Origin of the sequence: Planctomyces sp. SH-PL62 (assembly GCF_001610895.1) — a bacterium.
Lineage (GTDB): Bacteria > Planctomycetota > Planctomycetia > Isosphaerales > Isosphaeraceae > Paludisphaera.
The window spans coordinates 749,731-806,714 of sequence record NZ_CP011273.1 but is presented as its reverse complement, the minus strand read 5'-3'; the positions used below and the strand labels follow the sequence as shown (position 1 = coordinate 806,714).

At 68.1% G+C, this 56,984-nt stretch carries 48 protein-coding genes, 7 tRNA genes and 1 riboswitch (2 of these 56 only partly in view); of the genes, 17 read left to right on the top strand and 38 right to left on the bottom strand.

What is annotated here, in order from left to right:
- From rpoB to VT85_RS03095, 15 genes are all read right to left on the bottom strand, one after another.
- Nucleotides 1-544, bottom strand: partial view of a DNA-directed RNA polymerase subunit beta gene (gene rpoB / locus VT85_RS03165; protein ID WP_068410399.1) — the 5' end (the start) only. It extends 3,176 nt beyond the left edge of the window; 544 of the gene's 3,720 nt are visible here — the first part of the coding sequence; it begins with the start codon at nt 542-544; its stop codon lies beyond the left edge, outside the window.
- Nucleotides 545-1,051: 507 nt separating this feature from the next.
- Nucleotides 1,052-1,456, bottom strand: a complete 405-nt coding sequence (rplL, locus tag VT85_RS03160; protein WP_068410396.1) for a 50S ribosomal protein L7/L12 — start codon at nt 1,454-1,456, stop codon at nt 1,052-1,054.
- A gap of 183 nt (nt 1,457-1,639) precedes the next feature.
- Nucleotides 1,640-2,200: a 50S ribosomal protein L10 gene (gene rplJ / locus VT85_RS03155; protein WP_068410394.1), complete on the bottom strand. Its 561-nt coding sequence runs from the start codon at nt 2,198-2,200 to the stop codon at nt 1,640-1,642.
- Between the two features lie 73 nt (nt 2,201-2,273).
- Nucleotides 2,274-2,954: a 50S ribosomal protein L1 gene (rplA, locus tag VT85_RS03150; protein ID WP_068410391.1), complete on the bottom strand. Its 681-nt coding sequence runs from the start codon at nt 2,952-2,954 to the stop codon at nt 2,274-2,276.
- A 226-nt stretch (nt 2,955-3,180) separates the two neighbouring features.
- Nucleotides 3,181-3,606 carry a 50S ribosomal protein L11 gene (rplK, locus tag VT85_RS03145; RefSeq protein ID WP_068410388.1) on the bottom strand — a complete coding sequence of 142 codons (426 nt, stop codon included), beginning with the start codon at nt 3,604-3,606 and terminating at the stop codon, nt 3,181-3,183.
- A gap of 97 nt (nt 3,607-3,703) precedes the next feature.
- Nucleotides 3,704-4,516 (bottom strand): transcription termination/antitermination protein NusG, encoded by an 813-nt coding sequence (nusG, locus tag VT85_RS03140; protein WP_068410384.1) that lies wholly within the window; start codon nt 4,514-4,516, stop codon nt 3,704-3,706.
- Nucleotides 4,517-4,763: 247 nt separating this feature from the next.
- A complete protein-coding gene (gene secE, locus VT85_RS03135) occupies nt 4,764-5,288 on the bottom strand; it encodes a preprotein translocase subunit SecE (RefSeq protein WP_068410381.1) in 525 nt (174 codons plus the stop codon).
- A 195-nt stretch (nt 5,289-5,483) separates the two neighbouring features.
- Nucleotides 5,484-5,556: transfer RNA gene (locus VT85_RS03130), tRNA-Trp, on the bottom strand.
- 131 nt (nt 5,557-5,687) lie between these two features.
- Entirely contained in the window at nt 5,688-5,840 is a 153-nt protein-coding gene (gene rpmG / locus VT85_RS03125; protein WP_068410378.1) for a 50S ribosomal protein L33, read from the bottom strand.
- A gap of 260 nt (nt 5,841-6,100) precedes the next feature.
- Nucleotides 6,101-7,312: an elongation factor Tu gene (tuf, locus tag VT85_RS03120; RefSeq protein ID WP_068410375.1), complete on the bottom strand. Its 1,212-nt coding sequence runs from the start codon at nt 7,310-7,312 to the stop codon at nt 6,101-6,103.
- Between the two features lie 160 nt (nt 7,313-7,472).
- A tRNA-Thr gene (locus VT85_RS03115) sits at nt 7,473-7,545 on the bottom strand.
- A 90-nt stretch (nt 7,546-7,635) separates the two neighbouring features.
- Nucleotides 7,636-7,706, bottom strand: a tRNA-Gly gene (locus tag VT85_RS03110).
- Between the two features lie 75 nt (nt 7,707-7,781).
- Nucleotides 7,782-7,863 (bottom strand) — tRNA-Tyr (locus VT85_RS03105).
- A 78-nt stretch (nt 7,864-7,941) separates the two neighbouring features.
- A tRNA-Thr gene (locus VT85_RS03100) sits at nt 7,942-8,014 on the bottom strand.
- A 383-nt stretch (nt 8,015-8,397) separates the two neighbouring features.
- Nucleotides 8,398-10,077 (bottom strand): sigma-70 family RNA polymerase sigma factor, encoded by a 1,680-nt coding sequence (locus VT85_RS03095; protein WP_068410373.1) that lies wholly within the window; start codon nt 10,075-10,077, stop codon nt 8,398-8,400.
- Between the two features lie 725 nt (nt 10,078-10,802).
- On the opposite strand from VT85_RS03095, the gene VT85_RS03090 reads away from it, so the two are divergent.
- From VT85_RS03090 to phoU, 4 genes are all read left to right on the top strand, one after another.
- Nucleotides 10,803-12,206: a hypothetical protein gene (locus tag VT85_RS03090; protein WP_082858912.1), complete on the top strand. Its 1,404-nt coding sequence runs from the start codon at nt 10,803-10,805 to the stop codon at nt 12,204-12,206.
- Nucleotides 12,207-12,327: 121 nt separating this feature from the next.
- On the top strand, nt 12,328-14,052 hold the full coding sequence (locus VT85_RS03085) for a hypothetical protein (protein ID WP_068410367.1): 1,725 nt from the start codon (nt 12,328-12,330) through the stop codon (nt 14,050-14,052).
- A gap of 424 nt (nt 14,053-14,476) precedes the next feature.
- Nucleotides 14,477-15,790: an FHA domain-containing serine/threonine-protein kinase gene (locus tag VT85_RS03080; RefSeq protein WP_068410364.1), complete on the top strand. Its 1,314-nt coding sequence runs from the start codon at nt 14,477-14,479 to the stop codon at nt 15,788-15,790.
- 223 nt (nt 15,791-16,013) lie between these two features.
- Nucleotides 16,014-16,721 carry a phosphate signaling complex protein PhoU gene (gene phoU / locus VT85_RS03075; protein WP_068410361.1) on the top strand — a complete coding sequence of 236 codons (708 nt, stop codon included), beginning with the start codon at nt 16,014-16,016 and terminating at the stop codon, nt 16,719-16,721.
- 15 nt (nt 16,722-16,736) lie between these two features.
- Here the strand turns inward: phoU and VT85_RS03070 are convergent, their stop codons facing one another.
- From VT85_RS03070 to VT85_RS03035, 8 genes are all read right to left on the bottom strand, one after another.
- A complete protein-coding gene (locus VT85_RS03070) occupies nt 16,737-17,171 on the bottom strand; it encodes a DUF488 family protein (protein WP_068410358.1) in 435 nt (144 codons plus the stop codon).
- Nucleotides 17,172-17,201: 30 nt separating this feature from the next.
- Nucleotides 17,202-17,936, bottom strand: a complete 735-nt coding sequence (locus VT85_RS03065) for a hypothetical protein (RefSeq protein ID WP_068410356.1) — start codon at nt 17,934-17,936, stop codon at nt 17,202-17,204.
- Nucleotides 17,926-18,369 carry a DUF2784 domain-containing protein gene (locus tag VT85_RS03060; RefSeq protein ID WP_068421303.1) on the bottom strand — a complete coding sequence of 148 codons (444 nt, stop codon included), beginning with the start codon at nt 18,367-18,369 and terminating at the stop codon, nt 17,926-17,928. The genes VT85_RS03065 and VT85_RS03060 overlap by 11 nt, the downstream gene beginning before the upstream one ends.
- A gap of 48 nt (nt 18,370-18,417) precedes the next feature.
- Complete coding sequence (gene galK, locus VT85_RS03055) at nt 18,418-19,644, bottom strand: galactokinase (protein ID WP_068410353.1); 1,227 nt, start codon at nt 19,642-19,644, stop codon at nt 18,418-18,420.
- A 122-nt stretch (nt 19,645-19,766) separates the two neighbouring features.
- Nucleotides 19,767-20,924, bottom strand: a complete 1,158-nt coding sequence (metK, locus tag VT85_RS03050) for a methionine adenosyltransferase (protein ID WP_197491252.1) — start codon at nt 20,922-20,924, stop codon at nt 19,767-19,769.
- Between the two features lie 449 nt (nt 20,925-21,373).
- Entirely contained in the window at nt 21,374-22,489 is a 1,116-nt protein-coding gene (locus VT85_RS03045) for a DUF1559 domain-containing protein (RefSeq protein WP_082858911.1), read from the bottom strand.
- A gap of 158 nt (nt 22,490-22,647) precedes the next feature.
- Entirely contained in the window at nt 22,648-22,836 is a 189-nt protein-coding gene (locus VT85_RS03040; RefSeq protein ID WP_156512649.1) for a hypothetical protein, read from the bottom strand.
- Nucleotides 22,837-23,120: 284 nt separating this feature from the next.
- Nucleotides 23,121-23,957 carry a hypothetical protein gene (locus VT85_RS03035; RefSeq protein WP_068410340.1) on the bottom strand — a complete coding sequence of 279 codons (837 nt, stop codon included), beginning with the start codon at nt 23,955-23,957 and terminating at the stop codon, nt 23,121-23,123.
- A 181-nt stretch (nt 23,958-24,138) separates the two neighbouring features.
- Between VT85_RS03035 and VT85_RS03030 the strand changes: the two genes are divergently transcribed.
- Entirely contained in the window at nt 24,139-25,053 is a 915-nt protein-coding gene (locus VT85_RS03030) for a rhomboid family intramembrane serine protease (RefSeq protein WP_068410337.1), read from the top strand.
- A 33-nt stretch (nt 25,054-25,086) separates the two neighbouring features.
- Here the strand turns inward: VT85_RS03030 and VT85_RS03025 are convergent, their stop codons facing one another.
- Nucleotides 25,087-26,493 (bottom strand): DUF1501 domain-containing protein, encoded by a 1,407-nt coding sequence (locus VT85_RS03025; protein WP_068421300.1) that lies wholly within the window; start codon nt 26,491-26,493, stop codon nt 25,087-25,089.
- 306 nt (nt 26,494-26,799) lie between these two features.
- Nucleotides 26,800-27,066, bottom strand: a complete 267-nt coding sequence (locus tag VT85_RS03020; RefSeq protein ID WP_068410334.1) for a hypothetical protein — start codon at nt 27,064-27,066, stop codon at nt 26,800-26,802.
- Nucleotides 27,067-27,268: 202 nt separating this feature from the next.
- On the opposite strand from VT85_RS03020, the gene VT85_RS03015 reads away from it, so the two are divergent.
- The gene (locus VT85_RS03015) at nt 27,269-28,498 is read left to right on the top strand and encodes a Gfo/Idh/MocA family protein (protein WP_068410331.1); all 1,230 of its coding nucleotides are present in this window, start codon (nt 27,269-27,271) and stop codon (nt 28,496-28,498) included.
- Nucleotides 28,499-28,562: 64 nt separating this feature from the next.
- Here VT85_RS03015 and VT85_RS03010 read toward each other — a convergent pair whose 3' ends face one another.
- The 6 genes from VT85_RS03010 to VT85_RS02980 all read right to left on the bottom strand — a co-directional run bounded on the left by VT85_RS03010 (nt 28,563) and on the right by VT85_RS02980 (nt 34,824).
- Complete coding sequence (locus tag VT85_RS03010; protein WP_068410328.1) at nt 28,563-31,331, bottom strand: carboxypeptidase regulatory-like domain-containing protein; 2,769 nt, start codon at nt 31,329-31,331, stop codon at nt 28,563-28,565.
- Nucleotides 31,332-31,416: 85 nt separating this feature from the next.
- Nucleotides 31,417-31,980: a DUF2239 family protein gene (locus VT85_RS03005; RefSeq protein WP_068410324.1), complete on the bottom strand. Its 564-nt coding sequence runs from the start codon at nt 31,978-31,980 to the stop codon at nt 31,417-31,419.
- Between the two features lie 97 nt (nt 31,981-32,077).
- Nucleotides 32,078-32,797, bottom strand: a complete 720-nt coding sequence (locus VT85_RS03000) for a PEP-CTERM sorting domain-containing protein (protein ID WP_156512647.1) — start codon at nt 32,795-32,797, stop codon at nt 32,078-32,080.
- A 233-nt stretch (nt 32,798-33,030) separates the two neighbouring features.
- On the bottom strand, nt 33,031-34,137 hold the full coding sequence (locus VT85_RS02995; RefSeq protein ID WP_068410317.1) for a slipin family protein: 1,107 nt from the start codon (nt 34,135-34,137) through the stop codon (nt 33,031-33,033).
- A gap of 434 nt (nt 34,138-34,571) precedes the next feature.
- Nucleotides 34,572-34,645 (bottom strand) — tRNA-Leu (locus VT85_RS02985).
- Nucleotides 34,646-34,753: 108 nt separating this feature from the next.
- A tRNA-Cys gene (locus VT85_RS02980) sits at nt 34,754-34,824 on the bottom strand.
- A 299-nt stretch (nt 34,825-35,123) separates the two neighbouring features.
- Here VT85_RS02980 and VT85_RS02975 point away from each other — a divergent pair.
- From VT85_RS02975 to VT85_RS02960, 4 genes are all read left to right on the top strand, one after another.
- Entirely contained in the window at nt 35,124-36,734 is a 1,611-nt protein-coding gene (locus tag VT85_RS02975) for a hypothetical protein (protein WP_068410311.1), read from the top strand.
- 21 nt (nt 36,735-36,755) lie between these two features.
- Nucleotides 36,756-37,730 carry a Zn-dependent dipeptidase, microsomal dipeptidase gene (locus VT85_RS02970; RefSeq protein ID WP_156512646.1) on the top strand — a complete coding sequence of 325 codons (975 nt, stop codon included), beginning with the start codon at nt 36,756-36,758 and terminating at the stop codon, nt 37,728-37,730.
- Nucleotides 37,731-38,182: 452 nt separating this feature from the next.
- The gene (locus VT85_RS02965; protein WP_156512645.1) at nt 38,183-39,544 is read left to right on the top strand and encodes a HEAT repeat domain-containing protein; all 1,362 of its coding nucleotides are present in this window, start codon (nt 38,183-38,185) and stop codon (nt 39,542-39,544) included.
- Nucleotides 39,522-40,316 carry a hypothetical protein gene (locus VT85_RS02960; RefSeq protein ID WP_197491061.1) on the top strand — a complete coding sequence of 265 codons (795 nt, stop codon included), beginning with the start codon at nt 39,522-39,524 and terminating at the stop codon, nt 40,314-40,316. Before VT85_RS02965 ends, VT85_RS02960 begins: the two co-directional genes overlap by 23 nt.
- Before the next feature lie 222 nt (nt 40,317-40,538).
- On the opposite strand, the gene VT85_RS02955 is transcribed toward VT85_RS02960, so the two are convergent.
- The 3 genes from VT85_RS02955 to VT85_RS02945 all read right to left on the bottom strand — a co-directional run bounded on the left by VT85_RS02955 (nt 40,539) and on the right by VT85_RS02945 (nt 44,274).
- Nucleotides 40,539-41,840 (bottom strand): DUF1015 domain-containing protein, encoded by a 1,302-nt coding sequence (locus VT85_RS02955; protein ID WP_068410293.1) that lies wholly within the window; start codon nt 41,838-41,840, stop codon nt 40,539-40,541.
- Nucleotides 41,841-41,978: 138 nt separating this feature from the next.
- Nucleotides 41,979-43,403, bottom strand: coding sequence for an adenosylhomocysteinase (ahcY, locus tag VT85_RS02950; protein ID WP_068421297.1), 1,425 nt, complete (start codon nt 43,401-43,403; stop codon nt 41,979-41,981).
- A gap of 19 nt (nt 43,404-43,422) precedes the next feature.
- A riboswitch (S-adenosyl-L-homocysteine riboswitch) is annotated at nt 43,423-43,512 on the bottom strand.
- A gap of 180 nt (nt 43,513-43,692) precedes the next feature.
- Entirely contained in the window at nt 43,693-44,274 is a 582-nt protein-coding gene (locus tag VT85_RS02945; protein ID WP_156512644.1) for a PEP-CTERM sorting domain-containing protein, read from the bottom strand.
- 362 nt (nt 44,275-44,636) lie between these two features.
- Between VT85_RS02945 and VT85_RS02935 the strand changes: the two genes are divergently transcribed.
- Nucleotides 44,637-45,206, top strand: coding sequence for an elongation factor P (locus VT85_RS02935; protein ID WP_068421294.1), 570 nt, complete (start codon nt 44,637-44,639; stop codon nt 45,204-45,206).
- 523 nt (nt 45,207-45,729) lie between these two features.
- Nucleotides 45,730-47,355 carry a hypothetical protein gene (locus VT85_RS02930; RefSeq protein ID WP_068410284.1) on the top strand — a complete coding sequence of 542 codons (1,626 nt, stop codon included), beginning with the start codon at nt 45,730-45,732 and terminating at the stop codon, nt 47,353-47,355.
- Between the two features lie 107 nt (nt 47,356-47,462).
- Here the strand turns inward: VT85_RS02930 and VT85_RS02925 are convergent, their stop codons facing one another.
- Nucleotides 47,463-48,380, bottom strand: a complete 918-nt coding sequence (locus VT85_RS02925) for a cobalamin-binding protein (RefSeq protein ID WP_068410280.1) — start codon at nt 48,378-48,380, stop codon at nt 47,463-47,465.
- 423 nt (nt 48,381-48,803) lie between these two features.
- Here VT85_RS02925 and VT85_RS02920 point away from each other — a divergent pair, with 423 nt between their 5' ends.
- The 5 genes from VT85_RS02920 to VT85_RS02895 all read left to right on the top strand — a co-directional run bounded on the left by VT85_RS02920 (nt 48,804) and on the right by VT85_RS02895 (nt 52,913).
- Nucleotides 48,804-49,061: an ArsR/SmtB family transcription factor gene (locus tag VT85_RS02920; protein WP_068421291.1), complete on the top strand. Its 258-nt coding sequence runs from the start codon at nt 48,804-48,806 to the stop codon at nt 49,059-49,061.
- A 67-nt stretch (nt 49,062-49,128) separates the two neighbouring features.
- The gene (arsD, locus tag VT85_RS02915; protein ID WP_068410277.1) at nt 49,129-49,539 is read left to right on the top strand and encodes an arsenite efflux transporter metallochaperone ArsD; all 411 of its coding nucleotides are present in this window, start codon (nt 49,129-49,131) and stop codon (nt 49,537-49,539) included.
- A gap of 16 nt (nt 49,540-49,555) precedes the next feature.
- Complete coding sequence (arsA, locus tag VT85_RS02910) at nt 49,556-51,334, top strand: arsenical pump-driving ATPase (RefSeq protein ID WP_068410274.1); 1,779 nt, start codon at nt 49,556-49,558, stop codon at nt 51,332-51,334.
- Entirely contained in the window at nt 51,331-51,567 is a 237-nt protein-coding gene (locus tag VT85_RS02905) for a thioredoxin family protein (protein WP_068410269.1), read from the top strand. Before arsA ends, VT85_RS02905 begins: the two co-directional genes overlap by 4 nt.
- A gap of 620 nt (nt 51,568-52,187) precedes the next feature.
- Nucleotides 52,188-52,913 (top strand): EF-hand domain-containing protein, encoded by a 726-nt coding sequence (locus VT85_RS02895; RefSeq protein ID WP_082858314.1) that lies wholly within the window; start codon nt 52,188-52,190, stop codon nt 52,911-52,913.
- Between the two features lie 434 nt (nt 52,914-53,347).
- Here the strand turns inward: VT85_RS02895 and groL are convergent, their stop codons facing one another.
- The 3 genes from groL to rnr all read right to left on the bottom strand — a co-directional run.
- Nucleotides 53,348-54,973 carry a chaperonin GroEL gene (gene groL / locus VT85_RS02885; RefSeq protein WP_068410257.1) on the bottom strand — a complete coding sequence of 542 codons (1,626 nt, stop codon included), beginning with the start codon at nt 54,971-54,973 and terminating at the stop codon, nt 53,348-53,350.
- 78 nt (nt 54,974-55,051) lie between these two features.
- Nucleotides 55,052-55,342 carry a co-chaperone GroES gene (groES, locus tag VT85_RS02880; RefSeq protein ID WP_068410253.1) on the bottom strand — a complete coding sequence of 97 codons (291 nt, stop codon included), beginning with the start codon at nt 55,340-55,342 and terminating at the stop codon, nt 55,052-55,054.
- 571 nt (nt 55,343-55,913) lie between these two features.
- On the bottom strand, nt 55,914-56,984 hold the end of the coding sequence (rnr, locus tag VT85_RS02875; protein WP_068410250.1) for a ribonuclease R. It continues 1,332 nt past the right edge of the window; the window shows 1,071 of its 2,403 coding nt (coding positions 1,333-2,403); the start codon falls outside the window, past its right edge; it ends in the stop codon at nt 55,914-55,916.

The following is a 56,984-nucleotide window of genomic DNA, read 5'->3' as shown; positions in this document are numbered from 1 at the left end:
GCAGCTCGATCCAGCTGCCGCGTTCGGGGATCACCCGGCAGGCGTGCAGCTTCTTGTCGGTGGACTCGACCTCCACCACGAAGTCCACGCCCGGCGAGCGGTGGAGCTGGCTGACGACCACGCGCTCGGCGCCGTTGATGATGAACTCGCCGCCGCCGATCATGACCGGCATGTCGCCGAGGTAGACGGATTCCTCGAGGGTCGTCTCCCCCTTGTTCAACCGGAGCCAGACGTGCAGGGGACGCCCGTACGTGAGCCGAAGCTGACGGCACTCGTCAGGGTCGTAGCGAGGCTTGCCCAGATCGTAACGGATGTATTCGAGCTTCAGCGTCTTGTCATAACTCTCGATCGGGAAGATCTCGCGGAAAACCCCTTCCAGGCCCGAGTCGAGCCGGCTCTCGGCCGGGTCGTCGGCCTGGAGGAACCGCTCGTAACTCCGCGTCTGGATCTGCGTGAGGTCGGGGACCGGGAACTCGTCGTGGATACGTCCGAAATTCCGCTTCTGGGCGGGGACGATCCTCCGCACGGTCGTCGGAGTGGGCATTAAGGTCGCGCTCCTCGAGAAGAGAAAGGGGCACGGGCCGGGGTCGCGGTCGTCGTCGGTCTCGCCGGAGACGCGCCCGAGTCCATTCGAGCCGGCCGGATGCGGCGGGCGGCGACCACCCCAAACGGCGACGGCCCGCGGGGGACCGCGGGCGACTCAGCAGGGGATCGGTCGGGGGTCTCAAGACGTTCGAATAAGGACGACGGGGCCGGTGATGCGTGCGCGGGAATGCGGTCGATCCGGGCGGGGCCCGAGATGGCGTCGGCCAGTGATGGTCGTCGGTGGCGCATCGTCATCCGGGCCGAAGGTCGCCGCGTTCACCTCGTGATCGCGGGCCGAGCAGAGCTGCTGCAGAAAGGACGACGGAGGCGACGAGCGGACGGATGGATCACCGTCGCCCACACCCCTCGTATCGACGATGCCAGATCATCGAGCGCCCGGGCTCCTCGCGATCGAGGGCCCGGGCGTTGACGATGGCGAGGACGGACGTGGTCCGCCCCCTTTCGCTCACTTGAGCTTGACGGTGGCGCCGGCTTCCTCGAGCTCCTTCTTGAGCTTCTCGGCGTCTTCCTTCGACAGCCCGGTCTTGATGTCCTTGGGGGCGGCCTCGACCAGGTCCTTGGCTTCCTTGAGCCCCAGGGCCGTGGCGGCGCGGACGACCTTGATGACGTTGATCTTGTTCGCGCCGATGGCCTCGAGGCTGACGTCGAACTCGGTCTTCGGGGCGGCGGCCTCGGCCGGGGCGGCGGCGGCGGCCGGGGCGGCGGCGACGGCGGCGGCGGCCGGCTTGATGCCGTGGACGACCTCAAGGTAGTCGCCGAGGGCCTTGGCTTCGAGGACGGTCAGCTGAACGATGGACTCGCCCAGGGTCTTGATGTTGTCGGCGAACGTCGGGGCTTCGGCGGTAGCCATAGCGAGAACGATCCTTTCTTCCTCGATCGAGAGATACGGCGAATCAGGCGTCGGCGTGCGTCGCGGGACGCACCCGGTGAAATTGAAGGCGGTCGTGCGAGGCGGGCGGCTCGGGATCCCCGGAACCCCCGCCGGGTCATGATCGGTCGAGGACCCGCCGCAAGGCGGGTCCGGGGGGTTGGATCAAGCCTCTTCCGGAACGGCGTCGGTCGCGGATTCGGCCTCGTCGGCCGGAGCCCCCTCGACGATCGTCTGAAGCTGGCCCAACAGGGCGGAGGCCGGAGCATTGGCCAGGCTGACGACCCGAGTGACCGGGGCGAGGGCCAGGGCGGCCACGCGGCCGATCAACTCCTCGCGACTCGGCAGCTTGGTGATGTCCTCGACCTGGTCGGGTCCGATCACCACGCCGTCGACCGCGCCACCCTTGATCTGCGGCTTCTTCAGCTTCTTGAGCTGCGCCGAGATCTCCTTGGCGAGCTCGGCGGGACCGGCGCCGCCCCAAACCAGGACCGAAGGCCCTTCGAGGAACTGCGACAGCCCTTCGACGCCCAGATCCGTCAGGACCCGGCGCGCCAGAGTGTTCTTCAGCGTCCGAACCTTGATCGACTTCTTGCGGAGGTCCATTCGGAACTGGTGTTCGCTGACCGCGTCCAGCCCCTTGAAGTCGATGATCAGCATCGACCGGCTCCCCGACAGCTCGTCGCGGAGCTGATCCATCATCAATTCTTTTACGTATTTGCTCATGGCTGGGACCGTGGTTTCCGTCTCGTCGTGTTCGATAAGTTTCGACGCAACCGTCGATCAGGAGTGGGCCCGATCAGGCGGAAACCCGGATCCCGGGGCTCATCGTGGCCGAGACGGTGATCGTCTGGATGTACGTCCCCTTCGAGGTCGCCGGCTTGATGGTCCGCAGATACGCGAGGAAGGCGTTAATATTCTCGACGAGCTGGTCCTCCGAGAAGTTGATCTTCCCGACCGGGACCGCCACGTTGCCCCCCTTGTCGTTGCGGAACTCGATCTTGCCGGCCTTGAACTCCCGCACCGCCGAGGCGATGTCGGTCGTCACGGTGCCGGACCGGGGCGAGGGCATCAGGCCGCGAGGGCCGAGCACACGTCCCAGCGGACCGACGACGCCCATCATGTCGGGCGTCGCCAGGGCGACGTCGAAGTCCATCACGCCCCCCTTGATCTTCTGCGCAAGGTCGTCGGCACCGACGATGTCGGCCCCGGCCGCCCGGGCCTTCTCGGCGTTGTCGCCCTGGGCGAACACCGCGACCCGGACCTCCTTGCCGATGCCGTGCGGCAACGCCACGGAACCGCGGACGTTCTGGTCGCTCTGCCTAGGGTCGATCCCCAGGTGGGTCGAGACCTCGATGGTCTGGTTGAACTTGGTGGTGTTGAATCCCTTGAGGATCTTCACCGCCTCGGCGAGCGATAGGACGGCGGTGTCTTTCACCTTCCCCGTCAGCGCCCGATATCGTTTGGACCGGAAAGCCAAGTCATCACCCCTTTCGCCCTCCTCACGGGAGAGCTGCCGCCTTCGTCATCAATACCACACTCGGCCGTCGGCGGGCGGTCGCGCCTGGATCGGCCGGTCGGCGTCCCAGCGGGGCCGGGACGCGAGGAATGCGAACAACATTTCGTCGTCGCATTCCCGATCGATCAATCGCCGCGAGAAGCCATTCCCCTCACGGCGGCGAATCGACTCGAATCCGTCAGCGTAATCAGTCCTTGATCTCGACGCCCATGCTCCGGGCGGTGCCGGCGACGACCCGACAAGCATGGTCGAGGTCGCGAGCGTTCAAATCCTGGAACTTGGTCTCGGCGATCTTCCGAACCTGCTCGGAGGTGACGCTTCCAACCTTCGTCTTGTTGGGAACGGCCGAGCCCGAGGCGATACCAGCGGCCTGCTTCAGGAGCACGGCCGCCGGGGGGCTCTTGGTGATGAACTCGAAAGAACGATCCGAGTAGATCGTGATCTCGATGGGGATGATCGTCCCCTTCATCTCCTTGGTCCGTTCGTTGAACTGCATCACGAACTGACCGATGTTCACGCCGTGTTGACCGAGCGCGGGCCCGACCGGGGGCGCGGGGGTGGCCTGACCCCCCGGACACTGCAGCTTGACCTTCGCCGTCATCACCTTGGCCATCGCGGATTCTCGCTCCCCTGGGGTCTCTTGCTTTGATCGTTCTCGCTTGCGATTCGATCCCTCGCGCGACCCGATTCAGGGTCGCGAGGGAGGCCGCTCAGAGCCGTTCGAGCTGCCAGTACTCGAGATCGACGGGAGTCGGGCGGTTGAAGATGATGAGCATCACCTTCACCAGGCCTCGCCCCTCGATGACCTCTTCCACGGTCCCCTCGAAGTTCTCGAACGAACCTTCCTTGATCTTCACGCGGTCGCCGCGCTCGACGTCGATGCGGACGGTCGGCGACTTGGCGGTGGTCTGCTCTTCCTGGTGGTTGAGCATCTGATTGACCTCGGTCTCGGTCATCTTCGTGGGCGTCCCATGGGCCCCCACGAAGTCGCCCACCCCGGGAGTCTCCCGGATCAGAAACCAGGTTTTCTCGTTCAGCTCCATCTGCACCATGATGTAGCCGGGATACGTCTTGCGTTCGACGATCCGCTTCTTGTTGTTCCGAATCTCGGTGATCTTCTCCGTCGGAACGACGATCCTCGGTTTTCCCTCGGGCGTCACGCCGAAGTAGCGCTCGAGGCCCTGGATCTTGACCCGACGCTGAAGCGCTTCGGAGATCCTGTCCTCACGCGAACTCTGGACTTTGAGGACGTACCAGACGAGTTCCGGCGGCGGGTCCGCGTCGGGATCCACTTCGGGCGTCGTCTCGCCGTCATCTTCGTCCTCGTCATGAGGATCCGGTTGCGCGGAGGATGCCTGGGAGGGCGGGGCGAGCCTCGAGCGGCCGCGGGCGGCACCACCGTCCGGGGTCTCTTCCTCCACTTCGACCGCCGGGTCATCCAACGAGGCGTCTTCCACCGAGGGGGTCTCGGGCGTCTCGTGGGGCGGGGTCGATTCGTCGAACTCGTGCGTCGGTTGGCTCATGGAACGTAATACGGCGCGTTTCAGAGTACAGGTCGAGGGGAGGGTCGAGACCGGGGCGTTCGATTCCGTCGGCGCCGATCATCGGTCACGGGTCGCCACCTGCTGCGATCGTCCAGGAACGGGGCGAGAGGTGGGGAATCCACTACCATACACCAGATCGGCAGGCTCCGGAAGTCCAGAATGCGGATCGACGGGCGATGCGTATTCGGACGGGGGCTGGATCGGCGTATCCACGAGGGGATGGCCGTCAGGAGGTCGAACCGAACCCGCCGGCTCCGCTGAACTGAAGAACGCCGATCATTCGCAGGAGGAACAACCAGAACCAGTCCACGACGAAGAGGTAAACGGCGAGAAGCAGCACGGTCGCGAGCACAACCAGCGTTGACCGGTAAAGATCGTCCTTGGTGGTCCAGGAGACTTTGTTCATCTCGGCTTCGGTAGCGATCAGGAACTCGGCGAAGACCGGATACTGGACCACCCGGAAGACGACCCAACCGAGTATCGCGGCCAGCACGGCCGGGATGCCGAGACGCCAGCCCGGCGAGTAATCGAGGGATGCCTGATAGGCGTTCCAGACCCCTCCGGCAGCGAGCAATCCCAACGCCAGCCCAGTGTAGAGGCGGGCGTACCAGCCCTGCTTGGGCTTGTACAGTTTGGCGCTGAAGAAATTACCCATGAACTGGGAGAGGGCTCCGAGCGACCCTCCCTTCGGCTTCCCTTGGGGGGTCTTGGTCGGTTTCTGCCCCGACACTTCGTCTTTCACTTTACCCATGTCGACCGTTCCATTCGGAATGGGGAAACCGCAGGCTCCAGCAGGCCGGTGATCGGGGCGGATGGATGAGGCGCGCCCCGAGAGGACCGTGCGACGGACGACCGGGACGAGAAGGGCCGCAAGGCCGAACTTTCGCCGGACTTATCGCCCCATCCCCAAGGTGACCGCCGCCTTGCTCCAGGGCGGCGGTCGAAGCACGAGCGGAGGGAATCGAACCCCCAACCGCCGGTTTTGGAAACCGGTGCTCTGCCAATTGAGCTACGCTCGTGTGGGTCGGGAGGATGTCTCGAGGAATTCGTCCACGGCTACCGTCGGCACCCTCAGGAATAGGACCGACGAAGCCGCCGTTCTCGCGTTGAAGTTCCGCTCCGAGAGATCCCGGCTCTCGAATCCGCCGTGTTACTTCTTGCGCGATTCCTTGTGCGCCGTGTGCTTGCGCTCACGGCTGCAATACTTCTTCAGTTCCAGACGGTCGGCCCCGCGGGTCTCCTTCTGGACGCGGTAATTCTTCTCGCCGCAAGCCGTGCATTCGAGCCAGACGTATTCACGCATCGCGATAAAACCCCGGTTCCGGCCGTCGATTCGGACTCCGCCGGACTTCTCCTGGAACACTCGCGGTGCGGAACCCGATGCCCCGTCTCTGTGGGCGAGCCGGGCGTCCGCACCTTGTAATCGGACATCGAAACCACGTCGCAAGGACGTTGCGGCGGTCCTCCCGGCCGGATGAACCGTCGGACGAGGAGGACCGTCGCGATTCTAGGAAGCGGCGGTCGAGCAAACGTCGGAGGGGCCGGGGCCCCTCCGCATCGAGATCACTCGAGGATCTTGGTCACGACGCCGGCACCGACCGTCTTGCCGCCTTCGCGGATGGCGAAGCGGAGAGCATCTTCCATGGCGATCGGGCTGCCCAGCTCGACCGTCATCTTGATGTTGTCGCCCGGCATGCACATCTCGGCCTCGCTGCCGTCTTCGGACAGCAGGTTGAGGATCGAACCGGTGACGTCGGTGGTGCGGATGTAGAACTGGGGACGGTAACCCTTGAAGAACGGGGTGTGGCGTCCGCCCTCTTCTTTGCTGAGGACGTAGACCTCGGCCTCGAACTTCGTGTGGGGCGTGATCGAGCCCGGCTTGCATAGCACCTGCCCGCGTTCGAGATCGTTCTTTTCCACGCCGCGGAGGAGAACGCCGACGTTGTCGCCAGCGACGCCTTCGTCGAGCGTCTTCTGGAACATCTCGACGCCGGTGACGGTGGTCGGCTTCTTGACGCCGAAACCGATGATCTCGATGGCCTCGCCCACCTTGACTCGACCACGCTCGACGCGGCCGGTGCCCACGGTGCCGCGACCCTTGATCGAGAAAACGTCTTCGATCGGCATCAGGAACGGCTTGTCGATCTCACGGACCGGGTCCGGGATGTACTCGTCCATCGCCGCGACGAGGTCGAGGATCGGCTTGGCCGCGACCGGATCGGCGGGATTCTCGAGGGCCGGCCGGCTACTGCCGCGGACGATGGGGATCTCATCGCCGGGGAACTTGTAGTGGCTGAGCATCTCGCGAAGCTCGAGCTCGACCAGCTCCAGAAGTTCCTCGTCGTCGACCAGGTCGATCTTGTTGAGGAACACGACCAGGGCCGGCACGCCGACCTGACGAGCCAGAAGGATATGCTCGCGGGTCTGAGGCATCGGGCCGTCGGCCGCGGAGACCACCAGGATCGCCCCGTCCATCTGGGCGGCGCCGGTGATCATGTTCTTGATGTAGTCGGCGTGACCCGGGCAGTCGATGTGAGCGTAGTGACGCTTGTCGCTCTCATACTCGACGTGCGAGACGGCGATCGTCACCGTCTTGGTGGCGTCGCGGACCGTGCCGCCCTTGGCGATGTCGGAGTACGACTTGCTCTTGGCCTGACCGCGCGCGGCCAGCACAGCCAGCAGGGCGGCCGTCAGCGTGGTCTTGCCGTGGTCGATGTGCCCGATCGTGCCCACGTTGACGTGAGGCTTGGTTCTGGTGAAAGTTTCCTTGGCCATGTGCTCAGCGCCTTTTCGGCATTCTCGAAGTCAAGTCTTCGGCGGGGATCCATCACCAAGCCCCACCCGCCGGCCAGGTCCGTTTCGGACGGCCTCCCCACGACCGGGGCTGGTCGCAGGGCAAACTCCTCAACGCCCGATCACGGGCGACCGACCCGAAAGCTGCCGCTGGGATTTGAACCCAGGACCTCGTCCTTACCAAGGACGCGCTCTACCAACTGAGCCACGGCAGCGTGTTCGCGATGAACGTCTTAGCGTGAGGAAAAGAGCTCGCATGGACCCGGCGACCTGAGTCGTCGGATCGGTCGATTTCGCCGGAGCAGAGCGGGTGATGGGAATCGAACCCACACAGCCTGCTTGGAAGGCAGGGACTCTACCATTGAGCTACACCCGCGTAGAACCCTCATCCCGGCTGAATTTCTCTTTGTCCCTCGAGCTCCCTTCCTAGCTGACGACGATTCACATCGAGTGGGTGGAGCAGGATTCGAACCTGCGAAGGTAGAACCACCAGATTTACAGTCTGGCCCCTTTAGCCACTTGGGTATCCACCCGTCATTCCGTCCCTGCCGTCGCGATCCGAGAATCGTGCCGTCCGGGGATCCTACCACTTGAGAAGCTCCATCCAGTAGAGCTGGCGGTGAGAGTCGAACTCACAACCTACGGTTTACAAAACCGTTGCTCTGCCGGTTGAGCTACGCCAGCGGCGTTGAGGCCGGGAAAATCCCATTATATCGGGCGGCCTACCGGTTTCAAGCTCATTCTCGAACCGAGTCCGGCGAGGCACGGTCGGCGCGTTGGATCAATGTAGCGAGTCCCCTTCCCTCGAGCAAGGGGGGGGCGGGAAAATCCGTCTCCAAAGCACCCAACGCGTGTGAGATGAAGGGTTTGGAATTCGCCTTTTGGACCTCGCCTCGCCGATCCCTTCCTTCCCTTCGAGGGGTTCTGAGGGTCACCGCTGCTCTTTGACCGGGGATTGCGTTGAATCTGTGCTGTAATGAGGGACGGCCGGACGCGGAGGAGCGGGAGCTCGATCCGGGTCCGGCCGTGAGTTTTCGATTCGTTGCACCCCATCCGCGAGGCTCGGCTCAGAGCATCGGGAGGTCGAGTTTCTGTTCGCCGGCGATTCGGCGGAGCTTGTCGACGCCTCGGGATTCGATCTGGCGGACGCGTTCCTTGGTGATGCCGAGTTCGCGGCCGAGCTGTTCCAGGGTCCGCTCGGAAGTGCCGCCGAGTCCGAACCGACTGGTGATGATCAGCTTCTCGCGATCGTCCAGTCGGTCGAGCATGCCTCGGATCGCCTCTTGCATGCGCTTCAGGGCGCTTTCGTATTCGTGCTCGTCGATTCGGTTGTCGGCGGCGGCTTCGAACATCTCCTCGTGGCCGGTGACGAACCGATCACGGCGGTAATTCTCTTCGGGGATGGTCCGGGCGTAGTTCTTCATGATCGCCCACGAGGCGTAGGTGCTGAATTTGTTGCCTCGGGCGTAGTCGAACTTTTCGACGGCGCGGATGAGGCTCATATTGCCGTCGGAGACCAGCTCGAAGAAGTTGTTCGAAGGTCCGACGTGTCGCTTGGCGATCGAGACGACGAGCCGCAGGTTGGCGCGAATGATCTGGTTCTTGACGGCCAGGGCCTGTTCCTGGAGGGCGTCGATCTTATCAAGGGCGGCGGTTTTGGCCTTGGCCGGGTCGAGCTTCTCGCGGAGCTTGACGGCTTCGCTCTTCAGATAGTTCATCTGGCGGAACAAATGGGCTTCCTGTTCGCGGTCCAGGAGCGGCACTTCGTACAGGCTGGCGAGGTAAGGCGGCAGTCCCTTGGGGGCTTTGGGCCGGCGCGGGGCCTTACCGTCCGCGGGCGCGGGGAGGGGGGCCAGGATCACGGCCTTGGCCTTGGGCTCCGCGAACGTGTCGTTGCCGATGAATTCGAGTTTGGTCTCGAGGATCCGCTTTGCGCGGACCTCGTTGATGATGCGATAGATGCTGGATCGCGTGCGGCCGGACTCGACCGCCAGGTTCTCGGCGGAGACGCCCATGCGGTGTCGAAGATAGATCTTGGCCTTCATGTCGTCGTCGAGCGGCGTCGTGGAGGGGCCGAAGATCGCCCGATCCGGATGTTCGCGATCGTACGCCTTGAGGGTTAGTCTCACCGTCTCGGTCGAGCGTGCCATTTTCCTAGCGATCCTCCGCGCGACTTCGATCAGGCCGACCTCGCCCGACCGAAATTGCGACATGCGACGGGCGCGGCGGATGATTTCATCGCGTTCCGCGTCGGTCAGTTGCCGAAATTTCGAGCCACGTTCCACCTGGCCGCGATGCTCGGCCACGAACCGTTGAAGGCTGGATTCCAGAAATCCGACTTTGGCCCGCCCGTCGATCACGAAGCGACGTGCCACCAGGCCCTGTCGTCGCCAGCGCGTCACCGTCCGCGTGGAGACGTTGAATCTCTTGCTCACCTCGTCGACGGTTAGCACCGGTTCGGCCGCCTGCTCGACCGGTTGCCGGATCGTCGCCGAGAGATCCTCCACAAACTGCCGGAGGTCGCGTCGCGCCTCGTCCCCCTCCAGCATCAGGACCGACCCGTTGTCGGGCCGGAAGCCGGTGATGCGGAAGCAGAGGTAGTCGTAGGGGTAGCGTTTGGTCTGCTCGATCTCGCCCAGGAGTTGCTCGGCCCGTTCAACTTGTTCGAGCCGCCGCTCTCGGGGAGCGTATCGCGTTTGCTGGTCCTTGAGTTGCTTCATCGCGGGGTGGCAGTACATTCGTCCCATATCCCACCTCCGCGAAGGAAAACCTGGACGATTTCCACTCCAAATCGTCGTCGATTTACCGATTCGGCCGTGCATCCACCCGGCCACTATTATTGGTCGCGATCAACCCGCCCAGGGCGACGTTCGCGATAAACCGCCGTAGCGTGCCCAACCACCTCGGTGGACCGATCAGGATGTTCCGCGTTCGCGATCTTCGGACACATCACACTCTCTAATACGTTCGTCCCGCGGATAGTGATCGATATTTTCGCGAGGATCGTTCTTATCGATGAAAGATCCGGTCGTGGTCCAGGGTCGCCGCGCTCCTCCTTTCAGATATCTAGCCCGGAATCTTGCAAATCCTGTACCGAGGTCCAAATCCTTGCGGTCGAGGGGTGGCGATGCGATGGCTCTGTCTGACCAGACGAAAGAATGGGACTTCGTGTTCGCTGGTTTTCCCCTGGTTACCGCCTCCACCGGGTTGATCATCTGGGAAGACGGGGGGCCGCCGGGTCTGGGACACGGAAATGGGAAGTCATTCGTCGGATCATCGGAATTCTTGCAAGCGTGGTCGGAACGCTTGGGGGAGCGGGGCCGTGCGAAGTCGGAAATCCGGGCGACGGCCCGAAATTGACAGGCAGTGGCTGCTCCCCATAATGGTCGCGGGTTTCGCCGGGCGGACCCTTCATGGATCGGTCGAGAATTTTCCGGAACGGATCGCGGACGTCCGCCGGGGGAGGTCGAAGATGGGCCGGAGCGGGCTTCGGGCGAGCGAACTGAAGCGGCTGCCGGCGCGATTCCTGGGAATCGCGCTGGTCGCCGGGGCATGGACGGGGGTCTTCGGATCGGTCGTGGATGATGCGATCGTCCTTGAGGAAACCGCGTCCCCGGACGAGGTGACCGCCTGCCGGATCGAATTGAAGGCGAGCGGGCTGTACCGGCCGCCGCTTCCTCCCGAGGCGATGACGCCCGACGCGAAGATGCCCAAGCCGCTGGACGTCGACATCCAGACCCGGATGGTTTATCGGGAGCGGCTCCTGAAGGGACCGCAGCGGCGTTCGCTGCGGCTGGTGCGTCAGGCGGCCTCGGCGATCAACGGCGAGGTCCGGCCCGCGGCCCTGGAGCTGCGCCCGGAGTTGTCGCTTCTGATCGCCGAGCGGCGCGTCCCGGACGGCGCCGTGACGGTGGCGAGCCCTTCCGGCTCGCTGACTCGCGGCGAGTTGGAGTTGGTGGAGAGCCTGGGCGATTCGCTCTGCCTGACGGATCTCTTGCCCGAGGGGCCGACGGCTCAGGGCAAGTCCTGGCCGATCCGCAAATCGGCCCTCTGGGCCCTCACCGGATATGACGCGATCACCTCGACGACGGTCGAAGGCGTGATCGAGTCGGTGGCCGACGATCGCGTCAGGATCGGCCTCAAGGGGGAAGTCAAAGGTTCGGTCCTGGGTGCCGAGGGGACCTTGACCTGCGAGGGCTGGTTCACCTTCGACCGCAAGGCGGGGTTGATCGACGGCCTGGAGTTGAACCGGACGGAGAGTCGCCAGCCGGGGGCGGTCGAGGCGGGGCTCGATCTCAAGAGCACGTTGACGATCGCCCGGCGCGCGGGGATCGAGGTTCCTTCGGAACTGTCCGACGCCTCGCTGGCGGCGCTTTCCCCCGATCTGACGCCGGGGAGGCTGCTGCTCCAGCTGATCGCGCCGGACGGTCGCTACAACTTGCTCCACGAGCGAAACTGGCACATCTACTGGGACGACAAGAAGCTGGTGGTTCTCAAACGGTATGAGAAGGGCCGGGTGACGGCCCAGTGCAACCTCGTTTACGGCCCTCCGGCCGGTAAGGGGAAGCACCAGGACGTCGAGTCGTTCCGCGAGGACGTGAAGCGCGCGCTCAAGGGCCGCTTCAGTCAGTTCCTCGGCGCGGGGGAGGTCGAGGGCGACCCGGAAGGAGGCTTCCGCTACAAGCTGGGCGTCCAGGGCCGCCAGGACGACCTGGGGCTCCTGTGGTACTACTACCTCATCGCCAGCCCCCGGGGGGAGCAACTCCTGGCGACGTTCACCCTCATCGACTCCGACGCGCCGGCCTTCGGCCAGGAAGACGAGAGGATCATCGGATCGCTCCAGTGGAACGATCCGCCGCTTGCCGTGGGGCGTTGAACGGCGGTCCCGCCCATGAAAAAACCCGTGGGGTTCCCCCGAGCTGGACCGGAAAGCTATGGTGGAACGGGGGAAGCGATCCCGACGACACCGGGTTCTTCAACATGAAGGGACGCCATTCATGATGGGCGAGACGCGAAGACGGGGGCCGTTCCGGCGCGAGCCGGGACGAGGCGCGGGCAACTCCTGGGGATTCCTGACGACGGCTTTCTCCTGGGTCCTGGTCGTCGGCCTCCACCCAAGCTTCGCGACCGCGCAGGCCCCTGAGCCGGCTTCGACTCCCGTCCCGGCGGCCGACGAGGCCGCACCGACCGCGGAGTCCCCCGACGACGCGGCCAAGCAGGGCGAGGTCCAGCCGTTGAGCCTTCGATATCGCTTCGGCGAGCGATATACCGAGACCCCCGATCCGACGCGCCCGGAATGGATGACCCAGTATCAGGTGGGCGTCCGCGAGAAGATCAAGGTGGCCCGCGAAAAGCCCCAGGGCGCCCCCGACCGCGCCGAGACCACGCTCCAGTCGATCTACACCGAGCGCGTCATGAAGGCGGCCCCGAACCGGACGGCCACCGACGTGGTGCGGCGGTACGATCGCGCCCTGATCACCACGACCCTGCCGATGCGCCGGCAGTACCAGAACCCCAAACTGCTGGAGCAGTTGAGCCTCTGGTATCGGCTCAAGCCCGGCAAGCCCATCGAGCTCTATAACTTGACCGACGGTCGGGTGCTCCGTCAGGTCGAGTTCGATCGGATCACCAGAAACCCGTTCCTCCCCCAACTCGCGACCCTGCTGCCGACCACTCCCCGTCGGGTCGGCGATCACTGGCCCGTCCCCAGGTCTTCAGTGGCGGTCCTGCTGGGCGAAACGCCCCTGGAGGATGGCTACGACGTGGAGGCCGAGTTGACCGACGTCCGCGGCTCGGCGACCGACGCCGGCACGATGACGGCGGTCTTCGAGGTCAAGGGGCAGCTCAACGTGCTGGATGGACCGGTCGCGATGAATGCGCGAGTCCACTTCGTCTTCGCTCCCGCCAAACCGGCCCAGCCCGCCGTCCCCGAGCCTCGGGAGCAGGCGGGGGTCATCGACGCCGAAGGCTGGATCTCCGAGATTCGGATGGCGGAAGTCCTGACCACCCCCCTGCCCGACGACGAGACCGGTCGGCTCAACCAGACGCAAACGCGCGAGTTGATCGTCGCGCGTCGAGTCGGGCCGTCGGCGATGGGACCCGAGGCGACGCTCCCCCTGGTGGCCCCCGACGCCCCCCCCGACGACGAGGCCCATACCTGGGTGACGTACGACGATCCCGAGGGCCGGTTCCACCTGGCCCATCCCCAGGGGCTTCGGATCGCGCGAGCCTACCCCGAAGGAGGCGTCGACCTGGTCGACCGCCGGTTCGACGGCCAGGATGTGATCTCGATCGCCCTCGCGGCCAAGTCCGGCGACGCCTCGCAGGACCGCCTCGTCACCGACCCGCAAGAGCAGCGCAAGGCGCTCGCCGAGCAGTGGCGGGCCCAGGGCCAGGAAGTCCTGATGGGCGACTCCGGCTGGTTGAAGGAGGACGTCTGGGGCCCGCTGGCACGCAAGGTCTACCGGATCGAGGCCGCCCTGAAGCCCGCCGGCGCGGCTCCGGCGGTCCGGGGCAACCGGATCTATCTGGATCGCTACATCGTCCAGTTCACCCGCAATGAAACCCTGATCGTGACGGCCATGACGACTCGCGATCCCCACGTCCCGTTCCGGGACCAGGCGGAATCGATCATCAAAAGCTTCACGTTCGGCCCCTCCGAACCGGCGCCCGGCGCGTCGGCCTCGCCCAACGAGTCGACGCAGCCATCGCCTGCGCCTTGACGCCGGACCGAGGTCCCGCGAATCGGGCAGCCTCCCGAATGGAGGACGGGGGCCGGCCGTCCGATCGCCATTCCCCACGATTCGGGACGATGAATGCTTGCCTGAGTTGAGAAAATAAGCGTTTCACGGTCCGATCACGTGACATCGGGATACTATGAAAAGGGAGACGACGTTGCGGCGACTTACGCAAACGTTCGAATCCCCCACGTCGAGGCGTGGATCGGACATCGTCGCCCGGCAGGGCCAGGCCCCTCGGCCGATCGCGTACGATGTCCCTTCCCGCCGCGAGAGGCGTATCCAGTAGCGGAAGCCGCTCCCGTTTCGTCGAGTGAACGACCAGGACGAATGGCCGGGATCGCTCCGAAGCGTGTGATCTCGCCCCCTGTGGGTGCGAAGGGCTCGGATGATCTCACGGAATGCCGATATGCGCGTGATCCTGGAAGTGCTGAAAGGCCCAAGGTCGGGTCGGACGTTCGTGTTCGACCGGCACGACACGTTCATCGTCGGGCGCTCCCAGTTCGTCCATTGTCCGATCAACGATGCGGCCCTCTCCAGGGACCATTTCCTCATCGAGATCAACCCGCCCCGGTGCGAGCTGCGGGATCTGGAGAGCACCAACGGGACCTTCGTGAACAGCGAACGGATCGAACGGGCGAGGCTGGCCTCCGGCGATCTGATCGCCGCGGGTAAGAGCCTCTTTCGGATCGTCGTGGAGCCGGGACGGGCTTCCCAGAAGCCTCGATCCCCTTCCTCCAGCGTCGCCATCCCCACCCGCGAGCCGATCGTCTGCACCGGGTGCGGCTGCCCGGCGCCCATGAACCTCACGGTCAGCAGCGGGGGCGTGTCCGGGCTCGACGAGCCGGTCGAGTGGTGGTGCACGGCCTGTCGAACCGAGGCCGCCGCCGTCCCCCAGCCGGTCCCTCATTACGCGACGATCCGCGAGCTCGGCCGCGGCGCCATGGGGGTGGTCTACCAGGCCCGCAACATCACCAGCGGTAAAATGGTCGCGCTGAAGCTGATCACGCCCGAGGTCGCCACCACCCGCGCCGCCATCGAACGCTTCCAGCGAGAGATGTCCGTCATCAGCCAACTCCGCCATCCCAACATCGTCGAGTGGTATGAGCAGGGGATGACGCGGGGGCAGTTCTGGTTCGCGATGGAGTACGTGGCCGGCCCGAACCTGGAAGCCCTCGCCAAGATGGACCCCGGCCGGTATCCCACCGACCAGGCCTGTCGGCTGGCCTGCCAGATCCTCAAGGGGCTGGAGCACGCCCACACCGGCGGGTTCGTCCACCGCGACATCAAGCCCGAGAACATCCTGATCGGCCAGACCCCGGAGGGCTCGGTGGCCAAGATCTCCGATTTCGGCCTGGCCAAGAGCTTCCGCAGCGTCGGCCTCTCCGGCCTGACGTTCTCCGGCGAGATGCGCGGGACGATCCCGTTCATGCCCCCGGAGCAGATGACCGAGTTCAAGACCGTCCGCCCCCAGGCCGACCTCTACGCGACGGCCGCCACCCTCTACTACCTGCTGACCACCCAGTTCATCTACGACGACGTCGAGGGGGGCGGCGACCTGATCAAGATGCTGCTGGAGGATCATCCCATCCCGATCCTCGACCGCCGCCCGGACGTCCCGCGCGGCCTCGCCGCCGTCGTCGGCCGTTGCCTGGCCCGCAATCCCGACGAACGACTTCCCGACGCCGGCTCCATGCGACGGGCGCTGAAGCCCTTCTGCTGAGCCGACGGACGACCTCGGCTCGCCGTTCCCCCCTGCCGCCGTCCCGGCGTCGGCGACGTCCAGAATCGGCGTCGGCCCCAGGAAGCGACGGCGTCGACGGGGTTTCGGGCTTGAATCCGTCCCGCCTGACGAAAACAATGAACGCTGTCAAAAATCGGTCGGATCCCGCCGCGCCGTGGCCCGGTCCCGTCCCCGCGGATCTTATTCACCAGGAGGGCGATTCATGGCGTCGAGCCGATCTCAGGAAGGGCGGGCCGCGACGGGCGGCGTGCCTCGTCACGCGTTTCGCGAGCAGGACGCCGTCTGGGCCGAACTGCTGGCGCTGGGACAGACCGTCATCGGCTCGCTCGACAAGAGCGTGCAGGCGGTCTGCGACGGCCGGATCGATCTGGTCTCCGAGGTGAAGGAAGAGGAAGAGGAGACCGACCGCAAGGAGGTGCGGATCGAGCAGGAATGCCTGCGCGTCCTCGCCCTGTTCGAGCCCGTGGCGTCCGACCTGCGACGGATGGCGACCATCCTGAAGGTCAACCGCGACTGGGAGCGGATCGCCGACCTGGCCCTCCGCGTCGCCCGCCGCGTCCGGAAGCTCGGCCGCAAGTTCCCCGAGCTCGCCCCCCCCGACTCGCTCAAGGACCTCGCCCGCGACGTCCTGGTCCACGTCAAGGCGTCCTACGTCGCCCTCGTGGAGATCGACTCGACCAAGGCCCGCGAGGTCATCATCGGCGACCAGGTGATCGACGAGAGCTATCGCGCCGTCCGACGCCAGCTCAAGGACCAACTCGCCGCCCGCGCCGATCAGCTCGACGGCTGGCTCCTCCTGCTCAACTCCGCCCGCAACCTCGAACGCATCGCCGATCACGCCACGGGCATCGCCCAGACGGTCGTCTTCCTCCAGGAAGGGACCATCATCCGCCACTCAGACCCGGCCTGACACGGCCTCTCGCGGTCATTCGATGTGTTCCACTCGCCAGCCGCCGCGTGCCGCCAGGTACGCGGCGACGGCCCCGCGATGGCACTCGGCGACGCGCTTCTCGGCGCACAACAGGCAAAACGTCCCCGGCAACGCCACCAGCCGACGGGTCAGCAGGTCGCCCGCGCGCTCGACCAACTCGCCGTACGGGGCCGTCCAGTCGTCCATGTCCAGGAAGACGTTCCCCAGCTCCGGGAACGACCGATAGCCGATCCCGGCGTCGGCCAGCAGCTTCTCGATCCCCTTGTCCGCCGTCTTCGCCTTCGTGTACGCCCCCAGGCTCGCCCGGTCGGGACGAAGCCGGACGTCGGCCACCGTCTCCACGCCGTGCGCCCGCAACAGGCCCACGAACTCGTCCGGCGGCCTTCCGCCGTAACCGATGGTGAAAAAGGTCCGGATCGCATCGGTCATGGGCGGGGAGTGCTCGATGGTCGAGAACGATCAGTCATTCCAGTAGTCACCCTCTATGGCATCAACACGTCCGGCCTCCAGGTGGACCCAGCGCCGCCAGTAGCTGCTGGTCTCGCTGCAACCCAGCGTGTAGAACCACACCTCGGTCCCGCTGCTCCAACGGCCCTTCCGCAACGGAGGGCCCATCAATTCTTCCACGTCGTCCGCCGACATCCCGATCACGATCTGTCGGAATCGCGCCTCGTCGTAGCCGACTGCATAGACCGTCTGCGAGGCGTATAGCGCCCAGTACATGACGAGCACGTAGGTCGCCACGCCCGCGACGGATGCGGCCAGCTCGCGCCTCGTCTGTGGGATGATGGCGATCGGCTCGCCATTCGGCCGGGGATATCGTCCGTACGAGGCGTATCCGGCTCGTATGAGGGAGCCGAGGCCGAGGCTGATCGTCGCGGGGACGACCATGAAAAGGGCCCCACGGGCCTCGTACGAATACTCTCCGACGTAGGGCGGGCCGTAGCCGTACGCGATCGCCCCCAACTGGACCAAATACGGGCTGATCCCGAGCGGTAGCCAGCATCGCCAGGCGCGCCCGGCGTGGCGAAAGCCCAGGGCGACGCCGGTCGCAAAGGCCGCATAGAGCCAGGTCGCCCATGCCCCCTCGGAGGCGATGTGGATATCGGCCAGGCCCAACAACAGCCCCGCCAGCGAGGCCTCGAGGAACGGGAACCGCGGGGGCCCCAAGTTCGCGAGGTTGTCACGCAGCATCGCCGGCCCTCCATCGCGGCGGGGCGACGATCCAGACCCCCAGTACGGCGAGCCCGAAGCCGAGGTAGACGACCGTGAACACCCACGGCTCGGCCTGGAAGAACATGATGCGGTGGACCCAGTAGGCGATGAAATCGCCCTCGGTCGTGGTCTGGCCGGCATGGACGCGGAGGCGGTGCTCCCAGACCGTCAGCGGGCAGGGAACGCCCGCGAGCGACTCGCCGACGACGATCACGATCATCCCCAGGTGGATCAGCCGGAACCACTTGTTGCGCACCCATTCCCAGCGGAACGCGATCCCCAGCAGGATCGCGAGCAGCCCGAGCACCAGGAACGCCACCCAGGCGAAATGCACCAGGGCGATCAGGTTCGCGAGGAAGATCGGGCTGATCAAGGGCTCGTCGGACAGTTTCGCGAGGACGACCGGGCCCATCCGAGACTCCTTGAAGATGAGGCCGTCCAACGGAGCCCTGGTGGGCCGTCAGCCTTCGAGCGGTCGGCTCGACGCGCCTTCGGCGGCGCGGCAGATGTGAACGTCGGCTTCCAGGTTCTGGCGTTGGAAGTAACCGCGGCGGACGGCCTCGGTGAACTCCTCAGCCTTGTCGGCCTCGACGAGATTGACCGTGCAGCCGGCCCAGCCCGCGCCCGAGAGCTTGCCGCCGAGGAATCCCGGGGCCTCCTCCGCGGCCTCGACCAGCGCGTCGAGCGCCGGGGAGCTGTTCTCGAAGTCGTCGCGGCTGGAGGCGTGGGAGGCGGAGATCAACTTGCCGAAGCCCACGAGATCGCCGGCGCGGAGCGCGGCGACGCCCTCGCGCACCCGCTGATTCTCCGTCAAGACGTGCCGGGCCCGCTTGCGGCAGGTCGCATCGAGCGCGTCCCAGCTTTCTTCCAGCTCGGCGAGGGAGACGTCGCGAAGCAGGGCGACGGAATCGCCTTTCCTCGCCTTGAAGAAGTCGACGACGGCGTTGCACTCGGCGAAGCGGCGGTTGTACATGCCGTCGGCCAGTCGTCGCGAGGTCTTGGAATCGCAGACCACGATCGCCGGACCGGGCGAGCCCAGCGGCACTCGGGCGAACTCAAGCGACTGGCAATCCAGGAACAGGGCGTGGTCCTGACGGCCGAAGAGGCTGGAGAACTGGTCGAGCAGGCCCGAGGAGACGCCGACGAAAGCGTTCTCCGAGCGTCGGAGGACCATCGCGAGGTCCATCCGCGCGACGTCGGACGTTTCGCCGACGTACTGGTCGATCGTCTTGCCCGGCGCGACGCCGGCCTGGAGCAGGAAGAAGGCGACCGACGCCTGGAGACTCGCCGAGGAGGAAAGCCCGGCGCCGAGGGGGACTTCCCCGGCCACGGCGATTTCGAAGCCGTTCGTCAGCTCGGCACCCAGGGCCTCCTGCATCGCCCAGACCACCCCCTTGACGTAGTTCGGCCAGGTGCCGACCTCGCCCCGGGTGACGTCGGCGAGGGGGAAGCGCGCGGAGCCCTCGAAGTTGGCGGCGTAGACCCGGCCTTCGCGCCCGGGACGGGCCCGACCGACGACGGCGGTGTAGCGGTCGACGGCGGCGGCCATGACGAGTCCGCCGTTGTAGTCGGTGTGGTTGCCCAGCAGTTCGACGCGGCCGGGGGCGCGGGCGGCGATTTCCGCCTCCGCGCCGTACTCGGCCTTGAAAGCCCTCGCGGCGGCGGCTTCCAGTTCAAGGGGGGGCATCGTGGGAGGATCCTGGATTGGCGAGAGGTGCGAGACGGCGCGACGGCGATCGGGAGGCCGCGCCAGGGCGGCCGTCCTCGATCGCCGTCGAGGGGTTCGGGTCGATCGATCGACCGACCGGGTCAGACGGCGGCGGCGACGGCCGCCGGGGCGGCGGACGCGGCGGCGCTGCGGAGGGCGTCGGCCTTGTCGGTCCGCTCCCAGGTGAAGTCGGCGTCGGTCCGACCGAAGTGGCCGCCGCTGGCGGTCTTCCGGTAGATCGGCTTGCGCAGGTCGAGGTGCTTGATGATGCCCGCCGGGGTCAGCGGGAACGTCTTGCGCACCAGCTCGGCGATCTTCGAATCGGCGATCGTGCCGGTCCCGAAGGTGTCGACGTGGATGCTGACCGGCTCGGAGACGCCGATGGCGTAGGCGAGCTGGATCTCGCAGCGCTCGGCCAGGCCGGCGGCGACGATGTTCTTGGCGACGTAGCGGGCCATGTAGGCGGCCGAGCGGTCGACCTTTGTGGGGTCCTTGCCGCTGAAGGCGCCGCCGCCGTGGCGACCCATGCCGCCGTAGGTGTCGACGATGATCTTCCGCCCGGTGACGCCCGAGTCGCCGTGCGGGCCGCCGATCACGAAGTTGCCCGTCGGATTGATGTGGTAGGTGATCTTGCCCGAGATCAGCTCGGTCGGGATGCACGGGTCGATGACCTCGGCCTGCACCCGCTTGCAGATCTCCTCGTGGGTCACGCCCGGATCGTGCTGGGTGGAGACCACCACGGTGTCGACCCGGATCGGCGTGTAGCCTTCGTACTCCACCGAGACCTGGCTCTTGGCGTCGGGGCGGAGCCAGGGGATCGTGCCGTTCTGCCGGAGCTCGGTGATCTTGTTGATGACCCGGTGCGCCAGCGCGATCGGCAGCGGCATCAGCTCGGGCGTCTCGTTGCAGGCGAAGCCGAACATCATGCCCTGGTCGCCGGCTCCGACGTCCTTGCCCTTGTCGGCGTCCTCGTTCACGCCCATGGCGATGTCCGGCGACTGCTTGCCGAGGGCCACCATCACGGCGCAGGTGGTGCCGTCGAAGCCCTGATCGCTCGAGGTGTAGCCGATGTCCCGGACCACCTGACGGACGATCGTCGGGTAGTCGACCATCGCCTTGGTGGTGATCTCGCCCGCCAGCACCACGAGGCCGGTCGTCAGGAGCGACTCGCAGGCGACCCGGGCGTGGGGGTCTTGCTCCAGGATGGCGTCCAGGATCCCGTCGGAGATCTGGTCGGCCATCTTGTCGGGATGGCCCATCGACACGGACTCGCTGGTGAACAGGTAGCGGTCTTTCTGTGACACGTTCGATCGTCTCCTACCGATGCGGCCTCGGACGCCGTCTCGGCCGGCTCGAAGTCGGCGGCGCCCCGGATGCAAGACCTGTTGGAATCCGTCGCGAACACCTCCCAAACCGGTCGAGCCGGCCCACCTCGCGGCAGGGGGACGTGGCGGGCCCCGGCGGGGACTCAGACGCGCGAGCCGACAGCCATGGCTGAGGATCGAGTCTAGCAATCCCCCTCGATTTTGGGAAGAAGACCAGAGTCCGGGCGAAGTCCCCCCATAATATCGGTGGAGGGACACCGCGACGGGTGGCCCCCGGGCGTCCACGAAAACGCCCCGCCCGCAGCACCGAAACGGTCCGCGGGCGGGGCGATGATCGAGAGCGGGCGGCGTCCGCGAAAGGGCTCGGGGACGCCGTCGATCACTCAGTAGGCGTCCGAGCTGATGACCTCGCCCTGGTTCCGCGAGCCGAGGCCCCAGAGGACGAGCTGGTTGGTCGTGGACTTCAGGAACCGGACCGAGCCGTCCCCGAACAGCACGTTGGCGCCGCCGGAGTGGAAGCTGCTCAGGCCGACGTTGCCGCCGGCGGTGCCGTCGGTGTCGCCGCCCCACACCCAGATCGTGCAGTTGGGATAGTTGGAGTTGGGCGGGGTCAGGACGTTGCCCACGGCGCTGGCGAACAACCCCTGGCACCACTTCTGCCCGATGAGGCTGACGTTCTTGTCCGTGCCCACGCTGGCCGTCGCCTGGGAGACGCAGGTGCTCGAAAGCCACTGGTTCAGCGATGCGCCGCCGGCGGGCATGTTCATGAGCGGCGAGCCGTCCGCCATGTTCGGCGGATAGCCGGAGGTGGCGATGATGTCCTGCGGGACGGACAACTTGTTCGCATCGTTGTCGCCGGTGCGCCACTCGCCCATGAAGATGGTGTTGGACGTGCCGTCGGTGATGTCCGCCGTGGAGAAGACGCCGCCGAGCACCTCGAACGGGCCGTTGGGACCGGGGCCGTAGTAGCCGCCTCGCCCGTACTGGTTCAGGCTCGACCCGACCGAGACGAAGTAGTTGTTGCCGGGGAACGGGCGGCCGTAAAAGTCGGCCCCGCCCGGGAATTTCGGCGAGGATGGGCACAGGAAGGCGCCGATCACGCTCGTCACCGACGTGGTGTTGAAATGATTCCCCATGGTGCTGTCGCCGACGCTCGCGACGTTGAAGTTGATCGAGCTGTACAGCGGCTGCTGCTCCATGTAAGGCAACATCATCGCGTGGGCGCTCCAGCAACCCCAGGCGTGGCCGGGCTCGCCGGTCAAGAGGCCGGGCCTGTTGCCGCCCGGGGGGAAACTACCGATCGCGGAATGATAGTTATGGAGGGCCAACCCCATCTGCTTGAGGTTGTTCGTGCACTGGGCGCGGCGAGCGGCCTCGCGAGCCGACTGCACGGCGGGAAGGAGCAACGCGATGAGGACGGCGATGATCGCGATCACCACCAGCAATTCAATCAGCGTGAAGCCGCGGCTGTTCCGCGGCCGATCGATCGTCGGAGTCATCTTAAACAAATTCTCCTGGGCTTCCTGGTTCGGTGCGAGAGAGGGCGGGAGGGACGAACCGCCCGCGGTGGGGTCGAACGCGATGGGCCGAAGCATCCCGTGCGGGATCTCGTGGGCCGGCCTGGTCGATCCGCATGCGGGTCAAGAGGCTCTGGAGATCACTTGTAGACCGGAGTCGTCGGGCTCCCGGCGACACCGCCGGGCTTCTTCGGGACCGCGCCGCTGGAAGGCTGCTCCTTGGAGTCCTCCACCTTGGCCAGGGGGATGTAATCGCCGCCGCTGCAGCCGACGGACGTGATCGCGGCCGTCACGACGGCGAGGGCCAGGCTGCGCTTCATGCTCATCATTCGACCGACAGCTCCCATCTGCGCCGGGGACTCTGCCCACCCGGCGAACTCGAATCAACGCGTAACTGCGCACGTCTGGACGATGAGGCGCGAACCAGGCCCGGATCGAACCCAGGTCGCGATCGTAGCCAAACCGCGCGGACACTCCGATAAACGAAGTTCATCGGGGTCAGATACCGTGGACCACGGACGCCCACATGTCAAGGGGCTGAACCGCGTAATTAGGAAGGATCCTGGGGAAGGCGGGGAGGGGGCGGGGTGCGGCTGAACGGGGACTCGGGAGATCAGGAGGCCTCGCCTTCGTTCTCTTCCAGCTTCTCATTCCAGGCCTGGCGGTCGCGGCGATACCACGACCAGAGGAGTTGGATCGTGGCGTGCTCCAGCAGGGCCTGCGAGGTAGGGAAATCGTGCTCGCCGGGGTCGCGGGCCTCGATCAGCGATCGGGTCGAATCGCTAAGGTAGGCCCCCTTCGCCTTGTCGCAAAGGTCGGCCAGGAAGAGAGGGAAGTTCTCAGCGGCGGACCCGCGAAGGCGATCGCCCAGGTAGGCGAAGTTCATCTGGTTCTCGACGAACCGGAACGTGACGCGGGGTTCGTTGCGAACCACCAGGACCTCGGCGACCGGCTCGCGGACGGTCCTCGCGGAGCGGAGGTTCAGCGGCCGGGGCTTGCGCAGGGCGAGCGCCCGCACGCCCGACACCACGGCCGACGGCCATCGCGGCTGGGGCGAGCCGCCGGCCTCGTCGCCGCCGATCCTCCCCGCGCAGACCAGCTCGACGCGCTCCCAGGGGACCCAGTGCGTCGGCTCGCCGCGCAGGCCCTCGATCCGCAGCCCTTCGTCCAGGCAGGCGGCGCGGTGGATGGTCCTCGGGGCGCCGAGTTCGGGGAACTGGTCCAGCCGTCGCGCCTCGGCCGCGATCCCGAACTCGTACAGGCCGTCCAGCAGGGCCTTCGTCGTCGCCTCGTCGAGCGGCCAGGGCCAGAGGCCGGGCGTCCGGGCGAGCCACTGGACCGCGTCGGTCGGGTGTGCGCCGGTCGTCTTGCAGATCAGCTCGCGCAGCTCTTTGGGATCTTCGATCGCGTCGAAGATCACCAGGCGGTACAGCGACGGGGCGTTGGGCATGGCCGGTGGATCTCCGCGACGACGGGCTGACTTGAGGCGTCTCCAATCCTAACGCGCGTGAAGCCCGCCCGCCAACCGCGCGGCGAGGCCTGCGAAAGGCTCTGGGAGGACGCCCTCGGACTTGCGATAATCGCGCCTTTCCCCGCCCTCCCCCGCGGCTCGACGACGGAAGGACTCAGCCTTGCGCCAGATCGGCGAACTCCCCAAAAACTTCGACCCCGACGTGCTGGAAGACCACCTGCTGGGTCTCGGCATGAAGTCCCGGTTCGACCGGCGACCCGACGGCTGGGCGGTCTGGATCATCGACGAGGACCACGTCGCCAGGGCCCGCGAGGAGTTGGAAGCCTACCTCGCCGCGCCGGGCGATGCGAGGTTCCGGGAGACCGCCCGGGCGGCCCGCGAGACCCGCAAGAAAGAGGCGAAGCTCGACCGCGAGTTCCGCAAGAACGACCGCGACGCCGGCGAGCTATGGACCGCCCCGACCTTCCGCCGCCGCCCGATCACGACGATCACCGTCGCGATCGCGATCATCGTCTTCCTGCTCCAGAACACGGCGTACCGGGTCAGGACGGTCACCGCGCTCAGCTTCTTCGACTGGTTCAAGGGCCCGCCCGACCTCCGTCCCCACCAGGGCCTCACCGACATCCTCGCCGGACAGGTCTGGCGGCTGGTGACGCCGATGTTCCTCCACTTCTCGCCGTTGCACATCCTGTTCAACTGCTGGTGGACGATGACCCTGGGGACGGCCATCGAGCTCCGTCGCGGGCGCTGGAAGCTCCTGGCCCTGATCGTCGGCTCGGCCGTCCTGTCGAACCTCGCCGAGTACCTCTACATGGAGCGACTCCACGCCAACCCGGACGGGACCCGTTTCTACACCTTCGGCGGCCTCTCGGGCGTCAACTACGCCCTCTTCGGCTACGTCTGGATGATGGGCGAGAACCACCCGGAGGAAGGGCTCCGCATCGACTCCACCAACACCGTCATCCTCCTCGGCTGGCTCGTCCTCTGCATGACCGGCGCCGTCGGCCCCGTCGCCAACATGGCCCACCTCTCCGGCCTGGCCGTCGGCATGGCGCTGGGGCTGCTGAAGTTCTGAACGCCCCCCGGGGCGAGAGCCCGACGGCCCGCCTCAGGCGAAGAGCCCGGGGATCGGTTCCCAGCCGATCATGGTCTGGGAGAACTCGCGGGGGAGGCTGGGGACGAGGCGGAGCTGGGCGACGTCGAACAGGGTGTGCATGATGGTGGCGATCAGGTGGCGGGCGGTGACGGCCTGCGACTGCGGCGCGGAGCCGTCTCGATTGGAGAGGCCGATCACCTGGCCGGAGGGGAGGCCCCCGCCGGTCAGGAGCAGGGGGCCGAGGTTCCCCCAGTGGTCGCGCCCTCCCTGGCCGTTGATCCGGGGCGATCGGCCCATCTCGCCGCAGGCGACGAGCAGGATCTTCTCGTCGAGCCCTCGGGCGTGCAGGTCGTCGACGAACGCGGAGAGGGCGTGGTCGAGCGGGGGGCCCATGTAGCGCATCCCCTCTTCCATCGTGGCGTTGTTCTCGTCGGCGTGCATGTCCCAGACGAAGTTGGTCGTCACCGTGACGAACCCGCAGCCGCGCTCGCAGAGGCGGCGGGCGAGCAGCAGCAGCTTGCCCAGCGATCTGGCGTTGTCGGCGTAGTTCCTGTGGTTCTTCCACTTCTTGTCGATGGCGTCGGGCTTGACCAGGGGCGCGGTGTCGTATCGGGCCACGAGCCGGGGGTCTTCCCGGCCCAGGTCGAACGCCTCGGCCAGCCCGCCGTTGAGGAGCCGGCAGGCCTGGTCCCACATCCCCTCGACCCCTTCGAGCGTCCGGTCGCTGTCGAGCCGGCGCGCCAGCCCGTCCAGCGAGGCGAGCAGGGCGCGGCGGTCGTCGAGCCGCTCGCGGGGGAAGGCCAGGCTCAGGGAGCCGGCGGCGTCTCCCCCCTGGCTAGGGTCGAACGGGGCGTGGGCCGCGGAGAGCGGGCCGGTCGCGTTGAACCGGCCGAAGCTCGTCGTGACGGGCCGCGCCGAGGGGTCGACGGCGCGGGGGAAGAGGACGACGTTGGTCGGCATCCCGGTCCCAGGGTCGTTGGCGCCGGCGACCCGCGAGTACACCGAGCCGAGATTCGAACCGAAGCTGTCGCGGCCGACCAGCGGCTTCAGGTCGTGGTTGGCGTCGCCCGGCACGTACGACCGGACGATGTTGAGCCGATCGGCCCTCGCGGCCAGGCCGGGGAACGACCGCCCGAAGGTGACCCCCGGCAGGCTCGTGGCGAGTTCGCCCGTGGCGCTCCGGATCCGGTCCGGCATGTTCATCTTGGGGTCGAACGTCTCGAACTGGCTCGGCCCGCCGTGCAGGAAGAGGAAGATGACCGACTTCCCCGTCAGCACGCCCGGGATCGTCTCAGCCCGGGCCCGCAGCGAGGCCAGGTCCGACAGGCTCAGCCCCCCGGCGCCGATCGCGGCCGTGCCGCCGATGCGCAGGAAGGATCGGCGATTGAGTCGGGCATCCCGATCGTACAGGTCCAGCATGGCTCGGCCTCGCGTCCACGGACGACGAGGGCCGTCGGCGAACCGGTCGCCGCCGGGCCCCATGCGTCGTCGGTCACCGCGATTAGAGCCGATGCCGCGGCCCGACGCCACCGCCAATCAGGCGTCCGACCCGGACGACGGCGGGCGACCGGACGGCTCTCGGCGCCGGAACGGGATTTTTTGCGACGCCGAAGTCGGTGGGCCTCGGCGGGAGGTTTGGAAGGGGTCTCGCGATGGGCTCGCCTGGCCGATGCGATTCCGGCGTTCGACGGGGGCGACCGATCGCGAGCGGGGTGTATCGATCGATCAGTCGTCGGCGCCGACGGAGGCGAAGGCGTGGACGGCGGCGGCCGACTCGAAGCGCGGCAGGGCGGCGGCTTCGTCGGTCTCGGCGGCGGCGAGCAGGGAGAGCTCGGTTTCGAACCGGAAGGCCCGGCGGTGGTCGTCGCATTCGATGAGGAAGATCGTCGGCTGGCGTTTCTCGACGATCCGGTGGATCACGATCCCTTGCGAGGCGCGTCCGGTGGTGGTCTGAAAGGCCACGAGATCGCCCAGAGCGAAAGGCCGCTTCATGGTTTCACCCTCCTTGGTAAAACGACTTCGGCGAGAATCCAACGCGGGCATCCTAACGAATCGCATGGATCCGTCCACGCGAATCCCGAAAATTCCTCAAGTCCCGGCCGTGGACGGGCGACGATGGGCGAAGTCGGTATGATGGGGGCTGTTTCGGACTCGACCCCTCGGGGCCAACCCCTTCCTCAATCGGAGCCTGTTCATGTCGAATCGTCGCGATTTCCTGGGGACGTTGGCGGCGGGCGCGGCGCTCGCGGGCGCGTCGGCGAGGGTTTCGGCCGCGACCTCCGGGGGGGGGGCCGGCCGGGTCATCGGGGCCAACGACCGGATCCGGTTCGGCCTCATCGGGGCCGGGTCGCGGGGCAAGGAGATCCTCAAGGCGGCCCTGACCTGCCCCAACGTCGAGGTCGTCGCCGTCGCCGACGCCTACACCGGCCGGTTCGACGAGGCCAGGAAGATCGCGCCCGACGTCGCGACGATGCAGGACCACCGCAAGCTGCTCGACGATGCGTCGATCGACGCCGTCCTCATCGCCACGCCCCAGCACCTCCACGCCCGCCATTTCGTCGACGCCGTCGGGGCCGGCAAGGACGTCTATCAAGAGAAGACCATGGCCTTCAACGCCGAGCACGCGCGCCAGATGCGCAACGCGCTCGACGGCTCGGGCCGGGTCGTCCAGGTCGGGCTCCAGTGGAATTCCAGCGGCGGCGTGCAGAAGGTCCGCGAACAGGTGAAGGCGGGCGAACTGGGGGCGATCTCGCTGCTGGAGACCCACCACTTCCGCCAGACCCCGTACGGCGGCTGGACCCGAGAAGTCCCCAAGGACTTCGACGCCTCGCAGGTCGACTGGAACGCCTTCCAGGGGGACGCCAAGCGAGTCCCGTTCGACGCCGACCGGCTGTTCAACTGGCGGTTCTACTGGGACTACTCCGGCGGCAACGTCTACGAGAACATGGTCCACATCGCGGCCTTCTGGTTCGCCGCGCTCGACCTCTCGATCCCCGAGACCGTCAGCTCCACCGGCGGCAACTTCCAGTCCCCCAGGATGAACCCGCCCGACGCCTTCCAGGTGACGATGAAGCACCCGGAGAACCTCCTCTTCACCTTCACCTCGATGTTCGGCAACGGCTTCTACGGCGAGGGCCGCAACCTGCTGTTCGGCACCAAGGGGACCCTGGTCCACTCGCTGGCCGACCTGATGCACGTCGTCCCGAACGGCAAGAAGGTGGAGCGGGACGCCCCCGAGGGGAGCTTCAAGAACCCCACCGGGCTGCACCTCCAGAACTTCTTCGACTGCGTCCGCAGCCGGAGCGAGCCGAACTCCCCCTTCGAGCTGGGCTTCCGCACCGCCGTCGCCTGCCGCATGGCCATCGAAGCCTACCGCCGCGGCACGACCGTCCGCTGGGACCCCGCGACCGAAGAGATCGTCTGAGCCCGCCGCACGCCGGATCGGCCGCCTCCTCCCGAAGCCAGGGGGAGGCGGCCGAATCGTCGGGTCACTCCTTTTCGAGCGCCCGCGCGACGGCCTCCTTGATCTTCGCGCCTCGGAGATCCTGGGCGACGATCTTGCCGTCGGGGTCGAGCAGGAAGATCGCGGGGATGCCGTCCACGCCGTACGTCTTGGTGACCTCGTCGGTCGACCAGTCGCCGAGGAAGACCTGGGTCCAGGGCTGGGGCTTGTCCTTCAGGAACTTGACGACCTCGGCCCGAGTGGCGTCGAGGCTGAGGCTGATCATCGCGAACCGGGGGTCGTCGCCGAACGCCTCGTGGACGGCTTGCAGGTGCGGGGCCTCGGCGACGCAGGGGCCGCACCAGGTCGCCCAGAAGTCGAGCAGGACGAACTTGCCCCGGAACTCCTTGAGCGCCGTCGGCTTGTCGTCGAGGGTCCTGGCTTCGAAGTCGGGCGCGGCGTCGCCGAGCTTGAAGCGGGGAGCGGCCGGACGGGGCCTGGCCATCGCGGCGGCGGCCTCCTCGCGCGAGAGCTTCAGGTCGCGCCGGGCCTCCTGACCGGCCTTGAGGGTCAGGCGCTCGGTGTGGAGCGTCGGACCGAAGGGGACGGAGATCGACAGGCCGTACTCGCCAGGAGGGAGGCCGTCGACCCGGAAGCGGCCGGCGTCGGCGGGCTCGACGGTCGTGCTCACCTGGCCGCCGCCTACGAGGGCGAGGTTGACCACGGCCGACTCCAGGGGACGGCCGGTCCCGGAATCTCGAAGCTCGCCGGAGACGACCGCCTCGGGCGTCAGCTCGACGACGACCTCCTCGGCCCCGTCGCGCCAGCCGACGTGGCGACGGCCGTAGCCCGGCGCCTGCACGGTGATCGTCCCCTCGGCGAATGAGAGGGGGGTGAAATCCGCGACCCCCTGGGCGTCGCCGCGCGCCTGGACCGAATCGCCCCAGGCGGAGTCGTGGTAGCCCCAGGCGAAATTCGCGTCGACCGCCGGGTCCTCCAGGATCACGGCCGCACGGACGCCGGCGACCGGCTTCTCGGTCCCCACTTCAACGGCCCGGACGCGGAGCGCGTGCGGCTTCGGGAGGGAGAACGCGACGGCCCGATCGGCGGGCAGGCGGTCGAGCGGCTCGGCGATCACGCGATCGATGGAGACTTCGCCGAAGCCGGACGCCAGGACCGTCACCCGCTGGACGGAGTTCGCGCCCAGGTTGCGGATCAGGAATGAGCCGTCGTCGGACGTGTAGCTCAGGCCGATGCCGCAGAAGCCCGCGAAGAAGCCGCCGAAGACGTCGTCGGGCTTCCGTTCCCGAGGCCCGTTCAGCAGCACGCGGAAGTTCCGCACGGGCTCCCCATCCGGGCCGACGACCTTGCCCCGGATCGCTCCCGCGGCCGACATCAAGACGTCCGCATCCCGATCGAGCGGCAACTCCTGGTCGCGCAGGTCGCTCACGCCTTGGCGGAGGAAGGTGAACTTCACCCCTTCGGCGGGGAGGCCGGAAACGTCGAACCGCCCTTCGGCGTCGGTCTCGGTGCGGCGTTCGAAGAGGGCCATCTGCCGCTGGCCGGGGACGTCGACGGTGGGCAGGACCATCACGCCCGCGAACGGCTCGCCCTGGGAGTCGTGGACGATCCCCTTGAGCGTGAGCCCCTTCGCCAGTTCCACCTTTACTTCCTGGTCGCCCACGGCGGGCACCTGCGCGAGTCCCGGCGCGAGGGCGCCGTCGGCGGGCAGGACGCAGACGACGCCCGCCTCGACGGGGACGAACGCCAGCCGGAACCTCCCCCGCTCGTCGGTCCGGGTCTCGATCGTCTCGTTCGATCGGTCGACGCCCCATCGCGCCGAGGCGCCGACGACCGGCCGGCCGTCGGGACCGAGCGCGACGCCGACGACGTGGCGACGGTTCGGGGCCTCGGCCGGCGGCGGGGACGCCTTGGCGACGGCCTCGGCGGCGGGCTTCGGGGCGTCGGCCGAAGGCTTGCGGGCGAGCCGAAAATCCAGGGCGAACGGCGGATCGTCCGCCCCGGTCCGGAAGGCGCTCCGCTCGGCGTCCTGGAACCCCGGCGCGGCGGCCCCGAGCCAGGTGGAGCGGTCGGAGACCACGCCGTCGTACTCGAATCGGCCTTCCGCGTCGGCCCGGACCCAGAGGCCCGTGAGCGAGAGGCCCGAGCCCGACGTCGAGCGGCCGACCCGCGCGTCCGGGACCGGTCGACCGTCGAGGTCGAGGACGCGGCCGACGACCTTCGCCCCGCGCGGGATGGGGACTTCCAGGTCGGTCGTCGGCCCCTCGGACATCTCGAACAGCACCCGCTTGCGCTCGCGCCCAGGGGCGACGACGAACGCCTCGTGGGAGTTCTCTCGGCCCAGGGCGGGGACCTCGAACCGACCATCCTGATCGGTCGTCGGGTCGCGGCCGTCGTCCAGCACGAACCGGGCCCCCGCGATCGGCCTACCCGACTCGGCCTCGATCAGCCGACCGCGAAGGAGGCCTTGCGGAGACAGCCGCAGCCTGGCGGGATCAGGCTCGCGCCCCGCCTGCACTTCGGCCGTCTGGAATCGCCCGAGGCCCTGATCGCCCAGGCTCGCGTTGAGCAACCAGGTCCCGGGCGCGAGTTCCAGCGTGAAATTCCCCTCGTCGCCGGCGACCGCCTCGACGCGGTCGAGCTGCTGGATCCATAGCCTCGCGGCCCAGACCCGCGCGCCGGCCGCCGGTTTGCCGTTCTCGGCCGCGACCGACCCCTGGAGGGGCTCGCCGACCGCCTCACCCCCGAGCATCGCTCCGACCAGGACCGCCCACCATATACGCGCTTTGACCATGCCCCGCCTCCTTCCACGTTGGTCCCGAAGTTCATCCTCAAGGACAAGCGTCATAGGCCGGCGGGGCCGAGTCAAGAGACATCTGTCAGAAGGCGGCTCGGGCCAGAGTCCGGGCGTAATCTCGGACGTCGACGGGCCACGCCTCGGTCTCGGCGGCGAACTTCTCGGGATCGCCCGCGAACAAGGCGCGGTTGGCCTCCTCGAAGCCCGCGAGGTTGCCGCCCATCGCGACGAGGAACCGGTAGGCGGCGTCGCGGCCCTTGCGGACTCGGTCCTTGTCGACGTGGGCCTTGCGGGCCTCGTCGACGAGCTTCCGAAGCGCGACCGACGCCCCGCCCGGTTGCTCGCCGAGCCATTCCCAGTGCCGGGGCAGGAGCGTCACCTCACGCGCGACGACCCCGAGTTTGGGTCTCCCCGGCCCCTTCGGCGCGTCGGCCGCCGGCCCCAGCCTCCCCAGGACCTCTTCCGGAGTCCCCTGGAAATCGAGCTCGAACTGCTCCCCCGTCACGTCGTCGAACAGGAGCATCGGATCCGACGCGCCGGAGTCGAGCCGACGCTTGACCGCGGCGGCCACATCGACCACGCTCCCCCCGACCAGTCGTTTCGTCCCCTCGAACGCCGTGCAACTCCGGTTTCGTTCCGCGTCCATTACAGCCCCCTCCCTCTGGGAAAAGTCACCAGACGGAGGGATTTTACCCGGGCGAAATTCAAGGTCAATAACACCCGGGTGAAAAACAGGGGGGCAATCAACCCGCACGTCGGTTCCGGCGGATTCGCCGACGGGCGGCGAAGCCTCCGAGGCCGACGATCGCAAGGGCGGCCGAAGCGATCGAGGAGGGCTCGGGGACGATGGCCGGATTGTCGGCCGAGGCGTAGATCGTGATGGAGATGGGGAGGGTCAAGGTCCTGTGGTACTCGTTCCGGGGGTCCTCCGGATCGTCCCAGTTCCGATAGGTTGCGGAGACGCGAATCGCCGCCTGTCGCGACGAGCCGTCAGGAAGGAAGACCCGATCGAAGACGCCTGCGTGCGTCCCCGGACTCGGCAGAAAGATCCCCATGATGCCGCCGGCGCTTCGGCCGTCGTCCGCGGTGAACCACTCGAACTGGGGCCGACGGGACGGGATATACGCCAGGCTTTCGCCGAGGATGTTCGCGGGGGCGTCGACCTCGATACCGCCGAAGTACCAGTGCGGTCCCAGGGAGAGAGAGCCAAGGAGAACATGGACGTCTGTCGGCTCGGGAACCTCCCAGCTGACCCAGTTCTCGAACGGGTCCGCATCCCAATTAAAGGAAATCTCCTCGGCGGTCGCCGGGGCGGACAAGCTCGCCGTGAGGGCCAATATCGCCAGCAGTTTCGCACCCGCAAGGCGGAATCGAGTCGACGCTAAATCACGCAAACGCATGGAGACACTCCTGGATGCTGCCCATTCCAATCGTCTCTTGCTTGGTACGATTGAGGCGAGCACTCTACAGGATCAAAATGTTCAGTCCAACCTGATGTTCACCAAATTCATTCGTCGTATCTTAACCATGCTGCACGATGTCAGATTCTGGCGGCTCCCACGTTCGAATTGGGTTCAAATAACACCTTCGCCGGAGATCCGCGGTACGAATAGGCAGCACGTGTAGCGACCGCGAAACACCGCCTGAGTAGGCGCAAAACCGGCCGACCGACGCACGAGGCGTGGCGGCCGGCCGGTCAAATGGCGTTGAGGACCTTGTCGGAGAGGCGACCGTCGCCGAGCACCACGTTCAGCTTTCCGCAGGCGGCGATCTTCTCCAGGACCTCGAGTTCGCGGAGCCGCATGAGGGTCGGGTTGTCGGCGAGTAGGCGGGCCGTGTTGGCCTGGCTGCGGAGGGCGGCGGTCTCCTCGCGACGGGTGATGAGGTCGGCCTCGGCGGCCTTTCGGGCTTCAGTCACCTTGTTCATCAGCTCCTTCATGTCGCCGGGGAGGATCAGGTCGCGGACGGCCAGGGCGGCGACCTCCACGCCGAGTTCGGCGGCGCGGGGGGCGAGCAACCCGGCGGCCTCGACGGCCACGGCCTGCTTGTCCGCGAGCAAGGCGTCGAGCTCGCGGCCGCCGACGACCGCCCGCAGGGCGAGCTGGGCCTCGCGGTAGAGGGCCTGCTTGAAGTCGTCGACGGCGCAGACGGCCTTGCGGGGGTCGACCACGCGGTAGGTCGCCAGGGCGTTGATCCGCAGCGAGACCTTGTCCGCGCTCATGATCTCCTGGCCGGCCACGTCCAGGGTCGCCTCGCGGAGATCGACCTCGACCACCCGGACGTCGGCCGCGCCTCGCCAGAAGGCCCAGGGGCCAGGCTCCAGCGCGCCGGCGAACCGGCCGTCGAGGAACAGGACACCCACGCAGCCCCGGCCCACCGCCCCGGTCTCCAGCCAGGCGAGAGCCGCGACGTTGCGGAGCACGACCTTCGCCTCCTCATGCTCGAACCGGGGCGAACCGACGTCGACCACCTCCACGCGCACCCGTCGGGGTTCCAGCCAGTAGGCGTGCAATCCTGAGGGGAGGAGCGAGGCGAACCGGCCGTCGATCCAGACCAGGCCGCGCTGGGCGTCGTGCAGGTCGATCACCTGCGCGTAGCCCTTCAGCGCGCCCGAGCCGGCGATGAGGTCGAGCTTCTCATGGATCAGGAACGGCGCCCGGCGCGACACGACCTGGACGTCGACCCGCCCGAGGGGGTCGAAGAGCCAGTGGTCGCCGGGGGTGATCAGGCCCCGGAACTCGCCGTCGCGGAAGTGGAGGCCCATCTCGAAGCTGCGGACCTTGATGCGCTTGATGCCGAACATGACGGAGCCTCCCGCCCGGGTCGAGCCCGGGCGCTGATGTCAGGGATCGTTCATAAGAAGAAACCTGGATTGGCAAGGGGGTGGAGAGCCTTCGAGGGACGGATCGACCGACGATCACGCGTCGGGCCGCGGGGCCTGGCTTGAGCCTCGACGGGAGTCGGGCCGGGCGTCGCTCGGCGCGGGACCGAACGGGTCGTGGGTCCGGCTCGCGCCGGGGTCCCGTCGACACGCTCGATCGCCGTCCTTCGCGACGCCGTCGCCGGCGTCCGTTCGGGGCGGAATCCGCCAGGGCCGCGAGGCGACCGTCGGCGCCGCCCGCGACCCGCCTCGCGGCGTCGTCGAGGGCCGACCGATCGGCCGACCGCCCCCCTCGGGCGACATGGTCAAAGACGTTGTGAGCGTCTCTGGGAGACGCGCCGGTCGCCCGGCGCGTCGGCTGTGGGCAGGATTCGAACCTGCGACACTCAGATTCTTAGTCTGATGCTCTATCCAGTTGAGCTACCACTGCAACGGCCTCGCCCTCGTTTGAAATCCCCCGCGCGGGACGCGCCCCGCCGACCGCATAGCGGGGAGGGCGCGCCGTGGGGCCGACGAGGCCGACAGCTTGCTTGAAAAGAGACGCTGGTGGGAGTCGAACCCACATCTACCGGGTTGCAGCCGGTCGCCTGGCCGTCTGGCTCCAGCGTCGTTTTGAGATGGATCAGCGTTCGAATTGTCAAAGAGCGGGACAGCCTGGGGATGGTAGCGACGCCCCCTCGATCCGAGCGCGTCGGGCGAGGTCGGTTCGGCGTTTCGAGCGAGCCATGATCGGCGATCTCCTCTGTGAGCGTTGCGTCGTCCGCCTGGCTTTCAAGAGACCCGCCGCACCGATTTCAAGTTCGCGCGACGACGTCGATTCCTGGGAAAGCGGCGGAGGGGCCGGTAGAATGGCCGGACTGAAACCAGGGGACGGCGTGAGGGACGATTCATTGAGGGTGGGACGACGCATGGGGCGTGGACGCGGAAAGCTGGCGACGCTGGCGCTGCTGTTGGTCGCGACGGCGGCCCTCGCGGAAGACGGGGCCGTGGAACCGGCCATCGTGGTACGGGCGGTGCGGCCGGATCAGCAGGCCGAGGCGGTCATCCGGCTGTTCGAAGGCTCCCGCGCGGCGCATCCGGCGGCGGCGATGGCGGCCTGGCGGCGCGCGACGGGAGACGCCAACGCGCTGGGGAAGCCGATCCAGGCGGTCGCGGCGATGTTCAACCCCGAGATGACCGCCGAGTGGCGGGCGTTCCAGGACGCCGAGCTGGTCGCCGGCCTCGACCTCGCCGATGGCTGGCAGTGGTTCGCAACGGTCCCCCACGACGGCGGCGAGATCGCCGCCCTAGTCACCTCGCTCCGGCTCTCCGGGGGGGCCGACGAGCCCCCGCTGGGCGAGCCGCCGCTGGCCGTCCAACGGCTGGGAGGTCCGGGCGCGGCGATGGCCGCCGTGTCGCCGGGCGGGACGGTCTTCGGCAGCCGTCGGCCCGAGCTGGCCGAGGCCCTCGCCCGGCTGCGAGCCCCCCTCGGACCGAAAGAGGAGCCCACCGACCTGCTCCCGCTCACGGCCGAGGATTCCGGCTTCCGCCTGGTCTTCGAGCCGGGCCGCCTGCCGGGCGATTTCCGGGCCGCCCCGAATCCGTCCCGATTGCTCGCGGCGGCGAAGTCGACCGGCCTGGAGGCGGTCGTCGGGTTCCTGAGCCTGCGCGACGATCACCTGGGCCTCGACCTGGCCTCGCGGTTCGATCCGGCCCGGCCCACCGCGCTGCTGAAGACGCCGCCGATCGACCCGGCATGGCTGGCCTGGATGCCGTCGGATTCGACGCAGGCGGCGGTCGCCCTGGCGCTGGGCCGCGAGCCGGCGTTCCGCGACGCCCTGTTCGACGTGGTCGATCGCATCGATCGGGCCGACCCCGCGCGGGCGCAGCTCCAGCCGCTCCGCGTCCGGCTCAACCTGCTGGCGACCGTCCGGGGCGTCCGGCTTGAAGCGGACCTCTGGCCGTTGCTTCGCGGGGCGAGCCTCGCGACCTTCGCCGACCCGGAGAAGCCGGGGACGACCTCGGGGGCCCTCCTCGCCCTGCACACGGACCGATCGGAAGACGCCGATTCGATCCTGAGACGCGTCGTGCTCCCCCTGGCGCCGCTGTTCGGCGGATCGAGGCCGGCGAACGGCCCCGCCGAGGCGGTCGCGACGCTGGGCCGGGCGTCGGGACGCCCCGTCGAGGCGGTCGCGAGCGGGACGACGGTGCTGGTCGGCTGGGGTGAGGGGGCCGTCGCGACGGCCCTGAAATCGGCCCAGGCTCCCGAACGATCGGTCGCGGGGCTCATCGGCGGGGACGAAAGTCGGCCGGTCGGGCGGGCGGGCGTCTTCTGGCCGGGCCGCGCGGGGCTGCCGATTCCGGGCGGCGACGACCCGGCCTCGCCGCTGGCGGCCACGCTGGCGGAGTCCGCCCCCGTCGTCTGGCGGGGGGGCTGGGAGGGCGGCCGGGCGTGGGACGTGATACGCTGGGGAGACCTCCGGCGGTCGGTCGCCCGGTTCCTGGAACGCGTCCCCCAGGCCCCGCCGGAAGCCCCCTGATCGTTGATCGGCGAGACGTCCATGCGATTGATCGACCTGCGGTGCGACTGGGCCCTCCAGTACGCCGCCGAGAGCAGCCAGTACGACCCCTCCGCCTACGCCGAGATCCCCGGCCGGGTGCCTCGCCTGGACGGCTACCTGATGGGGACCTCGCTGGCCGTGCTGGTCTGCCGCCGCAAGCCGTCCGACTGGGCCGGGCAGGCCGATCCCTGGCGCGCCCTGGGCGAGATGATCGCCCGCCACGAGGCCGAGTTCTCCGGCCGCCTGCTCGGCCGCCCGGACGACGCCGCCCGCTGGCGGGCCGAGCCCGAAGGCTTCCTCTGCTGGGGCTCGCTCGCCGTCGACGGCCTCGGCCATCTCGTCCGCACGACCGCCGATCTCGATCGGCTCCCGAGCCTGCTCGAACGCGGGGTCCGCGTCTTTCGGCCCATCGACGCGGCCTCGGGCCTCCTCGGCGGCTCGCGCGAGCCCGGCGACGACCGCGGCCTGACCGAGCTGGGCCGCGCCTTCCTGGAACGGCTCCTCGACCTGGCCCCGGCCGAAGGTCCCCGACCGGCCCTGGACCTGTCCGGCGCGAATGCCCGCGCCATCGGCGAGATCCTCGACTGGTTCGAGGCCGACGCGGGCCGGTCGGATCGGCTCCCCCTCATGCATTCGCACGGCCCTGTCGAACCCCTCGGCCCCGACCTGCCCCGCCGACTCCGGGCGCTGGGCGTGACCCTCGGCGTCAGTCCCGGCCCCACGGTCGAAGCCTTCCGCGCCGCCATCGAAGACCTGGCCGCCCTCCCCTTCCGAGGCCGGGCCGGTTACGAAGGGATCGGCGTCGCGACCGACTACCTCGGGCTCGAGACCGTCCCCGCCGAACTGGCCGACGTCGAGAAGCTCGAAGCCTGGGTCGCCCAGACCTTCCCGCCGGAGACCGCCCCGCTCCTGCTCGCCGAAAACGCCCGCCGCCTCCTCCTCGCGACCGCCGGCGCGAGCGGCGACGAGGCTTGATTCCGGTGTTGGTCCCGGTGGGCCGCGATTGGGTTCGTTCGGCCACCGGGAAACCGAAGCCAATCGACGCAAGACCATGATCCCAATGCTTTTATCGCCATTTTTAGCCGTCCGAGATTGGGTTCGTTCGGCGTTTTTCATGGTGCTTCGGTCGCATTGAAGCGGGGAGGAATCCCTCGCATGGTCTGGGCGGACCCATCGACGACGTCTCCACTCCTCCTGGGAAAACCTCCGGAATCCAGCAACCCCGGTGGCACGCCGGAGCGCAACCCCGCAATCTAGAGGATGCACCTTATCCCGCGATCGCGAACGGCGGCTGCCGCCTGGGTCTCCTCGCGGATTGAACTTCACAAAACGGACGGGGCGGCGACAATCGCTCACGGACGGGACGGCCGATCGCCGACTGTGATGGGATGGCGAGGGCGAAGTTCCTGAGCGCAGGGAGGTGAGTCTTGAGCCGGTGGCTGAATCTCGCTTTGGGTGGATTCGTCGGCTGGTGCGTGGTCGGGGACGCGACGGCGCAGTCGGTCAGCCGCGAGCGGAACGTCTCGGTCACCGGGCCGGGCGGTCGGACGCTCGAGCGCAACCTGTCGGTCAGCCGGGGCGGGGGGCAGATCGACCGCCGGCTTCAGGTCAGCCGACCGGGAGGGACGCTGGAGCGGAGCGTCCACGCCTCGGCCGCGCCGGGGTTTCGGGGCGGGCCTGGGCCGAGATACGGCGGCCCCTCGCCGTGGTACGGGCCTCCTCGCCATTCGCACGGCGGGTCCGGTGCCTGGCCGGCGGTCTCGTTCGGGCTGGGGGCGCTGACCGGTGCCGCGATCGCCGCGCCGCTGGTCCGCGCGGCGGTCTCGCCGCCTGTCGTGGTGGCCTCGCCGCCCGTCATGGTCGTCGAGCAGCCGGCTTACATCGCCGCTCCCCCGCCGGTCGTCGTCGAGCAACCGGTCGTCGTCGCCGCGCCCGTCGACCCGCTCGATCCGGTCGCGCTGGCGGCCCAGCGACTCCAGAGCCTGCACGGCGGCACCCGGCGCGAGGCGGCTGAATCGCTCGGCCTGCTGGGCGACCCTCGCGGAATCCCGGCGCTGACGGACGCGCTCAAGAACGACTGGAACACCGGCGTCCGCACCGCCGCCGCGACGGCCCTCGGCCAGATCGGCGGCCCGGAGGCCGAGGCCGTCCTCGGGCGTTGCGTCGTCTACGAGAAGAAGGACGCCGTCCGCGACGCCGCGGCGCAGGCGCTCCACGTCGCCCGCAGCCACCGCGCGGTGGTCGCCGCTTCGCCACCCCCCGTCGAGACCGGGACGGTCGTCGAATCCTGGGTCGAGCCCCGCTCGCGCACCGCCTCGTCGGCCGCCCCGGCGACCTCGCGGCGGCCGGTTCCGAAGCCCCCCGCGCCGGGCGCTGACGCGCCACTCCAGTGGAAGCCCAAGGCCCGGACCGAGGCGCTCCCGCTCGAAGGACCGGACGAGTTCGACGACGCAGCGCCGGCCGACGGCGACCGCGTCCCCCCCCGCCGCCGTCGCCGATTCCCGGATGAGTCCGCTCGCGGAGTCGACCTTGAAACCTCCCTCCCCCGCCCATCGTCGGCCGGGCCGCGCCTTTCCGGGCGGGCTCCGGCCGCTGGCGTTTCTGGCCCTGCTCGCGACGGTCGCGACCGCGACGGCCCTGGAACCGCGCGATGCCGTCGCCTTCCAGGTCCCCGAAAACCCGATCACGCACGACCGGACGATCCGGGCGGCGGGGTGGCTCAAGCGCCACGTCGTGAGCTTCGAGCGGCCGGGCGAGGCGCGGCCCTTGCACGTCGTCGCCTGGAATGATCCGACGCTCGACCCCGACGACCCGAAGCGGCTTGCGGGCTATCTCATCACCGACACCCTCTGGTCGGCCGAGGCGCTCCGGCCCATCGACGCCGCCGCGTCGGCCGAGTTGTCGCGAACCCTGCAATCCCTGGACTGGACCGGGAACGGGCTCCAGGACGTGCTGTTCCACCCCGTCGAGCGGATGCTCCATCGTTCCGACGACGAGGACCCCGTGCATGGCCATTCGCTGGGGGTCTTTCCCGTGGCGGGGGGACGGACCGTCGACGTCCGGGTCATGCGCCAGCGCTGGGATGCGGGATACGAGGCGGGCCATCCGACGCTGTTCGCGGAGCACGCGGTCTATCAGGCGCTCCACGACTTCTGGAAGGGACGCACCGAGGAGGCCCGCCGCCGCATCGTCGGCGTGGTTCGCAAGGACGGTCCTGACGACCCGATCTTCTGGGACGCCGACTCCGGCATCCTCGTCGATCACGCCGACAGAGAGGACTGGGAACGATTCCGGAAGGGCGTGCGTCCGTCGTGCCGGAATGCGTCGTTCAAGCTGGGCGTGCTGCTCTACGCGATCCGCTTGATGGGGATGGAGGCGGAGATCGGCGCGTCTGTCGATGGCATGAGGAAGCGGCTGTGGTCGGCCCAGTCGAATGACGGAGGCGTCGCCCATTTCGTCGAGATTCGACGCGGGGAGGAAGGGAAGCCCGATCGGAGCGGGGCGACGGGCGAGGCCACGTCGATCGCGATCCTCGCCGAGACGATCCGCCGCGCGGAGTGAACTCGCTTGGTGCCATGTCGAAAAGCGATCAATCCGACGCCTCCCCCCCCACAGGGGTCGGATGGGGGAGAGGAGCACGGACGCCCTCGGATCTCGCAGGCCGGCCTCAGATGACGCCGGCGGCCATCGTGCTCGTCTCCCCCTCATCCGGCCCTGCGGGCCACCTTCCCCCGCGAGGGGGGAAGGACGTGAACGGCCCGAGGCCGGAGTTTGGGAGGGACCTCAGCGGATCGGGTTGAAGACCAGTCCGGTGAGCAGCTTGGGGAAGAAGTAGGTGCTCTTGGGGGGCATGGTTTCGAGGGCCGAGGCGATGGCCTCGACGTGCTCCATGCTGGCGGGGGGGACGAGGCAGGCGAGGTCGCAGCCCTTGGCGGCGACCTCGTCGCGGACCTCGCCGGCGAGGTGGACGTAGCGGGTGGAGCGATCCTTCGCCAGCGGGGCGAGCAGGTGGTCGAGGACGAGGACCTGGAGGATGCTCACGCCCAGGGAGCGCCAGTCGGCGCCGTGGTCGGGGGCGAGGCGGTCCATGACGGCGTCGGAGCGGAGTCGGGCGAGGGTCCACTTGCCGTCGGCGACGGTGCCGAAGGCCAGCACGTCCTGCTCGCCGCTGCCGGAGGTGGCGAGGGCGGCGGCTTCGAGCCCGGCGTCGCCTTCGCCCAGGTCTTGCAGCTCGAACTCGGGGGCGAGCCGGTTCGTCAGCTCCTCGGCGGTGAGGCCGGGGAAGCCCTTCACAAGCCGGTGGGTGGGGAGGATCAGGAGGCCCGGATCGCTCATGGAGACCAGCATCATGAGGCAGAAGTTGGCCGGATCGTCGGGGCCGGACAGCTCGCCAGCGGCTTCCTTCTCGTTGCGGAACCGCAGGCCGGTCTCGTAGCGGTGGTGGCCGTCGGCGATGAAGACCGGCTTCTGGCCCATCAGGCCCCCCACGGCCGAGAGGACGGCGGGGTCGGTCGACAGCCAGAGTTTGTTGGTGACGCCCAGGTGGTCCTCGGCGACCAGGGGGGTCTTGTCGCGGATCCCTTCCTCGACCTTGCGGAGGACCTCGTTGGTCGAGTCCGGGTAGAGGCCGAAGATCGGGCTGAGGTTGAAGCCCGTGGCCTGGTAGAGCGCGAGGCGGTCGGCCTTGGGGCCGGCGAGCGTCTGCTCGTGGGGGAAGATCTTCCCCTCGCCGAACGGCTCCAGCCGGACGCGGGCGAAGAACCCCCGGCGGACGTGGGTCTGGCCCTCGACCTGGTAGGTCTGCTCGTAGACGTAGAACGCGGGCTGGTCGTCGGCCCGCAGGACGCCCTGGCGCTGCCACTCGCGGAGGAACTTCGCGGCGCGGGTGTAGGGGCTTTCGGCCTCGGAGTCGCCGGGCTCGGGGCGGTTCAGCTCCAGGCGGATGCTGTTGTACGGGCTGGCCTGGTAGAGCTTCTCTTGCAGGGCCGCATCGATCACGTCGTAGGGCGGCGCGATGACGTCGGACATCGCGCCGACTTGGGCCACATCGTAGCGGACGCCGCGGAAGGCACGCACGTCGGGCATCTCGGATCTATTCCTCGGAAGGGGACGGGGGGATGGGGGAATGCGCGACGCCCCGGCGCCGCGGCGCGGCTACGGGGCGTGCGGCCTGGAGGGCGCGGCGGCGGGGCGCCTGGCCCCTCCGCCGCCCAGGGATGCCGATCAATAGCGGTACTGGTCGGACTTGTAAGGCCCTTCCTTGGGGACGTGGATGTAGGCGGCCTGCTCGTCGGTCAGCTCGGTGAGCTGAACGTTCAGCTTCTTGAGCTGCAGGCGGGCGACGTGCTCGTCCAGCTTCTTGGGCAGGACGTAGACGCCGACGGGGTACTTCTCGTTGTGCTGCCAGAGCTCGATCTGAGCGAGGGTCTGGTTGGCGAACGAGGAGCTCATCACGTACGAGGGGTGGCCGGTGCCGCAGCCGAGATTCACCAGCCGGCCCTTGGCCAGCAGGATGATCCGCTTGCCGTCGGGGAAGATGACGTGATCGACCTGGGGCTTGATCTCTTCCCAGGTGTACTTCTCGAGCGACGCCACGTCGATCTCGTTGTCGAAGTGGCCGATGTTGCAGACGATGGCCTGATCCTTCATCCTGGCCATGTGGTCGTGGTTGATGACCCGGAAGTTGCCGGTGGTCGTCACGAAGATGTCCGCCTTGTCGGCGGCGTACTCCATGGTGACGACGCGATAGCCTTCCATCGCGGCCTGCAGCGCGCAGATCGGGTCGATCTCGGTGATCCAGACCTGGGCGGAGAGGGCGCGAAGGGCCTGGGCGGAGCCCTTGCCCACGTCGCCGTAGCCGGCGACGACGGCGATCTTGCCGGCGATCATCACGTCGGTGGCGCGCTTGATGCCGTCGACCAGCGACTCGCGGCAGCCGTAGAGGTTGTCGAACTTGGACTTGGTGACCGAGTCGTTGACGTTGATGGCGGGGAACTTCAGCTCGCCGCGCTTGTGCATCTGGTACAGGCGGTGGACGCCGGTGGTGGTCTCCTCGGTGACGCCCTTCACGGCGGCGAGGTTCTTGGCGTACCAGCCGGGCTGCGAGGCGATGCGGCTCTTGATGGCGGCGAAGAGGACGCGCTCCTCCTCGCTGCCGGGCTTGGCGAGGACGGAGGGGTCGGCCTCGGCGCGGGCGCCGAGGTGGAGCAGCAGGGTGGCGTCCCCGCCGTCGTCCAGGATCATGTTCGAGTGCCCGCCGTCGGCCCACTCGAAGATCCGGTGGGTGTAATCCCAGTACTCTTCCAGCGACTCGCCCTTGTAGGCGAAGACGGGGATGCCGGCGTCGGCGATGGCGGCGGCGGCGTGGTCCTGGGTCGAGAAGATGTTGCACGAGGCCCAGCGGACCTCGGCGCCGAGCGCCTTGAGCGTCTCGATCAGCACGGCCGTCTGGATGGTCATGTGGAGCGAGCCGGTGATCCGGGCGCCCTTGAGGGGCTGGCGGGCGGCGTACTCCTCGCGGATCGCCATGAGGCCGGGCATCTCGGTCTCGGCGATGGCGATCTCGCGGCGGCCCCAGGGGGCGAGGGAGATGTCGGCGACGTGGAAATCCTTGGCGGCGGGAGCGGCTTTCTGGGCGACGGCGGTCACGTTCAAAGTCTCCTGAAACGATGAACGGGCGCCGTTGCAGATCGGAAGATCCACCCCATCGAGCCTGGCAGGAACGCCCAAGCGTACCGTCGCAGCGCCCCTCGATGGGAATGGCGTCGGCCCGCCGACTGTCGACGGGCCTCCGTCTTGGAACATCTTCCGAACGCTTTCCTTAATACCAGATCCAGGCGGCCCGAGACAAGGCGAAGCGGGCCGGTGGGCGAGACGGCGGGAGCGACCGCTGGGGCCGCTCTCCGGCGTCCGTCGGGATGTCGGTCCGCGGGCGTCGTCAGGCCGAACGCCTTCGGGCGAGCGCGAGCAGGCCGAGGGCCCCGACCGTCGCCATCGCCAGGGAAGCCGGCTCTGGCACGGGTGTCGTGGCGACCCTCAACGACGTCACCTCGCCTTCCTCACGCAGGCCGAGACGCCTCACGATGACGGCGACCGTGGGAGGGAACATGCTCGACGAGAGGTCGAAGCTCGCCGGGAGGTCGTCCGGGCCGCCGGGCAGCCACTGGTCGCTCACGCCGTTCAGGTAGAACTCGCCGCCGTCGCTGCTGAACAGGTTGATCTCGATCGAGCCGTAGTGCGTGACCACGATCGTCCCGGTGTCGGCGACCGCCGAGTAGGAGCCGGTGGGCCCCACGACGCTGAAGCCCATGGGGAAGGCGGCCGAGGGCTCGTAAATGCCCGAGTTCGGGCTCGGGATCAGGTCCGGCGTGTCCAGATCGTACCAGAACGTCCCCGTGAACGCGGACGCGCCGCTCCCCCCCGCGAACTCGAACGTCACCATCCCGGCCTCGCCGCGCCCGACGGACAAGGTCGCGAGCGCGACCACGGCGATGGCGTACCGAATCATCCTCATGCTCATCAATAAGATCTCCCGTTAGGTCCTCGTACCTGCTATTCGATTCACGATCGGAATGAAAGGATGGTATGAAGCGAACCGGGGTGCTTGCGCGTTCGACCACATTCGCACGCAAGCGGACAAGATTGGGTTCGCGATTATCGGGGCTGCCGTGCTTCAGATCGACGATTTCTTCCGATCATGCCAAAAAAACAACGCGCGGATGCGGCGTGGAAACGCGGATTGCAACCTTCGGGGCACGCAGCCGGTCCACGAGCCGGTTTTGACCGCCCTCCCGGCGCATGGGTAAAATGTCCGACCGTCGCCGGCCGATGGGGCCGGTCGTCGCCCCACCTTTCGTCCCCGTCCAAGGGAGTCTTCCCGCCGTGGTGCCCGCCAAGGATTTCAAGCGTCGGATGGTCGTCGAGATCGACGGCGCCCCCCACATGATCGAGCAGATCCAGGTCCAGACGCCTTCGGCCCGGGGCGCCGCGACGCTCTACAAGGTCAAGGCCCGCAACCTCAAGACCAAGAACCGGGTCGAGAAGTCGTACCGGGGGACCGACGCCCTCAACGAGTCGAGCTTCGAGCGCAAGCCGATCCAGTACCTCTACCGGGACGCCGACGAGCTCCATTTCATGGACTCGGCCGACTTCTCGCAGTTCACCTTCCGGGCCGACGACCTGGCCGACCAGTTGCCGTTCCTGATCGAGAACATGGAAGGGGTCGAGGCGCTGGTGGTCGATGAGGAGATCATCGCCATCGACCTGCCCGACACCGTCGAGATGACCGTCGCCGACACCGCGCCGGGAGTCCGGGGCAACTCGGCGACCGGCCGAACCAAGCCTGCGACCCTCTCGACCGGGCACACCATCCAGGTCCCCGAGCACATGGAGCCCGGCGCCCTCGTCCGGGTCGACACCCGGACCGGCGAGTACCTCGGCCGCGCCAGCTGACCGGATCGCCCGACCGTCCTCCCGCCCGCAAGACTCCCGCACGACGACCCGGCGACGCAACCCGCCGGGACTCGCCGACCGTCTCACGCGGCCTCGGACGTTAGAACCGCCGCCGGGGGACTGGAGAATCGGTGCGAATAGGAGCCGGCTGGAAATCGTCTGTTAAACTGGAAAGTGATGAGACGGTTCCGCCGCGTCATGAACGCGTCCCGGATCCTCTCTCCCTAGACCTGATCACGCAGGCGCTGAGCTTCGACCCAATCCGAATCCGTCCGCCGAGGGCGGGCCGGCCGCCGCGGCCGTCCCCCGACCCACCCGGCGGGCGTCGCCGGTTGTCGCGGTTATCGAGTATCGCGGAGTCCTCACACGATCTTTCCGGGACGACGATCAACCTGAGCCGTGTCCGCGATGGTGCGACGCCAGGCCCCCGGCCCGACCGGCGGCCTGCTTCCCACCCCTTCATCATGCGGACGGCCGCGGCGTGCGGCTCTCCCGGGCCATTCGAACGGAAGGGCGTTTTCCCATGTCCACATCTCGGTTGCACGTTCGTTTGCTCGCCGGGGGCCTCCTCCTGGCGGGGACCTCCATCGTCCCGGCGAGGGCCGACGATCCCAAGGCTACGGCCAATCCCCGGCCGACCCCCGACGCCTCCCAGACCAAGGCCGAAGCCGAAGTCCCGGCCGTCAACCTCCTCGACGCTCTCCGCGACGGCCTCGTCGACGTCGACGCCGAGGGCCTGGGCGACGGTCGCATGACCATGACCGTCACCAACAAGTCCAAGCGCCAGCTGAACGTCGTCCTCCCGCCGGGCCTCGTCGCCCAGGGAGCCGCCGGTCAGATGATGGGCGGCATGGGCGGCATGGGCGGCGGCGGTATGGGCGGCATGGGCGGCGGCATGGGCGGCATGGGCGGCGGCATGGGCGGCGGCGGTATGGGAGGTATGGGCGGCGGCATGGGCGGCGGCGGCATGGGCGGCGGCATGGGTGGCGGCGGCATGCGGTCCGGCACCATGCCTCCCATGATGGGCATGATGATGCTCGCCCGCCTGATCATGGCCCTCTGCGGCGACTACGACAGCTGGGACCAGCGCAGCCTCATGTCAGGCATGGGCGGCATGGGCGGCGGCATGGGCGGCATGGGCGGCGGCATGGGGGGTATGGGCGGCATGGGCGGCATGGGCGGAGGCATGCGGTCGGTCCCCCCGACCGGCCTCCCGTTCGCGGCCCTGAAGCCCGGCCAGACCCGGAAGCTCCCCACCCGGCTCGTCAGCCTGGAAGCCCCCAACGAGGACGGCTCGGTCCGCCTCGCGGCCGAGGGCGAGAAGCTCCGGATCGGCGACGTCTCGCAGGCCAACAGCGACGCCCGCGTTCAGAAGGCGCTCAAGCGGCTCGCGGCGGTCAAGGCGCCGGAGTCGGTCTCGCAGATGGTCATGTGGCGGATCGCCCAGGGCCTGGAGTGGGACGTCATCGCCCAGCTCGCCGAGCGTCGGGGCAAGGCTTACGAGTATGAGCTGACCCTGGCCCAGGACTTCGTCGACAAGCTCGACACCCTCCCGAACGACGAGACGGGCGAGCTGCTGTTCCAGGTCGACGCCAAGGGCGCCGAGTCCGAGGCGACGGCCGCCGAGCTGACGAAGACCCTGAAGGACAAGCCGGTCCTCGGCCTCTGGGCCCGCGAGGGCGTCCCCGCCGAGCCCGCCGGCCCGTCGGTCGCCTGCCGCATCCGCATCGAAGGCAAGGAAGCGATCGTCCAGGTCGCCTCCAGCAACAGCACCGCCCAGTCGTGGGTCCCGTTCGGCAAGTTCACCCTGCCGGTCGCGACCAAGGACGGCAAGTTCGACTCCGCCGCCTTCGCCGACGAGCTGGCCGGCGGCGTGCTCAATCGCCTGGTCCGCACCCAGCTCTCCCGTGGCGAGCGGGTCAAGGGCAAGCAGACCTACCGGGTCCGCATCGACAACGCCTCGCCGCTGATCCTCAACGGCCTGGCCATCGCCGGCGTCGAGGCGGAAGACGAGCAGCCCAAGGAGCTGTCCGGCATCTGCATCTCGCCCCGCCGCAGCATGACCGTCCCGGCGACCGAAGAGGTCGTCAAGGAGCTGGGCCTGAAGAAGGGCGTCCGCGTCACCGCCGCCGACCTCAGCGGCCTTTGATTTGATCCGACGCGATCGGCCCTGAGCCGACCTGTTCACCTCGACCGGCCGTCGCAAGCTCCAGGGCTCGCGGCGGCCGGTTCGCGTTTCGAAACGCTCGAGTCTCTTCAGGGCCGCGGCGCGAGGAACCACCAGCCGTCCCCCTCGGGCGGGGCCAGGTCGCGGCAGAGGGTCGGGTGGATCGCGGCGGCGGCGATCCGCAGGCTCGTCTCCAGTCGGGGGCCGGGACGCGAGAAATAGGCCGAGCCGTCGACCACGGCGACCCGGCCGTCGCGGACCGCCGGGAGTCCCCGCCATTCGGGAAGCTCGACGACGGCTTGCAGCTCGAACTCCGCCCGGCCGAGCGGGAAGCCGCAGAGCGAGACGAGGATGACGTCCGGCTCGGCCGCCGCGACCTCCTCCCAGGCGACCCGTCGCGAACGCTCGCCGGCCCGGCCGATCACCTCGACGCCCCCCGCCCTCGCGATGATCTCCGGGTTCCAGTGCCCGGAACCGTACGGCGGGTCGATCCATTCGAGGAGCAGGACGCGAGGCTTCGGGCGGGCCGGATCGAGGCGGGAGGCGATGGCTCGGGTCGTCTCGGCGAACCCGGCGACGAGCGCCTCGGCCTCGTCGCGCCGGTCGAGCAGCTCGCCGACCCGGCGGAACATCGCGAAGACGCCGTCGAGCGAGCGGGGATCGACGCTCTCGACGTGAGGCGGGCTCGGCAGCTTCATGGCCGAGCGCCTGACGACGGCCTCGTTGACGGCGCAGACGTCGCACTGCTCCTGCGTCAGGATCAGGTCGGGCGCGACCTCGGCGAGCTTCGCCTCGTCGAGCGTGTAAAGCCCCCCCTGCTCCGAGGCCACCAGGGCGTCGATCTGGGCGCTCGACGCGGCCGTCGGGATGCGGCTCCGCGTCAACCAGGGAAGCGCCTCCACGCCCGTCGGATAGTCGCACTCGTGTGTGACGCCGACGAGGTCTCCTCCCCTCCCCAGCGAATGGACCAGTTCAGTGAGCGAAGGGAGCAGGCTGACGATCCTCATGGCAAGTCCGTGGTTCGGGTGACGATCGGCCGCACGACGCCCCCCACCCACCGGGGGCGCGTCGGCTCTCCCGCATCCTCGCACGTTCAGCCCCGGCCTGGCTCCCCGATTCCATCCCGAAAGCCGGACGTCCCGCGTGGTCGGGTTCACGTCGAGGGTGGGACGCATCAAAAACCGACCGCCCGGATCCCCGGGGCCGTTCTTCCTCCGGCGTCGAGACCTCGGCGACCATCCCCGAACTTCTTGGCTTCCAGCCGGTTAGGGGCACGTGCAGGATGCCGCCGATCTCAGGGACTTGACAGAGACGCATAAATCGCCTATCGTAGATTAACGATAAGAGAAAAGGAGGCGCCTGTGGACGACAAGTGCTGCTCAACCGTCAAGGGTCGTAACGTCTCGACCGAGGAGGTCGGACGGTCCGACGTGGAGCTGGCCACGCTCGCCAAGGCGCTGGGCCACCCGGCCCGCGTCCAGATCGTCCGCTTCCTGCTCTTGCAGGACTCGTGCATGTGCGGCGACATCGTCGAGCACCTGCCGCTCGCCCAATCGACCGTCTCTCAGCACCTCAAGCTGCTCAAGGAGTCGGGGCTCGTCCGGGGCACGATCGATGGGCCGCGGGTCTGCTACTGCGTGGAACCGAAGGTCCTGGAGCGGCTCAAGAACCTAATCTCCGGGCTTTGAGACGCCGGAGTTTTTTTGCTCGTTTTCATCGTCAATCGACGATTAACGAACCCATCAGGAGAGTCCCATGACCAAGCTCGCCGTTTACGACCCCCCGATGTGCTGCTCGACCGGCGTCTGCGGCCCCGCGGTCGACCCGACCTTGCCGCGGGTGTCCGCCGATCTCGACTGGCTGAAGCGTCAGGGGGTCGAGGTCGAACGCTACAACCTGGCCCAGCAGCCGCAGGCCTTCGCCTCGAACCCGACGGTGACCGCCGCCCTCCGCGAGCACGGCAACGACTGCCTGCCGCTGGTCCTGGTCGACGGCGAGGTCGTCTCACGCGGGACCTACCCGGACCGCGCCGAGTTCGCCCGTCTCTCCGGCCTCGCTGCTGCGGAAGCGGTAGGCGAAGCACCGAAGGAAGCGGCCTCCTCATGTTGTTCCCCCCGCGTCGTCGACATCGGCGGGGCTACTGGAAGCTCGGGTCGGTGCTGCTGACTTTCGGAGGTGCGCGATGATCGTTCCCGGTCCCGTGACGCGAAATCTGTTCTTCACCGGCAAGGGGGGGGTCGGCAAGACGTCGGTCGCCAGTGCCACGGCCGTGGGGCTCGCCGAAGGCGGCAAGCGGGTGTTGCTGGTGAGCACGGACCCGGCCTCGAACCTAGGAGAGGTCTTCGGCGTCGAGCTGGGCACGGCCCCCGCGCCGGTGCCGGGGGTGGCGAACCTGTTCGCCATGAACATCGACCCCGAGGCCGCGGCGCACGCCTACCGCGAGCGAATGGTGGGCCCGTATCGCGGCGTCCTCCCCGACGCCTCCGTGCGGAGCATGGAGGAGCAGTTCTCGGGGGCCTGCACCACGGAAATCGCGGCGTTCGACGAGTTCTCGAAGCTCCTGGGCGACGCCTCGGCCACCGCCGAGTACGACCACGTCCTCTTCGACACCGCCCCGACGGGCCACACGCTGAGGCTCCTGAGACTGCCGGCGGCCTGGACCGTCTTCTTCGACGCGAACGTGGGGGGAAACTCGTGCCTGGGGCCGCTCTCGGGGCTCGCGGCCCAGCGGGCCCTCTACGAAGCGGCGTTGAAAGTCCTGGCCGACGGCGACGCGACGACCCTCGTGCTCGTCAGTCGGCCCGAGAAGGCGGCCCTTCTCGAGGCGGACCGCTCGAGCCGCGAGCTCGCGGAGCTGGGCGTCAAGAATCAACGGCTCGTCTTGAACGGCGTCTTCCGCGCGAGCGACTCGAGCGACGCCACGGCCGCCGCGATGGAGGCCCGAGGCCGGGCGGCGTTGATGGAGCTGCCGGAAGGCTTGGCCCGCCTCCCTCGGCATGAGGTGCGGCTCCTCCCCTACGGCTTGGTGGGGGTGTCGGCGTTGCGCGCCCTCAACGCCCCCGACTCGTTCGGCGGCCCCGCCCCGACCCCGCCGGGCGAACAGGGCTCGCAAGGCCTACCGCCGCCGCTCGACTCGCTCATCCCCGAGCTCACACGCGGAGGCCGCGGCGTCATCTTGACCATGGGCAAGGGCGGGGTCGGCAAGACCACCGTCGCCACACGACTGGCGGTGACCCTCGCCCGGCTCGGCCACACGGTGCACCTGTCGACCACGGACCCGGCGGCCCATCTCGACCAGACGCTCGGCTCCCGCGTGCCCAACCTTTCGGTGAGCCGTATCGACCCGGCGAAGGAGACGGCGGATTACACGGCCGAGGTGATGGCGACGGCGGGCAAGGACCTCGACGAGCAGGGCAAGGCCCTCCTTGAGGAGGACCTGCGATCCCCGTGCACCGAGGAAATCGCGGTCTTCCGCGCCTTCGCCCGCACCGTCGACCGCGGGAAAGCCGGATTCGTCGTGCTCGACACGGCTCCCACCGGGCACACGCTCCTCCTGCTGGACGCCACCGAGGCCTATCACCGCGACGTCCTGCGGAACCTGAGCGCCATGCCCGAGTCGGTCCGCGAACTTTTGCCGCGGCTCCGCGACGCCGAGTTCACCAAGGTCCTGATCGTAACCCTGCCCGAGGCGACTCCCGTCCACGAGGCGGCCTCGCTCCAGCGCGACCTCTTGCGCGCGGGCATCACGCCCTTCGCCTGGGTCGTCAACCAGAGCTTGAGCCCCCTGCCCATTACCGACGTCGTGCTCAGGTCGCGCAAGCTCCACGAGCGGGCCTTCCTCCGCGAGGTCACCGAGAGCCTGAGCCCCCGCACGGCCCTGGTCCCCTGGCAATCCGACGGGGCCGGGCTCCCGTCGGAGCCGGAGTCCGAACGCGTTCGAAAACAGGAGGCGTTGCGATGAGGAAGATCCAGGTCCTGGGCGCCGGTTGCTCGAAGTGCAGGACGCTCGCGGCCAACGCCGAGCAGGCGGTGACGGACGCAGGGGTCGAAGGCGAAGTGGTCAAGGTGCAGGAGATCGCCGACATCCTCGCCTTCGACGGCGTCCGGGCCCTGCCGGCCCTCGCCGTCGACGGCGAGGTGAAGGCCTGCGGCCGGGTGTTGAGCCCGGACGAAATCCGGAAGCTCATCGGTTGAACGACGAGCGAGGTCCGCCTAGCCCGAGAAGAGGAACGAAGGATGACGCAAGAAGTCGTCGAGGTGGTTCGGTCGAGGTAAGGTTCGGTCGCGACGAGCGGGCCGTCGAACGACCAAGCGGGCGTCAGGGCCGTGGCGGAAGCCTTCGGCTACTCGACGGAAGAGCTCGCTTCCATCCGCGAAGGGGGCGGTCCTCGCTCCGTCCCAGCGGACATGGACCGAGGGGACCGGTGCCTGGAGTGCGAGGATTTCGACGACGGTTACAAGCCGTCGATGGCGAAGCCGGCCCTGGAAACGGCGGTCCAGGACAGGTGACGCCCGCTGCCCGGGGGTTCCGTCGACCCGGTGCGTCGGCCTCGCGTTCGGCTTCCCGGGGCGTTGCCGAAGCATGTCGAAGTGAAGGCGGGGGGAGTCGAGAGGCCCCTGCGCTTCCCGACGAGGCGGATTTCACGACCCTCTCGATTCAAGATTTTTAGATATTGAATCGCCAGTAAATCAAGAAATCACGTACAGCCTTATTCCACGGAATGGGGGTAAGAGAGACAATGGCGACAGGGTTCGGAAGACCGTGTCTCCCGGAACCCCGGATTGCGTTCAGCCGGCTACGAAAGGAGACCCTCATGAGACAGCGTACCTTCGGCGTCGCCGTCGCGGTGGGCTTGGCCGCCTTCGCCCTGTCGATGACGGCCCTCGCTCAGCAGGGGCCAGGTCGTGGACGTGGCGGTGGGCCTGGCCCGGGACCCGGCATGGGCATGGGCATGGGCATGGGCATGGGCATGGGCATGGGCATGCTCCGCATGATGGACGGCGACAAGGACGGCAAAGTCTCCCGCGACGAGTTCATGGAGGCCCATCGGGCGATGTTCGACCGCCTCGACGCCGACAAGGACGGCTTCATCAGCCGCGACGAGATGCCCCGCCCAGGCCCTGGAGCGGGCGGAGGGCCCGGCCCGGGTCCCGGCATGGGCATGGGTCTGCTTCGCATGGACGCCGACGAGGACGGCAGGGTCTCCCGCGAGGAGTTCGCCAAGGGCCACCAGGCGATGTTCGACCGCCTCGATGGGAACAAGGACGGCAAGGTCGGCCGCGACGAAGTTTCCAGCGCCGGCCCGGGTCGTGGCATGGGCATGATCCGCATGATGGACGGAGACGGCGACGGCGAGGTGACTCGCGAGGAGTTCGCCAAGGGCCACCAGGCGATGTTCGACCGCCTCGACGCCGACAAGGACGGCTTCATCGACCGCGACGAGATGCCGGGACCCGGTGGCCGGGCGGGCCCGGACTCGACGCCGCAGGTCGACTCCAAGGTCTCGGAGAAGGTCGGCCCGAAAGAAGAGCCCAAATAACGCTCGCGTCCTCGACTCGTCCCGGCGATGAGCCAAGCGACGACTCGGCCGACCGAAGCCTAAATAGCGCTGATTCCAGGGCTTCCGGCCGACTCGGACGGAAGCCCTCGTCGACTTCGGGGTCCTCTCGCGACGCCTCTTGCTGGGTGGCTCGAGCTCCTTCACGACCCGATGGAGGGCTTCGGGCTTCGGCTCGGCGGTGACGGCGAACCGCTGCCCGAACGACGGCTCAAGGGTCGCGGCGAGGAACTTCGCGAGGTGAGGACGGTTCGCGAGACGTCCCGATTCTGGAAATGCGAGTCCGTGCCTCGGGGGATCACGAGCATCACCCTGTCAGGGCGCGAGGCGAAATTCGGGACGGTCAAAAAAGAAACGGGGGCCGTGGCCGGCCCCCGTTCGGGTTTGCTCGCGGATGGATCGATCGACGGGGTCGATCAATACATGTCTTCGTAACCGCCGTGGCCGCCGCCCTTCTTCTCGCCGTCGGCGGGGGCGTCGGCGATGAGGGCGTCGGAGGTCAGGAGCAGGGTGGAGACGCTGGCGGCGTGCTGGAGGGCCGAGCGGGTGACCTTGGTCGGGTCGATGATCCCGGCCTTGACCATGTCGACGTACTCGTCCTTCAGGGCGTCGTAGCCGAAGTTGCCCTTGCCTTCGCGGACCTTGCTGACGACGACGCCGCCGTCCTGGCCGGCGTTCTCGGCGATCTGCGTCAGCGGGGCGGCCGTGGCGCGGAGGATGATGTTGTAGCCGACCTGCTCGTCATGGGCGAGGCCGGTGGGCTTGACGAGCGAGGCGGCCCGCAGCAGGGCGACGCCGCCGCCGGGGAGGATGCCTTCTTCGAGGGCCGCACGGGTGGCGTGCAGGGCGTCCTCGACGCGGGCCTTCTTCTCCTTCATCTCGCTCTCGGTGGCCGCGCCGACGTTGATCTTGGCGACGCCGCCGGCGAGCTTGGCGAGGCGCTCTTCGAGCTTCTCGCGGTCATAGTCGCTCTTGGTGTCGGCGATCTCGCGACGGATGGCCTCGATGCGGCCCTTGATCGAGTCGCCGGTGCCGGCGCCTTCGATGATCGTGGTGTTGTCCTTGTCGATCTCGACCTTCTTGGCCTGGCCGAGGTCTTCGAGCGTGACGCTCTCCAACTCGACGCCGAGGGCCTCGAAGATCGGCTTGCCGCCGGTCAGGACGGCGATGTCCTCGAGCATGGCCTTGCGGCGGTCGCCGTAGCCGGGGGCCTTGACGGCGGCGCAGCGGAAGGTGCCGCGGAGCTTGTTGATGACCAGGGTGGCCAGGGCCTCGCCCTCGATGTCCTCGGCGATGATCAGGAGCGGCTTGCCCGTCTGGGCGACCTTCTCCAGGACCGGGACGAGGTCCTTGACCGACGAGATCTTCTTCTCGTGGATCAGGATGTAGGCGTCCTCCAGGACGGCCGTCATGCCGGCGGGGTTGGTGACGAAGTAGGGGCTGAGGTAGCCGCGGTCGAACTGCATCCCCTCGACCCACTCCACCTCGGTCTTGAGGGTCTTGCCCTCCTCGACCGTGATGACGCCGTCCTTGCCGACCTTCTCGGTGGCCTCGGCGATCATCGAGCCGACTTCCTCGTCGAAGTTCGAGGCGACGGTCGCGACCTGCTGGGTCTCCTTCTTGTCGGAGATCTTGGTCGAGAGCTTGTGCAGCTCGGCGACGACGTCGACCACGGCGCGGTCCATGCCCCGCTTGAGGAGCAGGGGGTTGACGCCGGCGACGACCGCCTTGAGCCCCTCGTTATAGATGGCCTCGGCCATGACGGTGGCCGTGGTCGTGCCGTCGCCGGCGACGTCGGAGGTCTTGCTGGCGACCTCCTTGACCATCTTCGCGCCCATGTCCTCGTACTTGTCTTCCAGCTCGATCTCCTTGGCGACGGTGACGCCGTCCTTGGTGACCGTCGGCGAGCCGAACGACTTCTGGATGATGACGTTGCGGCCGCGGGGGCCGAGCGTCACCTTGACGGCGCGGGCGAGCTTCGCCACCCCGCGCTGCATCGCCTGCCGCGCTTCCTGATCGAACGCGATCATCTTGGCAGCCATGTTGGCTTCATCTCCACAACGAAGGAAGGAATCGATCTCGTGATGTTGGTCCGGCCGGGGCCGTCCGGTCCGCTAGAATCAGCCGACGACCGCGAGGATGTCGTCCTCGCGCATGAGCAGGACCTTCTTGTCGCCGTCGAGCTTGAATTCCTCGCCCGCGTACGAGGTGAAGATCACGACGTCGCCGGGCTTGACCTGAAGCTCGCGACGCTTGCCGTCCTTCGTCACGCGGCCTTCGCCCACCGAAACGACCTTCCCCTTCTGGGGCTTGTCCTTGGCGGTCTCCGGCAGCACGATCCCGCCGGCGGTGGTCCCCTTGGCCTCTTCCCGCTCGACGACCACGCGATCTCCCAACGGCTTCAGATTCATCGGTCCTGAGCTCCTCTTCGACGTCTTGCTTCAATCCCGTCTCGACCTCGCGACGGGCCCTTCGCCCGGCCTACCCTGAGATGCGGCCCGCGCGACACCATGACTTGCCCCTGCCCATAAGCAAGACGTGTGCCGACTCCCAAGTTGGGACGCAAGTGATTTACCTGGATAGACTTGAAACTTGCCGCCGCCACCCTCCAGTGCAGCCCTTCCCTGCCGGACGGCGTATCCTCCGGCGATTCCATGTCATTTTGGCAGACCGCACGGCCCGCCGTCGGCCACGGCCGACTCGCTCCGACGATCAAGCCGGGCCGTCGCCCTCACGCCTTCCCGACTCGCGGGGGAAGGGCTTCACGGCCCAGAATCGGATCGCCGACAGTCTTCCCCCCTCGCGGGGGAAGACAGACCCCGAAGGGGTCAGATGAGGGGGAGGACCAGCACACGAGGCGTCGGGATTCGCGATCCAGCCGACCGTAACGCCGACGGATTCTCGTGCTCGTCTTCCCCCTCATCCGGCCCTGCGGGCCACCTTCCCCCGCGAGGGGCGAAGGACGTTGGATATGGGCGGGGCTCAGCGCTTCTTCTTCGGCTTCTTGGCGGACTTGCCCTTGGCGGCCTTGCCTTTGGCACCCTTGCCGGGCTTGAGCTTGGGCCGCTTCTTGCCGGAGTCGACGGGCGACGCCTCGTCGGGGGCGGAGTCGGTGTCGGGGTCCGACTCGAAGACGTCGGCGTATTCGGGGGGGACGGCGGGGGCGGGTTCCTGGGCCCGCGAGGGCCGCGGGGCGGACGGCCTGGATCTCGGCGCGGGGACGGAGTCGGATCGTCGGGCCTGGCCCTTGCCGGAACGGGTCCGGGAGACGGGCGTGTCGGCGAGGACGAGGTCCAGCTCGCGGCGGTCGACGTCCACGCGAGCCACCCGGACCTCGATCCGATCGCCGAGGCGATGGCGGGCGCCGCCGCGACGGCCGATGAGGGTGTGGGTGCCGGCTTCCAGATAGTAGAAGTCGTCGGCCAGGCTGGTGACGTGCAGCAGGCCCTCGATCGGGAATTCGACGAGGCGGCAGAAGAGGCCGAAGTCCTCGACGCCGACGACGATCGCGTGGAAGGCCTCGCCGATCCGTCCCTCCAGGTGGGTCAGCAGCTTGACCCGGATCAGCTCGCGCTCGGCGGTCTCGGCCCGGCGCTCGGTGCGGGTGCAGTGCTCGGCGAGCACGGCCAGCTCGTCGAGGTTGCTCCGGGGCTTCTTCCCCGCGAGCAGGGCCGTGATCTGGCGATGGACCTGGAGGTCGGGATAGCGCCGGATCGGCGACGTGAAGTGGCAGTAGTCCTCGCTGGCCAGCGCGTAGTGGGTCTCATGCTCGGGCGTGTAGGTGGCCTGCTTCAGGCTGCGGAGGAGGCCGTAATGGACGGCGTACTCCTCGGGCTTCCCCTTCGCCTCGTCGAGCACGCGCTGGAGTTCGAAGCGGCTCTGCGGAAGGTCGATCGCGAAGCCCAGGCTGCGGGCGAAGTCGGCGAACTCGGCGAGCTTGTTCGGCTCGGGGTCGGGGTGGACCCGGCGCAGAAATCCGACGTGATTCTCGGTCAGGTGGGAAGCCGCGGTCTCGTTGGCCGCCAGCATGAAGTCCTCGATGACCTGGTGGCT

Excerpts from the sequence above, each read along its gene's own strand:
- VT85_RS02975 (WP_068410311.1), top strand. The coding sequence starts at position 35,124 with ATGGGGCGTGGACGCGGAAAGCTGGCGACGCTGGCGCTGCTGTTGGTC.
- groL (WP_068410257.1), bottom strand. The coding sequence starts at position 54,973 with ATGGCTGCCAAGATGATCGCGTTCGATCAGGAAGCGCGGCAGGCGATG.
- VT85_RS02955 (WP_068410293.1), bottom strand. The coding sequence starts at position 41,840 with ATGCCCGACGTGCGTGCCTTCCGCGGCGTCCGCTACGATGTGGCCCAA.
- VT85_RS03025 (WP_068421300.1), bottom strand. The coding sequence starts at position 26,493 with ATGCTGGACCTGTACGATCGGGATGCCCGACTCAATCGCCGATCCTTC.
- arsA (WP_068410274.1), top strand. The coding sequence starts at position 49,556 with ATGATCGTTCCCGGTCCCGTGACGCGAAATCTGTTCTTCACCGGCAAG.
- VT85_RS03070 (WP_068410358.1), bottom strand. The coding sequence starts at position 17,171 with ATGACCGATGCGATCCGGACCTTTTTCACCATCGGTTACGGCGGAAGG.
- VT85_RS03010 (WP_068410328.1), bottom strand. The coding sequence starts at position 31,331 with ATGGTCAAAGCGCGTATATGGTGGGCGGTCCTGGTCGGAGCGATGCTC.
- VT85_RS03045 (WP_082858911.1), bottom strand. The coding sequence starts at position 22,489 with ATGACTCCGACGATCGATCGGCCGCGGAACAGCCGCGGCTTCACGCTG.
- secE (WP_068410381.1), bottom strand. The coding sequence starts at position 5,288 with ATGGGTAAAGTGAAAGACGAAGTGTCGGGGCAGAAACCGACCAAGACC.
- VT85_RS03060 (WP_068421303.1), bottom strand. The coding sequence starts at position 18,369 with ATGGGCCCGGTCGTCCTCGCGAAACTGTCCGACGAGCCCTTGATCAGC.
- VT85_RS03005 (WP_068410324.1), bottom strand. The coding sequence starts at position 31,980 with ATGGACGCGGAACGAAACCGGAGTTGCACGGCGTTCGAGGGGACGAAA.
- VT85_RS02930 (WP_068410284.1), top strand. The coding sequence starts at position 45,730 with ATGTCCACATCTCGGTTGCACGTTCGTTTGCTCGCCGGGGGCCTCCTC.
- VT85_RS02895 (WP_082858314.1), top strand. The coding sequence starts at position 52,188 with ATGAGACAGCGTACCTTCGGCGTCGCCGTCGCGGTGGGCTTGGCCGCC.
- VT85_RS03080 (WP_068410364.1), top strand. The coding sequence starts at position 14,477 with ATGCGCGTGATCCTGGAAGTGCTGAAAGGCCCAAGGTCGGGTCGGACG.
- VT85_RS03090 (WP_082858912.1), top strand. The coding sequence starts at position 10,803 with ATGGGCCGGAGCGGGCTTCGGGCGAGCGAACTGAAGCGGCTGCCGGCG.
- VT85_RS03040 (WP_156512649.1), bottom strand. The coding sequence starts at position 22,836 with ATGATGAGCATGAAGCGCAGCCTGGCCCTCGCCGTCGTGACGGCCGCG.
- VT85_RS03095 (WP_068410373.1), bottom strand. The coding sequence starts at position 10,077 with ATGGGACGAATGTACTGCCACCCCGCGATGAAGCAACTCAAGGACCAG.
- groES (WP_068410253.1), bottom strand. The coding sequence starts at position 55,342 with ATGAATCTGAAGCCGTTGGGAGATCGCGTGGTCGTCGAGCGGGAAGAG.
- VT85_RS02925 (WP_068410280.1), bottom strand. The coding sequence starts at position 48,380 with ATGAGGATCGTCAGCCTGCTCCCTTCGCTCACTGAACTGGTCCATTCG.
- arsD (WP_068410277.1), top strand. The coding sequence starts at position 49,129 with ATGACCAAGCTCGCCGTTTACGACCCCCCGATGTGCTGCTCGACCGGC.
- rplK (WP_068410388.1), bottom strand. The coding sequence starts at position 3,606 with ATGGCCAAGGTGATGACGGCGAAGGTCAAGCTGCAGTGTCCGGGGGGT.
- phoU (WP_068410361.1), top strand. The coding sequence starts at position 16,014 with ATGGCGTCGAGCCGATCTCAGGAAGGGCGGGCCGCGACGGGCGGCGTG.
- nusG (WP_068410384.1), bottom strand. The coding sequence starts at position 4,516 with ATGAGCCAACCGACGCACGAGTTCGACGAATCGACCCCGCCCCACGAG.
- tuf (WP_068410375.1), bottom strand. The coding sequence starts at position 7,312 with ATGGCCAAGGAAACTTTCACCAGAACCAAGCCTCACGTCAACGTGGGC.
- VT85_RS02945 (WP_156512644.1), bottom strand. The coding sequence starts at position 44,274 with ATGAGCATGAGGATGATTCGGTACGCCATCGCCGTGGTCGCGCTCGCG.
- rpmG (WP_068410378.1), bottom strand. The coding sequence starts at position 5,840 with ATGCGTGAATACGTCTGGCTCGAATGCACGGCTTGCGGCGAGAAGAAT.
- galK (WP_068410353.1), bottom strand. The coding sequence starts at position 19,644 with ATGCCCCCCCTTGAACTGGAAGCCGCCGCCGCGAGGGCTTTCAAGGCC.
- VT85_RS03020 (WP_068410334.1), bottom strand. The coding sequence starts at position 27,066 with ATGAAGCGGCCTTTCGCTCTGGGCGATCTCGTGGCCTTTCAGACCACC.
- VT85_RS03065 (WP_068410356.1), bottom strand. The coding sequence starts at position 17,936 with ATGCTGCGTGACAACCTCGCGAACTTGGGGCCCCCGCGGTTCCCGTTC.
- VT85_RS02905 (WP_068410269.1), top strand. The coding sequence starts at position 51,331 with ATGAGGAAGATCCAGGTCCTGGGCGCCGGTTGCTCGAAGTGCAGGACG.
- VT85_RS02970 (WP_156512646.1), top strand. The coding sequence starts at position 36,756 with ATGCGATTGATCGACCTGCGGTGCGACTGGGCCCTCCAGTACGCCGCC.
- VT85_RS02995 (WP_068410317.1), bottom strand. The coding sequence starts at position 34,137 with ATGTTCGGCATCAAGCGCATCAAGGTCCGCAGCTTCGAGATGGGCCTC.
- metK (WP_197491252.1), bottom strand. The coding sequence starts at position 20,924 with ATGGGCCATCCCGACAAGATGGCCGACCAGATCTCCGACGGGATCCTG.
- VT85_RS03085 (WP_068410367.1), top strand. The coding sequence starts at position 12,328 with ATGATGGGCGAGACGCGAAGACGGGGGCCGTTCCGGCGCGAGCCGGGA.
- VT85_RS03015 (WP_068410331.1), top strand. The coding sequence starts at position 27,269 with ATGTCGAATCGTCGCGATTTCCTGGGGACGTTGGCGGCGGGCGCGGCG.
- rplL (WP_068410396.1), bottom strand. The coding sequence starts at position 1,456 with ATGGCTACCGCCGAAGCCCCGACGTTCGCCGACAACATCAAGACCCTG.
- rplJ (WP_068410394.1), bottom strand. The coding sequence starts at position 2,200 with ATGAGCAAATACGTAAAAGAATTGATGATGGATCAGCTCCGCGACGAG.
- VT85_RS03035 (WP_068410340.1), bottom strand. The coding sequence starts at position 23,957 with ATGCCCAACGCCCCGTCGCTGTACCGCCTGGTGATCTTCGACGCGATC.